Source organism: Rhodococcus sp. GXMU-t2271, from assembly GCF_041414735.1.
Taxonomy (GTDB): Bacteria; Actinomycetota; Actinomycetes; order Mycobacteriales; family Mycobacteriaceae; genus Rhodococcus; species Rhodococcus indonesiensis.
The window spans coordinates 1-53278 of sequence record NZ_JAUIZP010000026.1 but is presented as its reverse complement, the minus strand read 5'-3'; the positions used below and the strand labels follow the sequence as shown (position 1 = coordinate 53278).

The 53278-nt window shown below is 70.5% G+C and carries 49 protein-coding genes; 25 read left to right on the top strand and 24 right to left on the bottom strand.

The annotated features are described in order from the left end of the window. Nucleotides 1–41: 41 nt before the first annotated feature. On the bottom strand, nucleotides 42–755 hold the full coding sequence (lexA, locus tag QYS60_RS10025; protein WP_371383037.1) for a transcriptional repressor LexA: 714 nt from the start codon (nucleotides 753–755) through the stop codon (nucleotides 42–44). A 270-nt stretch (nucleotides 756–1025) separates the two neighbouring features. On the opposite strand from lexA, the gene QYS60_RS10020 reads away from it, so the two are divergent. Next, nucleotides 1026–1544 carry a LysM peptidoglycan-binding domain-containing protein gene (locus QYS60_RS10020; protein WP_100246237.1) on the top strand — a complete coding sequence of 173 codons (519 nt, stop codon included), beginning with the start codon at nucleotides 1026–1028 and terminating at the stop codon, nucleotides 1542–1544. A 192-nt stretch (nucleotides 1545–1736) separates the two neighbouring features. Further along, nucleotides 1737–2210, top strand: a complete 474-nt coding sequence (gene nrdR / locus QYS60_RS10015; RefSeq protein WP_003935610.1) for a transcriptional regulator NrdR — start codon at nucleotides 1737–1739, stop codon at nucleotides 2208–2210. A 24-nt stretch (nucleotides 2211–2234) separates the two neighbouring features. Here nrdR and hrpA read toward each other — a convergent pair whose 3' ends face one another. Then, nucleotides 2235–6155, bottom strand: a complete 3921-nt coding sequence (hrpA, locus tag QYS60_RS10010; protein ID WP_371383036.1) for an ATP-dependent RNA helicase HrpA — start codon at nucleotides 6153–6155, stop codon at nucleotides 2235–2237. A 58-nt stretch (nucleotides 6156–6213) separates the two neighbouring features. Between hrpA and QYS60_RS10005 the strand changes: the two genes are divergently transcribed. Then, the gene (locus tag QYS60_RS10005) at nucleotides 6214–7476 is read left to right on the top strand and encodes an aspartate aminotransferase family protein (RefSeq protein ID WP_371383035.1); all 1263 of its coding nucleotides are present in this window, start codon (nucleotides 6214–6216) and stop codon (nucleotides 7474–7476) included. Between the two features lie 21 nt (nucleotides 7477–7497). Here QYS60_RS10005 and QYS60_RS10000 read toward each other — a convergent pair whose 3' ends face one another. Continuing rightward, nucleotides 7498–7761, bottom strand: coding sequence for a hypothetical protein (locus QYS60_RS10000; protein ID WP_371383034.1), 264 nt, complete (start codon nucleotides 7759–7761; stop codon nucleotides 7498–7500). Between the two features lie 112 nt (nucleotides 7762–7873). On the opposite strand from QYS60_RS10000, the gene QYS60_RS09995 reads away from it, so the two are divergent. Together QYS60_RS09995 and QYS60_RS09990 are read left to right on the top strand one after the other, a co-directional pair. Beyond that, nucleotides 7874–8527, top strand: a complete 654-nt coding sequence (locus QYS60_RS09995) for a hypothetical protein (RefSeq protein WP_371383033.1) — start codon at nucleotides 7874–7876, stop codon at nucleotides 8525–8527. A gap of 93 nt (nucleotides 8528–8620) precedes the next feature. Beyond that, nucleotides 8621–8998, top strand: coding sequence for a VOC family protein (locus tag QYS60_RS09990; protein WP_003935605.1), 378 nt, complete (start codon nucleotides 8621–8623; stop codon nucleotides 8996–8998). Between the two features lie 76 nt (nucleotides 8999–9074). Here QYS60_RS09990 and QYS60_RS09985 read toward each other — a convergent pair whose 3' ends face one another. From QYS60_RS09985 to QYS60_RS09965, 5 genes are all read right to left on the bottom strand, one after another. Continuing rightward, a complete protein-coding gene (locus QYS60_RS09985) occupies nucleotides 9075–9827 on the bottom strand; it encodes a LysR family substrate-binding domain-containing protein (RefSeq protein WP_371383032.1) in 753 nt (250 codons plus the stop codon). A 4-nt stretch (nucleotides 9828–9831) separates the two neighbouring features. Continuing rightward, a complete protein-coding gene (locus QYS60_RS09980; protein WP_371383031.1) occupies nucleotides 9832–11274 on the bottom strand; it encodes an amidohydrolase in 1443 nt (480 codons plus the stop codon). 3 nt (nucleotides 11275–11277) lie between these two features. Beyond that, a complete protein-coding gene (locus QYS60_RS09975) occupies nucleotides 11278–13782 on the bottom strand; it encodes an RNA helicase (protein WP_289380377.1) in 2505 nt (834 codons plus the stop codon). Between the two features lie 92 nt (nucleotides 13783–13874). Next, nucleotides 13875–14912 (bottom strand): alpha/beta fold hydrolase, encoded by a 1038-nt coding sequence (locus QYS60_RS09970; protein ID WP_003935601.1) that lies wholly within the window; start codon nucleotides 14910–14912, stop codon nucleotides 13875–13877. A gap of 182 nt (nucleotides 14913–15094) precedes the next feature. Then, nucleotides 15095–16048 carry a proteasome assembly chaperone family protein gene (locus QYS60_RS09965; RefSeq protein WP_003935600.1) on the bottom strand — a complete coding sequence of 318 codons (954 nt, stop codon included), beginning with the start codon at nucleotides 16046–16048 and terminating at the stop codon, nucleotides 15095–15097. Between the two features lie 138 nt (nucleotides 16049–16186). On the opposite strand from QYS60_RS09965, the gene QYS60_RS09960 reads away from it, so the two are divergent. Both QYS60_RS09960 and QYS60_RS09955 read left to right on the top strand, forming a co-directional pair. Then, on the top strand, nucleotides 16187–16945 hold the full coding sequence (locus QYS60_RS09960) for a sensor domain-containing protein (protein ID WP_371383030.1): 759 nt from the start codon (nucleotides 16187–16189) through the stop codon (nucleotides 16943–16945). Nucleotides 16946–17095: 150 nt separating this feature from the next. Continuing rightward, a complete protein-coding gene (locus QYS60_RS09955) occupies nucleotides 17096–18229 on the top strand; it encodes a DUF4192 domain-containing protein (protein WP_371383029.1) in 1134 nt (377 codons plus the stop codon). A gap of 10 nt (nucleotides 18230–18239) precedes the next feature. Here QYS60_RS09955 and galE read toward each other — a convergent pair whose 3' ends face one another. Continuing rightward, nucleotides 18240–19232, bottom strand: coding sequence for a UDP-glucose 4-epimerase GalE (galE, locus tag QYS60_RS09950; RefSeq protein ID WP_371383028.1), 993 nt, complete (start codon nucleotides 19230–19232; stop codon nucleotides 18240–18242). A 51-nt stretch (nucleotides 19233–19283) separates the two neighbouring features. Continuing rightward, nucleotides 19284–19970, bottom strand: coding sequence for a metal-dependent transcriptional regulator (locus tag QYS60_RS09945; protein ID WP_003935596.1), 687 nt, complete (start codon nucleotides 19968–19970; stop codon nucleotides 19284–19286). Between the two features lie 150 nt (nucleotides 19971–20120). Here QYS60_RS09945 and QYS60_RS09940 point away from each other — a divergent pair, with 150 nt between their 5' ends. Together QYS60_RS09940 and QYS60_RS09935 are read left to right on the top strand one after the other, a co-directional pair. After that, entirely contained in the window at nucleotides 20121–21392 is a 1272-nt protein-coding gene (locus QYS60_RS09940; RefSeq protein ID WP_054373251.1) for an acetoin utilization protein AcuC, read from the top strand. A gap of 259 nt (nucleotides 21393–21651) precedes the next feature. Continuing rightward, entirely contained in the window at nucleotides 21652–24270 is a 2619-nt protein-coding gene (locus QYS60_RS09935) for a GNAT family N-acetyltransferase (protein ID WP_371383039.1), read from the top strand. Between the two features lie 157 nt (nucleotides 24271–24427). On the opposite strand, the gene QYS60_RS09930 is transcribed toward QYS60_RS09935, so the two are convergent. The 3 genes from QYS60_RS09930 to QYS60_RS09920 all read right to left on the bottom strand — a co-directional run bounded on the left by QYS60_RS09930 (nucleotide 24428) and on the right by QYS60_RS09920 (nucleotide 27464). Beyond that, a complete protein-coding gene (locus QYS60_RS09930) occupies nucleotides 24428–25390 on the bottom strand; it encodes a sigma-70 family RNA polymerase sigma factor (RefSeq protein ID WP_003935593.1) in 963 nt (320 codons plus the stop codon). Nucleotides 25391–25571: 181 nt separating this feature from the next. Next, on the bottom strand, nucleotides 25572–27053 hold the full coding sequence (locus QYS60_RS09925; RefSeq protein WP_371383027.1) for a methyltransferase: 1482 nt from the start codon (nucleotides 27051–27053) through the stop codon (nucleotides 25572–25574). A 51-nt stretch (nucleotides 27054–27104) separates the two neighbouring features. After that, nucleotides 27105–27464 (bottom strand): DUF3099 domain-containing protein, encoded by a 360-nt coding sequence (locus QYS60_RS09920; protein WP_054375097.1) that lies wholly within the window; start codon nucleotides 27462–27464, stop codon nucleotides 27105–27107. Between the two features lie 72 nt (nucleotides 27465–27536). Between QYS60_RS09920 and QYS60_RS09915 the strand changes: the two genes are divergently transcribed. Then, nucleotides 27537–27773, top strand: a complete 237-nt coding sequence (locus QYS60_RS09915; protein ID WP_003935590.1) for a DUF3039 domain-containing protein — start codon at nucleotides 27537–27539, stop codon at nucleotides 27771–27773. Here QYS60_RS09915 and QYS60_RS09910 read toward each other — a convergent pair. Then, nucleotides 27746–28921, bottom strand: a complete 1176-nt coding sequence (locus QYS60_RS09910; RefSeq protein WP_003935588.1) for a YihY/virulence factor BrkB family protein — start codon at nucleotides 28919–28921, stop codon at nucleotides 27746–27748. The genes QYS60_RS09915 and QYS60_RS09910 overlap by 28 nt on opposite strands. A 253-nt stretch (nucleotides 28922–29174) precedes the next feature. Here QYS60_RS09910 and QYS60_RS09905 point away from each other — a divergent pair, with 253 nt between their 5' ends. Beyond that, nucleotides 29175–30899 (top strand): DEAD/DEAH box helicase, encoded by a 1725-nt coding sequence (locus QYS60_RS09905; RefSeq protein ID WP_003935587.1) that lies wholly within the window; start codon nucleotides 29175–29177, stop codon nucleotides 30897–30899. A gap of 103 nt (nucleotides 30900–31002) precedes the next feature. On the opposite strand, the gene QYS60_RS09900 is transcribed toward QYS60_RS09905, so the two are convergent. After that, nucleotides 31003–31203 (bottom strand): hypothetical protein, encoded by a 201-nt coding sequence (locus QYS60_RS09900; RefSeq protein WP_003935586.1) that lies wholly within the window; start codon nucleotides 31201–31203, stop codon nucleotides 31003–31005. A 255-nt stretch (nucleotides 31204–31458) separates the two neighbouring features. On the opposite strand from QYS60_RS09900, the gene QYS60_RS09895 reads away from it, so the two are divergent. Genes QYS60_RS09895 through QYS60_RS09885 form a run of 3 tightly spaced genes read left to right on the top strand, consistent with a single transcriptional unit; the run spans nucleotide 31459 to nucleotide 33570 of the window. Next, entirely contained in the window at nucleotides 31459–31818 is a 360-nt protein-coding gene (locus QYS60_RS09895; RefSeq protein ID WP_371383025.1) for a DUF952 domain-containing protein, read from the top strand. A 45-nt stretch (nucleotides 31819–31863) separates the two neighbouring features. Further along, nucleotides 31864–32346 (top strand): cation:proton antiporter regulatory subunit, encoded by a 483-nt coding sequence (locus tag QYS60_RS09890; RefSeq protein ID WP_003935584.1) that lies wholly within the window; start codon nucleotides 31864–31866, stop codon nucleotides 32344–32346. A gap of 3 nt (nucleotides 32347–32349) precedes the next feature. Next, a complete protein-coding gene (locus tag QYS60_RS09885) occupies nucleotides 32350–33570 on the top strand; it encodes a cation:proton antiporter (RefSeq protein ID WP_371383024.1) in 1221 nt (406 codons plus the stop codon). Nucleotides 33571–33578: 8 nt separating this feature from the next. On the opposite strand, the gene QYS60_RS09880 is transcribed toward QYS60_RS09885, so the two are convergent. Together QYS60_RS09880 and ppgK are read right to left on the bottom strand one after the other, a co-directional pair. Continuing rightward, nucleotides 33579–34934: an RNA polymerase sigma factor gene (locus tag QYS60_RS09880; RefSeq protein WP_371383023.1), complete on the bottom strand. Its 1356-nt coding sequence runs from the start codon at nucleotides 34932–34934 to the stop codon at nucleotides 33579–33581. Between the two features lie 134 nt (nucleotides 34935–35068). Next, nucleotides 35069–35854, bottom strand: coding sequence for a polyphosphate--glucose phosphotransferase (gene ppgK, locus QYS60_RS09875; protein ID WP_371383022.1), 786 nt, complete (start codon nucleotides 35852–35854; stop codon nucleotides 35069–35071). 122 nt (nucleotides 35855–35976) lie between these two features. Between ppgK and QYS60_RS09870 the strand changes: the two genes are divergently transcribed. Further along, complete coding sequence (locus QYS60_RS09870; protein ID WP_289380707.1) at nucleotides 35977–36873, top strand: inositol monophosphatase family protein; 897 nt, start codon at nucleotides 35977–35979, stop codon at nucleotides 36871–36873. 13 nt (nucleotides 36874–36886) lie between these two features. Here the strand turns inward: QYS60_RS09870 and cei are convergent, their stop codons facing one another. After that, nucleotides 36887–37570, bottom strand: a complete 684-nt coding sequence (cei, locus tag QYS60_RS09865; RefSeq protein WP_371383021.1) for an envelope integrity protein Cei — start codon at nucleotides 37568–37570, stop codon at nucleotides 36887–36889. Nucleotides 37571–37935: 365 nt separating this feature from the next. Here cei and QYS60_RS09860 point away from each other — a divergent pair, with 365 nt between their 5' ends. Continuing rightward, a complete protein-coding gene (locus QYS60_RS09860; RefSeq protein ID WP_003935578.1) occupies nucleotides 37936–38238 on the top strand; it encodes a DUF4193 domain-containing protein in 303 nt (100 codons plus the stop codon). Between the two features lie 101 nt (nucleotides 38239–38339). Here the strand turns inward: QYS60_RS09860 and QYS60_RS09855 are convergent, their stop codons facing one another. After that, complete coding sequence (locus tag QYS60_RS09855; protein WP_052033932.1) at nucleotides 38340–38849, bottom strand: DUF3093 domain-containing protein; 510 nt, start codon at nucleotides 38847–38849, stop codon at nucleotides 38340–38342. Nucleotides 38850–38868: 19 nt separating this feature from the next. Here QYS60_RS09855 and dut point away from each other — a divergent pair, with 19 nt between their 5' ends. Both dut and QYS60_RS09845 read left to right on the top strand, forming a co-directional pair. After that, complete coding sequence (dut, locus tag QYS60_RS09850; RefSeq protein ID WP_052033941.1) at nucleotides 38869–39339, top strand: dUTP diphosphatase; 471 nt, start codon at nucleotides 38869–38871, stop codon at nucleotides 39337–39339. 1 nt (nucleotide 39340) lies between these two features. Then, a complete protein-coding gene (locus QYS60_RS09845; RefSeq protein WP_054373623.1) occupies nucleotides 39341–40138 on the top strand; it encodes a DUF3710 domain-containing protein in 798 nt (265 codons plus the stop codon). 12 nt (nucleotides 40139–40150) lie between these two features. Here QYS60_RS09845 and QYS60_RS09840 read toward each other — a convergent pair whose 3' ends face one another. Then, the gene (locus QYS60_RS09840) at nucleotides 40151–40879 is read right to left on the bottom strand and encodes an alpha/beta fold hydrolase (protein WP_289380705.1); all 729 of its coding nucleotides are present in this window, start codon (nucleotides 40877–40879) and stop codon (nucleotides 40151–40153) included. 135 nt (nucleotides 40880–41014) lie between these two features. Between QYS60_RS09840 and QYS60_RS09835 the strand changes: the two genes are divergently transcribed. Both QYS60_RS09835 and QYS60_RS09830 read left to right on the top strand, forming a co-directional pair. Next, on the top strand, nucleotides 41015–41392 hold the full coding sequence (locus QYS60_RS09835; protein WP_003935573.1) for an OB-fold nucleic acid binding domain-containing protein: 378 nt from the start codon (nucleotides 41015–41017) through the stop codon (nucleotides 41390–41392). Between the two features lie 69 nt (nucleotides 41393–41461). Further along, the gene (locus tag QYS60_RS09830; protein WP_003935572.1) at nucleotides 41462–42139 is read left to right on the top strand and encodes a DUF3159 domain-containing protein; all 678 of its coding nucleotides are present in this window, start codon (nucleotides 41462–41464) and stop codon (nucleotides 42137–42139) included. A 4-nt stretch (nucleotides 42140–42143) separates the two neighbouring features. Here the strand turns inward: QYS60_RS09830 and QYS60_RS09825 are convergent, their stop codons facing one another. Beyond that, complete coding sequence (locus QYS60_RS09825; RefSeq protein ID WP_003935571.1) at nucleotides 42144–42797, bottom strand: TrkA family potassium uptake protein; 654 nt, start codon at nucleotides 42795–42797, stop codon at nucleotides 42144–42146. A 61-nt stretch (nucleotides 42798–42858) separates the two neighbouring features. Further along, nucleotides 42859–43524 (bottom strand): TrkA family potassium uptake protein, encoded by a 666-nt coding sequence (locus QYS60_RS09820; protein WP_289380704.1) that lies wholly within the window; start codon nucleotides 43522–43524, stop codon nucleotides 42859–42861. 177 nt (nucleotides 43525–43701) lie between these two features. Here QYS60_RS09820 and QYS60_RS09815 point away from each other — a divergent pair, with 177 nt between their 5' ends. The 4 genes from QYS60_RS09815 to QYS60_RS09800 all read left to right on the top strand — a co-directional run bounded on the left by QYS60_RS09815 (nucleotide 43702) and on the right by QYS60_RS09800 (nucleotide 49112). Then, entirely contained in the window at nucleotides 43702–45693 is a 1992-nt protein-coding gene (locus QYS60_RS09815; RefSeq protein ID WP_371383020.1) for an APC family permease, read from the top strand. Beyond that, nucleotides 45690–46958 carry a class I SAM-dependent RNA methyltransferase gene (locus QYS60_RS09810; protein ID WP_003935568.1) on the top strand — a complete coding sequence of 423 codons (1269 nt, stop codon included), beginning with the start codon at nucleotides 45690–45692 and terminating at the stop codon, nucleotides 46956–46958. Before QYS60_RS09815 ends, QYS60_RS09810 begins: the two co-directional genes overlap by 4 nt. Nucleotides 46959–47061: 103 nt before the next feature. After that, nucleotides 47062–47520, top strand: a complete 459-nt coding sequence (locus tag QYS60_RS09805; protein ID WP_003935567.1) for a MarR family winged helix-turn-helix transcriptional regulator — start codon at nucleotides 47062–47064, stop codon at nucleotides 47518–47520. 59 nt (nucleotides 47521–47579) lie between these two features. Continuing rightward, a complete protein-coding gene (locus tag QYS60_RS09800; protein WP_371383038.1) occupies nucleotides 47580–49112 on the top strand; it encodes an MDR family MFS transporter in 1533 nt (510 codons plus the stop codon). On the opposite strand, the gene QYS60_RS09795 is transcribed toward QYS60_RS09800, so the two are convergent. Continuing rightward, nucleotides 49113–49952: an ABC transporter permease gene (locus tag QYS60_RS09795; RefSeq protein WP_003935565.1), complete on the bottom strand. Its 840-nt coding sequence runs from the start codon at nucleotides 49950–49952 to the stop codon at nucleotides 49113–49115. It lies immediately after the preceding gene. Continuing rightward, on the bottom strand, nucleotides 49949–50923 hold the full coding sequence (locus tag QYS60_RS09790; RefSeq protein ID WP_289380701.1) for an ATP-binding cassette domain-containing protein: 975 nt from the start codon (nucleotides 50921–50923) through the stop codon (nucleotides 49949–49951). Before QYS60_RS09790 ends, QYS60_RS09795 begins: the two co-directional genes overlap by 4 nt. Before the next feature lie 284 nt (nucleotides 50924–51207). On the opposite strand from QYS60_RS09790, the gene dxs reads away from it, so the two are divergent. Then, on the top strand, nucleotides 51208–53181 hold the full coding sequence (gene dxs / locus QYS60_RS09785; protein ID WP_371383019.1) for a 1-deoxy-D-xylulose-5-phosphate synthase: 1974 nt from the start codon (nucleotides 51208–51210) through the stop codon (nucleotides 53179–53181). Nucleotides 53182–53278: the final 97 nt, after the last annotated feature.

Below are 53278 nucleotides of genomic sequence, written 5' to 3'. Positions count from 1 at the left end.
CGCGGGCCCCCGCCCGTGCATGTTCGGCGGAAGTGGCGAGGTCAGATCTTGCGGATCACGGTCACGACCTTGCCGAGGATCACCGCGTCGTTGCCCGGGATCGGTTCGAACATCGGGTTGTGCGGCATCAGCCACACGTCGTTGTGTACGCGCTTGAACGTCTTCACGGTCGCTTCGCCGTCGAGCATCGCGGCGACGATGTCCCCGTTGTCCGCGACGTTCTGCTGGCGCACCACGACCCAGTCGCCGTCACAGATGGCCGCGTCGACCATCGATTCGCCGACGACCTTGAGCAGGAACAGCGAACCCTGCCCCACCAGTTCTCTCGGGAGCGGGAACACGTCCTCGACGGACTCCTCCGCCAGGATCGGCCCGCCCGCGGCGATCCTGCCCAGCACGGGGACCATGGCAGCCGACGTGGGGGACCCGGCGGCGACGTCGACTCCGTCCACCGGCTGTCCCTGCGGCGCCGGCGGCTGCGAATCGTCGAGGCCGCGCACGTCCACCGCGCGGGGACGGTTCGGATCGCGCCGGAGGAAACCCTTGCGCTCGAGGGTGCGCAGCTGGTGCGCCACCGACGAGGTGGAATTGAGGCCCACCGCGTCGCCGATCTCGCGGATGCTCGGCGGGTAGCCGCGCTCGGTGACCGATTCGCGGATCACCTCGAGGACGCGGCGCTGGCGTTCCGTCAGGCCGACGGCCGGATCCGCGGTGGTCGTCCGGCTCCGCCCGGCCGGGGGATGGCCGTCCGTCATGTCGTGACCTCCGTGCGTCGTGGGTCGGATGTGCTGGATGTGATGGAACGAATCTAGCTCTCCGCGGCCCGGTTATCAAACATCTGTTCGACGTTTTCCGCCCGTTGTGCTGACTTTGCCGGCGCGACGTGGTACACATCGAACATACGTTCTTTCGAACACGTGATCGAACAAGAGTCGACCGAGCGATGACCGAAGTTCCGCCGCGGGTCCTGTCCCGCGGACATGTGACACGGACGAGTGACACGCACGAGTGACACGGAGGCCTCGATGAGGACATCAGCAGTGCGCCGGACCGAACGGAACGACCCGCAGTTCGACGACCCCGGGCCGCACGACACCGGCGGCGGGGCACGCCGTGCCGGGACGACGCATCTCGTGCGACGCCCGCACGAGGCGGCAGACCGCCGGCTCCCCGTCCGTCCGGACGCGGGGATCGTGGACTACCGGCGCGTTCCGGTCCGGGTCTCACGCGTTCCGCACCGGCCGGCCGAGGTCACGCGCACCCGCCCGGGCACCGTACTCGCGACGGCGCTGCTGACCGCGCTCGTGACTGCGGGACTGCTCGGCATCGCGCACCTGCGCACCAGCCAGGTCGCGGCCGGCGCCGCACGCACCGACGTCACCGTCGTCCAGGCGGGCGAGTCGCTCGGCGACGTCGCGGCCCGGGTGGCTCCGGGTGTGTCCCGGTCCGAGGCGATCGAGCGGATCCTCGACCTCAACGCCATGCCGGACGGCCGCCTCCGCACCGGCCAGACCCTGCTCGTCCCGGCGTCTGCGCCGCGGTGACGTGGCATGGGCGTGCAGGCACCGGGTTCGGCCGACGACCCGGGTATGCAGGTATTGTCGACTCTTGTCAGTGACACCACCTCGTGTGGTCGCGCCGAGAGCGATTCGCCTGCCGGTGGGTCCGGTCTCGGGAGGACGGCATCGGTTCCACGCCGACGTCGCGGCCAGCACGGCTACGACGAAGGAATCGACATGTACTGCCCGTATTGCCGGCACCCCGATTCCCGCGTCGTCGATTCCCGGGAGGCCGACGAGGGTGCTGCGATCCGGCGCCGGAGAGCATGCCCCCAGTGCGGCAGGCGGTTCACGACGGTCGAGACGGCGGTGCTGTCGGTCGTCAAGCGCAGCGGCGTCACCGAACCTTTCAGCCGGGAGAAGGTGGTGCGCGGCGTAGCTCGGGCCTGTCAGGGGCGAGACGTCGACAACGATGCCCTCAACCTCCTCGCCCAGCAGGTCGAGGACGCGGTGCGGGCCAAGGGGTCCCCGGAGATCCCGAGCAACGAGGTCGGTCTGGCCATCCTCGGACCCCTGCGCGACCTGGACGAGGTGGCGTACCTGCGATTCGCCTCCGTCTACCGGTCCTTCAGCTCTGCAGAGGATTTCGAGCGCGAGATCAAGGAGTTGCGCGAGCACCAGCACCGGCGCGAGACCGGGTCCGAGGACTGATCGCCCGGCGGGACACGGTGCCGCTCAGCGAATCGCCGCGACGGCCTTGAGGATCCGCTGCTCCGAAATCGGCCCACGGGTCCCGAGGTGCTGGGCGAACAGGCTGACCCGCAGCTCCTCGATCATCCACGAGATCGCCACCACATCGGGGGCGGTGGTCCGCTCCTGCGGCAGTCGTGCGAGCAGGCGGTCGTACTCGGCGTAGACCCGGTCCAGCACGTCCATGCCCTGCCGGTCGCGGTGCGCGCTCGCCGGCAGCGCTTCGAGCCGGTATGCCGCCGCGGCCAGATAGCGGGGCAGGTCGGCGAGCCGGGCACTGCCCAGCTCGGTGACGAATCCCTGGAAGAGTAGTGAGGCCAGCTGTTCCCGCACGTCCTCGGCAGCCTCGCCGCGCACCTTCTCGAGCAGTACTTCCACGTCGTGTGCACGCGCCAGGGCGGGCACGACGAGTTTCAGGAGCGCCGCGACCCGGTCCGGCAGCTGGGCCCGCACCACCTTCACCAACGCGGTGAACTCGTCGGGTGTGCGTACCGGCTTGCCGTGCCGGACGATCGACTCGTCCACCGCACAGGCCCGGCAGTCCTCGAGCAGATCCTCGAACGAGCCGTCGGGGTTGCGTCCGAGCGCCAGCCGCTCGCTGTTGCTCAGACCCGTCGCCGCAGCGCGCGCCTGCACGGGGACCGCCTCGAGGAGCAGTGCCCGCAACCCGGTGCGCATCGCGGCCTGCTGCGCCTGCGGGGTGCTGAGCACCCGGACCGCCACGCCACGATCCTCGGAGACCAGCGTCGGGTATCCCGTCACGCGCTGACCGGCCACCGTGCGTGTCACCGTGGGTTCGAGGGTGCCGAGGGTGTCGGCTGTCCAGACCAGTGCCGGCGCACGTTCGGTGCTCGACGCCGCCCGCGAAACCTCGGCCTCGACGCGGGTTTCCAGCCGTCTGCGCAGGTCGGTCAGGCTCTTGCTGCGCGCGAGAACCGACCCTCGTTCGTCGACGGCGGCGAACGTCATCCGCAGGTGGTCCGGCAGCGCGGCCGGGTCGAAGTCGCCCGGCTCGATCCGTGTCGCACCGAGCCGCGACAGCTCCCGGGCCATCGCGTTGACGAGGGGCTCGGATCGGGCCCGGACCGACGCGAGGGCCGCCGCGGCGAAGTCCGGTGCCGGAACCACTTGGCGGCGAAGATGCTTGGGGAGTGTCTTGATGAGGGCGGTGACGAGCTCGACGCGCATGCCGGGCACCGACCAGTCGAAGCCGACGGGCCGGACCCCGGCGAGCAGTGCCACGGGGATGCGGACGGTGACGCCGTCCTCTTCCGTGCCGGGCTCGAATTGGTAGGTGAGGGGGAACTGCAGATCGCCCTGCCGCCACGCGTCGGGGTAGTCGCCGCCGAGGACCGCGGCGGCGTCCTGGTTGACCACCGTGTCCGGGGTGAAGGTGAGCAGTTCGGGATTCTTCTGCCGCTCCTTCTTCCACCACGTGTCGAAGTGCCGCGCCGACACGACTTCCGGTCCGACGCGCTGGTCGTAGAAGTCGAACAGGGTCTCGTCGTCGACGAGGATGTCACGCCGGCGGGCCCGGTGCTCGAGCGCCTCGACGTCGTCCAGCAGCGCGCGGTTGGCATGGAAGAACTTGTGACGCGTCCGCCACTCGCCCTGCACGAGGGCGTGCCGGATGAACAGCTCGCGGGAGGCCTCTCTGTCGATCGCCCCGTACTGCACCGGCCGTTGCGCCACGAGGGGGATGCCGTAGAGCGTGACCCGCTCGTAGGCCATCGCCGCCTCGCGCTTGGTGGACCAGTGCGGTTCGGAATAGGTGCGTTTGACCAGGTGCGGCGCGAGCTTCTCGGCCCACTCGGGCTCGATGCGCGCCGCCGTCCGGGCCCACAGCCGCGACGTCTCGACGAGCTCGGCCGCCATCACCCAGCGCGGCGGCTTCCTGGCCAGCGACGAACCGGGGAAGATCCCGAACCGGGTTCCGCGCGCGCCGAGGAAGTCCCGCTTCTCGCCCTCGCGCAGGCCGACGTGCGAGAGCAGCCCCGCCAGCAGCGACTGGTGGATCGCGTCGGGCCCCACGTCCTGGTGCCGGGTCTCCCAGCCGAGGTTCAGGGTGATCTGACGGAGCTGGCCCTGCAGGTCCTGCCATTCCCGGATCCGCAGCCAGTGCAGGAACTCGTCGCGGCACATCTTGCGGAACCTGCTGGACGACAGCTCCTTCCGCTGCTGCTTGAGGTAGTCCCACAGTTGCAGGTAGGCGAGGAAGTCCGAGCCCTCCACGGCGAACCGGGCGTGCTTCTCGTCGGCCGCCTGCTGGAACTCGGCCGGGCGCTCGCGCACGTCCTGGATCGACAGGGCGGCGACGATGATCAGGACTTCGCGCAGGCATCCGTTGCGGTGCCCCTCCACGATCATCCGGGCCATGCGCGGATCGACCGGCAGCAGCGCGAGTTCGCGCCCGGTCCCGGTGAGCCGGGGCAGTTCGTCCTTCGCTGCCCGTTCGAGCGCCCCGAGTTCCTCGAGCAGCGCGATGCCGTCGCGGACGGCGCGCGGGTCGGGGGCTTCGACGAAGGGGAACGAGGCGATGTCCCCGAGTCCGAGCGCCGTCATCTGCAGCACGACCGAGGCGAGGTTGGTGCGCAGAATCTCCGGCTCGGTGAACTCGGGGCGGGCCTCGAAGTCCTCCTCCGAATACAGCCGGATACAGATGCCGTCGGCGACACGGCCGCAGCGTCCGGACCGCTGCCGCGCCGAGGCCTGCGAGATCTCCTCGATCGGCAGTCGCTGGACCTTGGTGCGCACCGAGTAGCGGGAGATTCGCGCGGTGCCGGGGTCGACGACGTAGCGGATGCCCGGCACGGTGAGCGAGGTCTCGGCGACGTTGGTGGACAACACCACTCGCCGGCCGGTATGCGGGGTGAACACCCGGTGCTGCTCGGCGGCCGACAGCCGTGCGTACAGGGGCAGGATCTCGGTGCCCCGGAGCTTGCGCTCGCGCAGGGCATCGGCGGTGTCACGGATCTCGCGTTCACCGGAGAGGAAGACGAGGACGTCCCCGTCGCCCTCGGCGGCGAGTTCCTCGACGGCCTCACAGACGGCGTCGACCGGGTCGCGGTCGACCAGTGTGTCGCCCACCTCGACCGTCAGGGGCCGGTAGCGGATCTCGACCGGATAGGTGCGGCCGGAGACTTCGACGATGGGCGCGGGCGTGCCGTCGGCCGCTGCGAAGTGGTTCGCGAACCGCTCGGGGTCGATCGTCGCCGAGGTGATGATCACCTTCAGGTCCGGTCGGCGGGGGAGCAGTTCCTTGAGGTAGCCGAGGATGAAGTCGATGTTGAGGCTGCGTTCGTGCGCCTCGTCGATGACGAGGGTGTCGTATCGGCGCAGCAGCCGATCGCGCTGGATCTCGGCGAGGAGGATGCCGTCGGTCATCAGCTTGATCAGGGTGGCGTCCGACACCTGATCGGTGAACCGGACGGTGTAGCCGACGGTGTCGCCGAGCTCGGAGTCGAGTTCCTCGGCGATGCGCTCGGCGACCGCGCGGGCGGCGATCCGGCGCGGCTGCGTGTGCCCGATCAGGCCGCGCACCCCGCGGCCCAGTTCGAGGCAGATCTTCGGGATCTGGGTGGTCTTGCCGGACCCGGTCTCCCCGGCGACGATGACGACCTGGTGGTCGCGGATCGCGGCGGCGATGTCGTCCTTGTGCTGCGAGACCGGGAGGTTCTCGGGGTAGGTGACGGTCGGCGCGGCGGCCACCCGAGCGGCGAGCCGCAGTCGGGCCTGCTCGATCTCGTCGGCGATCTTCGCCAGGTCCCCGGGCCGGCGGGTACGGTCGAGCCGCCGGCGAAGGCGATGCTCGTCGCGCAGCGACACGTGGTCGAGGGCCGCCTTCAGGTCACGGCGTGTCGGCCCGGGCGGGGTAGGGGAGCGCGGAGTCTCGCGTGAGGTGGACATGCTGGATGTACAGCCTAGCGAAGCGCGCGTTCTCGCTACGCGCCGCCCGGCGCATAGGATGGCGGTTTCATCGCCGTTCGTGGAACAGGAGCAGATCGTGGGCGCGTTGTGGCACGGGTTCGCAGACATGGGTGTCGTCGAGCGGGACGGTGCGTTCGTCGTCGCGCGCGGCGAAGGCGCCTACATCTGGGACCGAGCCGGCACCAGGTATCTCGATGCCACCGCCGGCCTCTGGTTCGCGAACGTCGGCCACGGCCGCTCCGAGATCGGTGACGCAGTGGCAGCGCAGCTGGCGAAGGTCGCGCACTACTCCAACTTCGGCGACCTCGCCGCGGAGCCGACCGTCGAACTGGCGGAACGGCTCGCCACGATCGCACCCGTACCCGGCAGCAAGATCTTCTTCACCTCGGGCGGTTCGGATTCGATCGACACGGCGGCCAAGCTGACGCGCCGCTACTGGCAGGAGATGGGACGGCCGGAGAAGACCCTCGTCGTCAGCCGGGAGAAGGCCTACCACGGCATGCACGTCGGGGGCACGTCCCTCGCCGGGATCCCGGTCAACGCCGAGGGGTACGGGAGCCTCTGGGACGACGCCGCCAAGGTGTCGTGGGACGACGCGAAGTCGCTGCTCGCCCTCATCGAACGGGTCGGCGCCGACCGGATCGCGGCGTTCTTCTGCGAGCCCGTCATCGGCGCGGGTGGTGTCTATCTGCCGCCGGAGGGCTATCTTGCCGAGGTCCGCGACATCTGCCGCGAGCACGACGTGCTCTTCGTGGTCGACGAGGTTGTCACCGGATTCGGCCGCATCGGCGGCTCGTGGTTCGCCTCCGACCGGTTCGGTCTGGAACCGGACCTGATGACCACAGCGAAGGGCCTCACCTCCGGGTACGTGCCGATGGGCGCGGTCTTCGTGGCCCCGAAGGTCGCCGAACCGTTCTTCGCCGGCGGGGTGTGGTGGCGACACGGCTACACCTACGGCGGGCATGCCGGTGCCGCGGCGGCGGCCCTGGCGAACCTGGATATCCTCGAGCGCGAGAACCTGCTCGCCGAGTCGGCGCGACTGGAGCGGACCCTGCACGAGAAGCTGTCCCCGCTGGCCGAGCACCCGCGCGTCGCGGAGGTCCGCAGCGGACTCGGTGCCGTGGCCGCAGTGCAGCTCGCCGACGCGTCCGAGGCGCTGCAGTTCGTGAAGACGCTTCGGCAGCACGGGATTTCGAGCCGTGCGGCGGGGCAGGGTGCGCTGCAGATCTCGCCGTCCTTCGTGATGACGGACGAGCAGGTGCAGGACCTCTCGGACGGGTTCGCCTCCGCCCTGGGGTGATCGGTGGCCGACGTGGCCGCCTCAGCGACGGACCCGGATCCGTCGGAGCCCGGTGCGGATCCGCGTGCACAGTCCCGTCGTCACCTCGTCCAGGGGCACCGCGCTCTGCGTGTCGTGCGCGGCGGCGACGCGGGCGTAGCGGTCGTGCAGTTTCGTGCGTACCTCGTCGGCGGTGTACGCACGCCGCCTGCGCTCGTCGCGCATGACGACTGCGCCCGTCGCGGCGACGCCGACTGCACCGGCCAGGCCGACGAGCTTCCACCACTGCCTGCCCTTCAATGCCATGCGCGCGAGCCTAGACCGCGCGAGATCGGGCACTCGCTGCACGGGTCTCTCCGTCCCGCCGGCGCGCAACGGACGGTGAGCCACGACGGTTCCACATGAGAGGCTGTCGCACATGCCGCAGCCGAGCCCGCCGAAGTCCAGGATCACCCTCGACGAGGCGGTGGCGCTGACCCGCACCGGCGACCTGTGGATCTTCCGCGGCACCAGCAATGCCGACCGGGCGATCCAGACGCTGACCAACGCCCCCGTCAACCACGTCGGCATGGCCGTGGTGCTCGACGACCTGCCACCACTGATGTGGCACGCCGAGCTGGGCAGGAGCCTGCCGGACATGTGGACCGGCCGGCACCACCGCGGTGTGCAACTGCACGACCTGCGCGCGGCGGTCCAGGTGTGGAGCGCCCGGTACGGCCAGCGTGGCTGGCTGCGCCAGCTCGACGTCGAGGTGACGCCGGCGCAGGAGGACCAGTTGCTGCGCACCGTAGCCCGGCTCGACGGCACGCCGTTCCCGTCGACGGGCCGGCTGGCCGGGCGCTGGTTCGCGGGCCGGCTGCCGTGGCGCACACGTCCGGATGCGAGTCTCGAGCGCGCGTACTGCGCCGAGGTGGTGGGCGCGACCCTCGAGGCGATGGGCCTGCTCGAGCAGCGCGGACGCGGCAGCAATTGGTACGATCCCGGACGGTTCTGGAGCGGAGACCGGCTTCCGGCCGCTCCCGGCGTCTCGTGGGGGCGTGAGATCGAGGTCGTGCTTCCCGGGAACGGGTGAGGGGCGCACGCTCTGGGGCGCCGCCGGGAGCCTGCGCCGCCGAATCGCCCCGTTCCCCGGCCTCGCACGGTGACTTCGCGGGATCATGAGCCCATGTCACGTCCCGCCATCGCACTGCAGGTCTACGTCCTCGACACCCCGGATCCGTCCGGGCTGGCCTCGTTCTATTCCGCGCTGCTCGGCTGGGACATCGACGACGCCGCCACCGACGACGACTGGGTCCAGTTGCGTGCCCCGGCCGGCGGAGGCCTGGCGTTCCAGCTGGCACCCGGATTCACCCCGTCCACGTGGCCGGACGGCAGGGTGGGGTTGCAGGCGCACCTGGACCTCGAGGTCGACGACCTCGAGGCCGCGGAGGCGTGGGCCCTGCGGCACGGCGCGACCCGCGTCCCGGGTCCCAACCCCAGCCCTACCTTCCGCACCTACCGTGATCCGTCCGGTCACGTGTTCTGCCTCGTGCGTTCGGGGTGAGCGGACGCACGCCGGGGCCCTGCGCGGGGCGTCCCGCGGTCTCCCCGCACCGCGACCGGTCACCCCGCCGGATCCGCTATCGGCGCCGCCGCGCACGTCCGGCGCTCTTCGGGCGTCCCGCATTGCCGCGGCGGGTCTTCGGCTTCTTGTCGCCGACGACCTTCTTCGGTTGCGAACCCTGGCGTTCCCCGCGCCGCTTCTGCTTCGGCTGGGACTCGTCCTGCCGGCCCCGCGAGCTGTTGGCGGTGCGACCCCGCACGATCCCGACGAACTCCTCGACCAGCTCGGTGGTCCGCTCCGACAGCCACACCAGTCCCACCTGCGACTGCGGGGCATCGGTCACCGGCCGATACGTCAGATCCCTGCGGTGGTACAGCCGCGCCAACGACTGCGGCACGACCAGCACCCCCACCTCCGAGGCGACGTACGATACGGCCGTCTCCGTCGTAGGCGGTCGCTCGAACGCCTCCTGTCCCGGCAGGTGCGCCCAGTCCAGCACGTCGTCGCGCGGATGCAGCACCGTTTCCTCTGCGAGATCCGCGACGTCCAGTTCCTCGACTGCCGCGACCGCATGCTCTTCGGGCACGACCACCACCGACGTCTCGGTGTACAGATTGATCACCGATAGTCCCTCGCGAGGCAGCGGCAGCCGCAGCACCGCGGCGTCGACCGTGCCGTCGCGCACCGCGCTCTCGCCGGCGGCGGCCGCCACCGGTACCAGTTCCAGGGGGACGTCGGGTATCCGTTCCGCCCACACCCGCGCCCATTTCCCGGGGGTGACGCCGGGGACGTAGCCCAGCCGGAACGCCGGGGCGGACATCTCGCTCACCCGCTCAGGCTAGCGGCCCGTGCGTCCAGCGGCCGCCGAGCATCGTGCCCCACACCGCCGTCGCGGCCAGCTCCGCGCCGGAGCGCGGCAGCGTGTCCGTGTCGAGCACCACCAGATCGGCGACGTCGCCGACGGTGACGCGGGTCCGGCCGCCGGTGGACGCTGCCAGCGCGACCTGCAGTTCCAATTCCTGTTCGCGGTGCCAGACCCGGCCGTCGGGCAGGGTGCGGTCGATCGCGGCGGCCAGCGTCCGCCACGGATCGAGCGGCGCGACCGGTGCGTCGGAGCCGAGGACGAGGCGCGCGCCCGCCGCGTGGAGCGTGGCGTACGGGAACGAGCGGTGCGTCCGGCCGGGCCAGTACCGCTCGGCCAGGTCCACGTCGTCGTACACGTGTGCCGGCTGGATGCTCGCCGCGATACCGGACCGCGCGAAGCGGGGGACGTCGCGTTCGGCCACGAGCTGGGCGTGTTCCACGCTGCCGTGTGCCCCGGTGGCGGCGAACGCGTCGAGCACGTGCTCGCACGCGTGGTCGCCGATCGCGTGGACAGCGCTCTCGAACCCGTGGTCGTGGGCGTGGCGCATCAGCGGCTGCAGTTGTTCCGGGGGCACCGACAGCACCCCGCGCTCTCCGTCGGGATACGGCTCGTGGCAGTAGGCGGTGCGAGTGCCCAGCGATCCGTCGACGATCACCTTCACGGGACCGACCGTCGCCAGACCTGCCGTGCCAGGTACCGCGTCGCCGGTACGCATTCCCGCCGCGATCGCAGCGCCGAGCCACCGCGGCCAGATGCCGCACCGGACCCGCAGATACCGCGTCCCGGCGCCGATGCGGCGTGTCCATGCGGCGAGATTGTCGGCGATCTCGAAGTCGACGACGCCGACGACACCGCGGGCCGCGGCCGCCCGGGCCGCGGCGTCCACGAGGCGGTCGCGCACCTCGGGGTCCACGCGCTGGATGTCGTTCATCAGCGGCATGAACTCGCTCTCGCGTAGCACACCCGTGGGGTGTGGATGCAGCGAGAAGTGTTGTAGCGCAAAAGTATTGAACCAAGCGCAGTGTAGGTCCGCGCTCAGTGCGACAACCGGCCGGCCGGGGGCGATCGCGTCGAGCGCCGCCGCGGTGGGTGCATCCGGCCACAGCCCGTCGCGGAATCCGCGGGCGACCAGGACGGGAGTGGAGTCGACGGCCAGCCGGGCGGCCACCAGCGCGACCGCGTGCGCGGCCGACGTCGCGCCCGACAGGTCGAGCGCGGCCTGCGCGAGGGCCCACTGGTCGAAGTGCACGTGCGCGTCCCACAGCCCCGGCAGCACGAGTCGCCCCTCGACGTCGACGATCTCGGCGCCGCCCGTGGGATCCGCGTCGATGCGGTCGCCGCTGATCGGCAGGTCGACCGGGTCGGCGCCGGGGGCCGTGCGGGCATTGCGCAGGACCAGAGGCGGCGGCACAGCTCAGCCCTCGACGATCTCGAACTCGTCGAACACGACCTCGCCGGCCGCATCGGATTCGGCGAGGTTCACCTCGCCGAGCAGCGCCCAGCCGTGGTCGCCCTCGGGGTCGGCCAGGGTCTGCCGGACCCGCCACAGGTCCTTCTCCTCGACGACGGTGAACAGCTGCGGGCCCCGCGCGTCGGGACCGGTGCCGATCTCGTCGTACTCCTCGAAGTACAGTTCGAGCAGATCGGCCCAGTCCTGCGCTTCGAGCCCGTCACCGAGGTCGGCGAGGGCGTCCCAGCGTCGGCGCGACGCCAGTTCCACCCGCTTGAACATCGCATTGCGCACCATCACCTTGAACGCCCGTGGGTTCGCCGAGATCGGTTTGGGCACATCCGCGCCGAAGGCCACCTGCTGGTCGTCGGATTCGATGCCCGGGTTGGTCAGCGACTCCCACTCGTCGAGCAGGCTCGAATCGACCTGGCGGATCAGCTCGCCCAGCCACTCGGTGAGGTCTTCGAGTTCCTCGGTGCGGGCCGCGTCGGGAACCGTCTGACGCAGGGCCCGGTAGGCGTCCGCGAGGTAGCGCAGCACCAGCCCCTCCGAGCGCGCCAGCCCGTAGTGGCCGACCAGTTCGGCGAACGTCATGGTGTGCTCGACCATGTCCCGCACGACCGACTTGGGGGACAGGGGGAACTCCGAGACCCACGGGTGCCCCGCGCGGTACGTCTCGAAGGCCGGCTCGAGCAGATCCGCGAGCGGCTTCGGCCAGGTGATCTCCTCGAGGAGCTCCATCCGCTCCTCGTATTCGATGCCGTCGGCCTTCATCTGCTGCACGGCCTCACCCCGGGCGGCGTGCTGCTGGGCCATGAGGATCTGCCGCGGATCGTCGAGCGTGGACTCGATCACGGACACCACGTCCAGCGCATAGGTGGGGGAGTCGATGTCGAGCAGTTCGATCGCGGCGAGCGCGAACGGTGACAGCGGCTGGTTCAGCGCGAAGTCGCGCTGCAGGTCCACCGTCAGGCGCGCCGTCCGGCCGAACTCGTCGGGCTCGTCGAGCTGCTGCACCACGCCGGCCTGCACGAGCCCCCGATACAGCGAGATGGCCTTGAGGATGTGCCGGCGCTGGGCCGCGCGTGTTTCGTGATTGTCCTCGAGCAGATGACGCATCGCCGCGAAGCAGCTGCCCGGCCGGGCGATGACGTTCAGCAGCATGGAATTGCTCACGGAGAAGCGGGACGTGAGCGGCTCGGGCGAGGCGGCGACGAGCTTGTCGAACGTCCCCTCGCCCCACGAGACGAACCCCTCGGGCGGCTTCTTGCGCTGCACCTTGCGGCGCTTCTTCGGGTCGTCACCGGCCTTGGCGAGGGCCCGCACGTTCTCGATCTCGTGCTCGGGGGCCTGCACCACGACGGTGCCCATCGTGTCGAACCCGGCGCGGCCGGCGCGACCGGCGATCTGATGGAACTCGCGGGCCTTGAGCTGCCGGGTCCGGGTGCCGTCGAATTTCGTCAGGCCCGTGAGCAACACCGTGCGGATGGGCACGTTGATGCCCACGCCCAGCGTGTCGGTGCCGCAGATGACCTTCAGCAGGCCGTCCTGGGCCAGCCGCTCGACGAGTCGCCGGTACTTCGGCAGCATCCCGGCGTGGTGCACGCCGATACCGTGGCGCACCAACCGTGAGAGCGTCCTGCCGAAGCCGGTGGAGAACCGGAACGCGCCGATCGCCTCGGCGATCGCATCCTTCTCCTCGCGGGAGCACATGCTGACGCTGGTCAGGGCCTGCGCTCGTTCCAGGGCGGCGGCCTGGGTGAAGTGGACGACGTAGACAGGGGCCTGGTGGGTGGTGACCAGTTCCTCGATCTCCTCGCCGATCGGCTTCTGGGAATAGGTGAACGACAGCGGCACCGGCCGCTCGGAGCCGGACACCTCGGTGGTGGGGCGGCCGGTGCGGCGGGTCAGGTCCTTCTGCAGGAAGGTGACGTCACCGAGGGTCGCCGACATCAACAGGAACTGCGCACGGGGCAGTTCGACGAGGGGCACCTGCCAGGCCCATCCGCGGTCCGGCTCGGAGTAGAAGTGGAACTCGTCCATCACCACCTGGCCGATGTCCGAGTCGGCGCCCTCGCGCAGCGCCAGATTGGCGACGATCTCGGCGGTGGCGCAGATGATCGGGGCACCGGGGTTCACCGAGGCGTCACCGGTCATCATCCCGACCCGATCGGCGCCGAACACCTCGCACAGCGCGAAGAACTTCTCGCTGACGAGTGCCTTGATCGGAGCCGTGTAGAACGTGCGCTTCCCGGTGGCCAGGGCGAAGAAGTGCGCACCGAGTGCGACCATCGACTTGCCCGAGCCGGTCGGCGTCGCCAGGATGACGTTCGACCCGGAGACCAGTTCGAGCAGCGCCTCCTCCTGTGCCGGGTACAGCGAGAGGCCGCGCCCGGTCGTGAAGGCGGTGAAGGCGTCGAACAACGAGTCCTCGTCGACGATGTCGGGGATCAGTTCCGGAAGCAGCACCGCTCCAGGCTAGTTGTTGCCGGCGGGACCGCGCCGACGCGCCGGACGACGGCGCTCGTCCGGTCGGCCGGTCGCGCGGGTGAGCGGGGCGCTCAGGTGGCGCTGCGTTCGTCGGCGCCCATTGCACCGAGCACAGCCTGCCGGGTGGCCGGACTGCCGGTGATCTGGTTCTCGCTGACGCCGTTGATCAGCAACTCACGCCAGCGTTGCTCGTCGAACACGAGAGGCGCGGTCGAGTCGAGGAATTCCTCGACGACCCGCAGGAACCGGATGGGATCGTCGCGGAACGGGAAGTGACCGGCGCCGCGGAAGATGTCGAGCCGGGAATTCGGCATCGCCGAATGTGCCAGGTAACCGTGGCTCACCGGGATCACGCTGTCGTGATCTCCCCAGATCAACTGCACGGGCAGGTTCTCGGTCAGGTAACAGCGGTCGAGCATCGTCACCACCTGGCCGCGCCAGTCCACGACGGCCCGTAGTGTGCGCAGGAACGCCTCGTAGGCGGTCGGATCGGGCAGGCCGCTCAGGACGCGGATCAGATCCGACGTGTCGTGCAGGAAGACACCGGGACGCAGCGGCGTGTCGTGCAACTGCCCCAGCAGGTCGCCGGCGACGCGTACCGCCGGCATCGCGCCGGGCAGCCGCAGCAGCTTGAGGACCTCGCTCAGGCCTGGCATGGACAGCAGGCGGAGGGCAGGGTGGACGTCCTTGGTGACGCCGCCCGAGGAGACGAGGATCAGCCGGTCCACCATCTGCGGGAACTGGTACGCGAACTGCATCGCGACGCCGCCGCCGAGGGAGTGCCCGACCACCGTGACGTGCTCGATGCCCAGCACCGACAGCAGATCTCGCACACCGTTGGCGTATGCGGCGACCGAATAGTCGGCGCGGGGCTTGTCGGAGCGTCCGTGGCCGAGCAGGTCGGGGGCGATGACCGTGTACTTGCGGGCGAGATGCGGAATGACCTCCTGCCAGGTCGAGGAGTTGTCGCCGATCCCGTGGATCAGCAGCAGGGCGGGCCCCTCACCGGCGAGCCGGAACGCGCGGCGGTAGCCGTGGATGGTCCGGAAGACCACCCGCGTCTCCGCATCCGGTACCGGCCGGAGCGTACGTGTGCGTGATGAACCCATGTGCGTCTCCTGACCGCCGGATCCTCGTCGACCTGTGGTGTTCGAGGCGCCGGACCGTCACCGGCCCGACCCTTCAGCTCAACTCGTCGAACCGAGCGTACTGACTGTATGTGACCTGCACAACGCGAAGGGTAACGAGAGAGTAATGATCCGGGGTCGGACCGGCGGCGATTCGAACCCGGTCAGGCGGGCGGTTCCGCCTCGCCCGGCCCGTTTCCGCCGCGATCGTCGTACTCGGCGAGGAAACGTTCGAACTCGGCGCCGATCTCCTCGCCGGTCGGCAGATTCTCGTCCGTCGGCAGCTGGGCGGCCTGCTGCTCCTGCGCGGCGACATAGCTGTCGTACTGCCGCTCGAGTCCCCGGACCACCGCCTGCACTTCCTCGTTCTGGGCGATGTGCTCGTCGATCTGCTCGCGCACCCGTGCGGCGGCTTCGCCGAGCGCGGCCAGGGGCAGCGCGAGCCCCCCGGCTTCGGCGACGTTCTCGAGCAGCGTCTCGGCGGCACCCGGGTAGTCGGTCTGGGCCAGATAGTGCGGCACGTGGACCGAGAACCCCACCGACTCGTGCCCGTGCTGAGCCATCCGCAACTCGAGCAGGGACGACACCCCCGCCGGCACCTGCAGTTCGCCGGTCCAGCGGTGGTGATCGGCGATCAGGTCCTTGTTCGTCGAGTGCGCGGTCACGCCCAGTGGGCGGGTGTGGGGGATCGCCATCGGGATCGCGCTGATCCCGATCGTGCGCCGGACGCCGAACTGCTCGGCCAGCAGGCGCACCGCCGTGATGAACCGCTCCCATTTCAGGTCGGGCTCCGCGCCGGCGAGCAGCAGGAAGGGAGTACCGGCGGTGTCGATCAGGGCGTACAGGTTGAGTTCCGGGGCGGCGTAATCCGAGAAGTGATCGGCCTTGAACGTCATGGTCGGGCGCCGGGACCGGTAGTCGATCAGCTCGTCCACGGCGAACGACGCCACGAGCTCGCTTTCGAGGCTCTCACGCAGGTGTGTGGTGGCGAGCCGTACCGCATGCCCCGCGTCGGCGAACCCTTCGAGGCCGTGCACCAGGACCGGGCCCTCGCCGTCCGCAGACGTCAGCCGGGGAGCAGGGAACTCGAGCTCGTACATGCGGGACTGGTCGTCCATGCGAACATCCTCCGTTCGATCCGGGGCGCCGTGGTACCGCCGGGTCACCGGCGTGGCATGGTGGAGTTCGAGTCTAGTTGAACTGATGACCAGCCTCCGCCGGGGCGCGACCCGGCGGAACGCGACAGCGGAGGTCCGGTGGCACCCCACAGCGCAGGAGACGACGTCCGGCCGCCGCGCCGCCCCCCGACCCTCGGGCGCCGGCTGGGCGCCGCCGCGTTCGGCGCAGCGCTGTTGCTCGCGGCCGGGTGCTCGTCGACCGTCGGCGGGACACCCCAGCCCGAGCCGGCCGCGCTGGCCACCACGGGCGACGCCGCCACCGCGAGTCGGCCCCTCGCCGAACTACTGCTGCCCCCCGAGGAGTTCCCCGAGCCGTACGACGCCGTGGTACTTCCGCCGCAGGCGGTCGCCCAGGCCGCTCCCGATCTCACGGGGGTGCCGGAGGGTGCCAAGGTGGATCCGCCGGGATGTCTGCCACCACCGCAGAACTTCGGCCCGGACGGGACCGCGATGGTGGTCGGCACGGACAACGACAGCCGGGCCACGATCTCGGTGGAACTCGTCGCCGTCACCGACCAGCTGGCCGCCTACCGCGAGCGTCTCGCCGAATGCCCGGTCGTGGCGGCGACCCGCCGGGGCGTCACCGCCACGGTGACCACCACGATCGACCCGTCGGCACCCCCGGCGGCCCCGGGGGTCGAGACCTTCGCATTCACCCGGACCGTTCGGTCGGGGGAGGGCCGGGAGGTGGTCACCCAGTCGATGACCAGCCGCATCGCCCAGATCGGCGACGTGCGGGTACTGGTGACCTACATGTCCTTCGGTGCCGGGCCCGCCGACACCGACGGCCTCACCCAGGTCTTCGATGCGAGCGTGGAGCGCGTGCGCGCCGCGTGAGCGCAGCACGCTACCAGTGCCCACCGACACCGGGTGGTGTGGACTCCCGCAACCGCCGGAGTTGTCCACAAGCGGAGGGCTCGTCCCCAGATTCGGCGAATCCGGGGCTCACGGTCCCCGGCGGCGCCGACCGTCGGGGACAGTCGGGCCATGACCACATCGACTTCCTCGTCCCGGCCGCTGCGACTCACCGATCCGGGCGATCTGATCGCCGCCGTCCCGGCGATGCTCGGCTTCCTTCCTGCCCGGTCGCTGATCGTGCTCAGTCTCGCGTCCGACGCCGGCGGCGGATGCGACGGCGTCCGGTCCGCGGCCGTCGGCGCCGTCATGCGCCACGACCTGATCCTGCCTCCCGGCGAGGACGATCCGGTGCCGGCCGCGATGCGTGACGTCTTCGAGCGATTCGGTGCGCTCTGCGACCGGGAGGGTGCCGACGCCGTGCTCGTCGTCCTGGTCGACGACCGCCTCGACCATCCGGACGCCCCCGCCGTCGCCGCAGCCTGCCGGCTGCTCGACGACTTCGCCGTCCGTCTCGATCGTCACGGGATCCGTATCGCCGGCGCACACGCCGTCTCCGAAGTCGCCTGCGGCAGGACATGGTTCGCGCTCGTCGGCGGCGTGCGCGGGACGGTGCCGGACCCACAGGCCTCACCCGTCGCCGCCGCGCGCGTCTTCGAGGGCGGAGCCATCCGACGGTCCCGCGCCGAACTCGCCGACCTGCTGGCCCCCGTGCCGATGCCCGGACGGATGCAGGTCGCCGACCACATCGACGAGGCGATCGACACCCGAGACCTCGCCTACGAACTCGCCGTCCGCGCCGGCGGCCGCGATCGCGCCGACCGACAGGAACTCGAGGCCGTCCTGAGCCACATCGTCCGGCACGGCGACGGCGCGGAGCTGCTCGCCCCCGAACTCGCCGAACTGGCAGTCCTGCTGTCCAATTCGACCGTGCGAGACGCCGTGATGGCCCTCGCGACGGGCGCCGAGGCCGACACCGCCGAACGATTGTGGATCGCGCTCACCCGGCGTCTTCCGGATCCGGAACGAGCCGAGGCCGCCGCCCTCGTCGGCTACAGCGCATACGTACGCGGCGACGGACCGCTCGCCGGGGTCGCGCTGGGTGTGGCACTCGAATCGAACCCGCGGCACCGGCTCGCCGACCTTCTCGACCAAGCCCTGCAGGCCGGGTTGCGGCCGCACACCGTGCGCGGCCTCGCCGACACCGGCTACGAGATCGCCGCGCGACTCGGGGTGCGAATGCCCCCGCCGGAGCCCGCCGCGTGACCTCGGCGGCTCAGCGCCGCGCCGCGTGCGACCGGTCGCCGAGATCCTGCAGGTAGGCCCAGGCGTCGGCGACGATCTCGTCGAGGCTCGTGTGCTGCGGCTTCCAGCCCAGTTCCTCGACGGCGCGGCGGCTCGATGCAATCAGCACGGCCGGGTCCCCGGCACGCCGGGGTGCATCGACCACCGTGATCGGCAGCCCCGTCACCCGGCGGCACGCCTCGATGACCTCCCGGACGGTGAAACCCTCACCGCTGCCGAGGTTGTAGACGGCGTGTTCGCCGGGACGGGCGGCCTCCAGTGCCTGGAGATGGGCGTCGGCGAGGTCCTTGACATGGATGTAGTCCCGCACCGCCGTGCCGTCCTTGGTCGGCCAGTCGGTGCCGAACACCGAGATGTGCTCGCGCTGGCCGAGGGCCACCTGCAGCACGAGCGGAATCAGGTGGGTCTCGACCACGCGGTTCTCCCCGGCGCCGCGGTACGCGCCCGCGACGTTGAAGTAGCGCAGGCTCGTCGCGGCCAGCCCGTACGCCCGCGTGTAGGACGAGATCGCATGGTCGATGGCGAGTTTCGTGGCGCCGTACGGGTTGGTGGGCCGGGCCGGGGCGTCCTCGGTGATCGGGACCCGCTCCGGTTCGCCGTACGTCGCCGCCGTCGACGAGAACACGAGCCGCGGAGTTCCCGATCGCCGGATCGCGTCGAGCAGGGCGAGGGTCGCGACGACGTTGCCGTGCCAGTACTTGTCCGGCTGCTCGACGGACTCGCCGACCAGGGACTGCGCCGCGAAGTGCAGCACCCCGTCGAACCGGGAGCGGGCGCCGTCGCCGAGTACCGCCGCGGCGGCGGTGGCGATGTCGCCCTCGACGAACTCCACGCCGGCCGGCACGGCGTCGGCGTTGCCGGTGGACAGGTCGTCGAGGACCACCACCTCGTGCCCCTGCTCGAGCAGCACCGTGCTGCAGACGCTACCCACATACCCGGCGCCGCCGGTCACCAGAAGCCTCACGCTGTGCGCCCTTCTTCGCCGGCCCGCGCAGGGCCGGCGAAGGGTCCTGTCTCAGACCTGCTTCACCTGCACCGCGTGGGCCATTTCGTCGGAAAGTTCGAAGCCGTCGTGGCCGGGCACGTTGATGATCACCGACCCAGGCTTCGTCTCGACTGTAACGCGTGCGTCGGGCACGATCCCCGCCTCACGCAGCCGGCCGATCACCTCGTGATCGGACTGCACATATTCCGCGAGCCGACGCACGACCACGGCGGTCGGCTTGCCCGGCGGGATCTCGGTGAGCCGGACCAAGGCCTCGTCCGCCGCGGCCGGCCGGTCCAGGCCGAGCTGGTCCAGGCCGGGGATGGGGTTGCCGTAGGGCGACGTCGTGGGGTTGTGCAGCACCTCGACGAGGCGGCGCTCGACCTCCTCGCTCATCACGTGTTCCCAGCGGCAGGCCTCGGCGTGCACGTTCTCCCAGTCGAGGCCGATCACGTCCACGAGCAGCCGCTCGGCGAGCCGATGCTTGCGCATGACCGACACCGCCAGATCGCGGCCCTTCTCGGTCAGCTCGAGGTGCCGGTCGCCCGCCACCCGCAGCAGTCCGTCCCGTTCCATCCGGGCGACGGTCTGACTCACGGTCGGGCCGCTCTGCTCCAGGCGTTCGGCGATGCGCGCACGCAGCGGCACGACGCCCTCTTCCTCCAAGTCGTAGATCGTCCGGAGGTACATCTCCGTGGTATCGACCAGGTCTTTCACTCTCACACCCCTTCGTCTGCGGCCGATTCTAACCGGGCGAAACCCCCGACGGGTGAACCCCGAGCGGCCCCGCCCGGCGTGGTGGGTGGTGGGCACGCCGAGGTATTCCGGCACTCGCGTCCCCCAGGGCGGCGCAGTAGCTTTGTGGCCATGACCACGACCTCCGCCGCGACGGGCGATCCGACACATCCGAGCGGCGACCGAGTGGTGGTGTGGAGTCCGGACTTCCTCGACTACCGGTGGGGTCCGACCCATCCGATGAACCCCACCCGGCTCGATCTGACGATGGCGTTGTCCCGAGGGCTCGGCCTGCTCGAGGGGGTGGAGACCCTGCGTCCGCCCGCCGCGACCGACGCCGATCTGCTGCGCATCCACACCCCCGCCTACGTCGAGGCCGTCAAGCACGCCGGCAACCTGCCACCCGGCTCGAGCGCCGGACCGGAGGCACCGCACGGTCTCGGCACCGAGGACAACCCGATCTTCCCGCGCATGCACGAGGCGAGCGCCGTCCTCGCGGGCGGCACCCTTGCGGCCGCCCGCGAGATCGCCGCCGGCCGCACCCGGCGGGCGGTGAGCATCGGCGGCGGGATGCACCACGCGATGGCCGACTGGGCCGCCGGATTCTGCGTCTACAACGACGCCGCCATCGCGATCTCCTGGCTCCTCGACCACGGCTTCGACCGGATCGCCTACCTCGATGTCGACGCCCATCACGGTGACGGAGTGCAACACGCGTTCCTCGGCGATCCCCGGGTGCTGACCGTCTCCATCCACCAGCACCCCGCGACGCTGTGGCCGAACACCGGCTGGTCCAGCGAGATCGGTACCGGCGCCGCCGAGGGCACCGCGGTCAACCTGCCGGTCCTGCCCGGCACCGTCGACGCCTTGTGGCTGCGCGCGTTCCACGCCGTCGTCCCCGCGGCGGTCGCCGCGTTCCGGCCGCAGATCATCATCAGCCAGTGCGGCGCCGACAGCCACCGGGAGGATCCGCTGGCCGACCTCTCGTTGACCGTCGACGGTCAACGCGCGGCGTACCTGGCTATGCGTGAGCTCGCGGACCGGCACTGCGAGGGCCGGTGGCTCGCGGTCGGGGGTGGTGGCTACGGCCTGGTGCGGGTGGTGCCGAGATCATGGACCCACCTGATCGCCGCCGTACTCGACCGTGAGATCGACCCCGCCACCCCGATCCCCGGCGAATGGCGGGAGCGGGTCGCTGCGATGGCGCCGGGGGTCGATCTGCCGACCGTGATGGGGGAGGGCGGTGACGTGGCGTATCTGCCGTGGGACGGTCCCGGCGGCACCCCCGAGACCGGCGTCGCCGCGTTCGATCGTGCCCTCAGCCGCGTCGACTCGGCCATCGTCGCCACCCGTCGGGCCTGCTTCCCGCTGCTCGGCCTGGACCCGGAGGACCCGCGTGACTGAATCCGAGAGCACGGCATCCGAGAGCACGGCATCCGAGAGCACGGCATCCGAGAGCACGGCATCCGAGAGCACGGCATCCGAGAGCACGGCACCGGAGAGCACGGCATCCGGGGGCACGCCGCCCGGTCCCGCGGGACAGACGCCCGACGGCGACGCACCTGCCGGCACGCCGACCGACGCCGCAGCGCACGCCCAGGCGGAGAAGGACGCCGCCCGCGAACGGGCACTCGCCGTCGCGCGGAACTACCCCAAGCACTGGGTGGCGGACGTCCTGGCCTCCGACGGCAAGGCCGTGCACCTGCGGCCGATCGTCCCCGAGGACGCGGACCTGCTCGTGGACTTCCACAGCAAACTCTCCGAGCGCACTCGCTACCTTCGCTACTTCGGTCCCTACCCGACGATGTCGAAACGGGACCTGTTCAACTTCACCGTGGTCGACCACCACCGCCGGGTCGCGTTCGTCGCCCTGCTCGGCGGGGAGATCATCGCGGTCGGCCGCTACGAGGGTCTGCCCGAGGACGACGGCCTGTCCGCCGAGGTCGCCTTCACCGTCGCCGACGCGCACCAGGGTCGCGGCCTGGGCCCCATCCTGCTCGAGCACCTGGCCGGCGCCGCCGCCGAGAACGGCATCCACACCTTCGTCGCGGAGGTGCTGGCCGAGAACCGCAACATGGTCACCGTGTTCCGCGAGGCCGGATACCAGGTAAGCCGAAGCTTCGAGGGCGGCGTGGTGCGGCTCGAGTTCGCCATCGACCCCACCGAGGCGCTGGTGTCGGTCCGCAATGCCCGCGAACGTGCCGCCGAGGCTCGAAGCGTCCGCAACCTGCTCAGCCCGGGCAGCGCCGCCGTCATCGGCGCGTCCACCGACAGTCGCAAGGTCGGCAACGCGGTCCTGGTCAACATGCTGCGCAGCGGCTTCACCGGCCCGGTCTATCCGGTCAACGCCGAGCACCGCTCGGTGCGCGGTGTGCGCGCCTATCCGACCGTCCGCGACATCCCCGACGACATCGACCTCGCGATCGCGGCGGTCCCGGCCGAGGCCATCGACGCGGTGCTCGACGACTGCCTCGCCAAGGGCGTCAAGGCGCTGCTCGTCGTGTCGTCCGGCTTCGGCGAGACCGGTCCGGAAGGCCGGGCCGCGGAACGCCGCCTCGCGCATGCGGCGCGGGCACACGGCATGCGGCTGATCGGTCCGAACGCCCTCGGTGTCGCCAACAACGACCCGGATATCCGACTCAACGCGACCCTCGCGCCCGTGCTGCCGGCGGCCGGCAACGTCGGCTTCTTCTGTCAGTCCGGCGCGCTGGGTATCGCCATCCTCGACGAGGCCGCCAAGACCGGCGTCGGCTTGTCCTCGTTCGTCTCCGCCGGCAACCGCGCCGACCTTTCGGGCAACGACCTGCTGCAGTACTGGGACACCGACCCGGCCACCGAGGTGGTGCTGCTGTACCTCGAGAGCTTCGGCAATCCGCGCAAGTTCTCGCGCATCGCCCGGCGCGTGGCTCGCAGCAAGCCGATCGTCGCCGTCAAGAGCGGCCGGCACGCCGTACCTCCGGTCCTGGCCGCCCGCACGGGGGAGATGGACGACACCATCGTGCGGGACCTGTTCGAGCAGGCCGGGGTCGTGCAGGTGGGTTCGATCTCCCAGTTGTTCGATTCGGCCCTGTTGTTCGGCTATCAGCCGCTACCGGCCGGTCCGCGCGTCGCGGTGGTGGGCAACTCCACGGCCCTGGGTGTGCTCGCCGTCGACGCCGCCCGGAGTGAGGGTCTGCACGTCGGCGAACCCGTCGATCTGGGGGCGACGGCGTCCCCGCAGCAGTTCGCGGCGGCCGTCGCCCACGCACTCGAGTCGGCCGATGTCGACGCGGTGATCGCAGTGTTCGTACCGCCGGTCGCCGTGACGGTCGAGCCGTACGCGCAGGCCCTGCGTGACGCCGTCGCCGGCACCGACAAGCCGGTGCTCACCACGTTCCTCGCCACCGAGGGCCTGCCCGACGTCCTCGCGGTGCGCGGACCCGACGGCCATCCCACACGGGGGTCGGTGCCCTCGTATCCGGGTCCCGAGCGGGCGGCCCTCGCGCTGGCCCGGGCATGGCGGTACGCCAAATGGCGCAGCCGTCCCGCCTCGCAGGTCGTCCGCCCGGCGGGCATCGACGCAGAGAAGGCCCGCACCCTTGTCGAAGGGTGGCTCGCGACGTCGCCGGACGGGCGCTGGCTCTCGGACACCGAGGCTGCACTCCTGCTCGCGTGCTACGGCGTGCACATTGCCGAGTTCCGCGCGGTGACCACGGCCGAGGAAGCCGTCGCCGCCGCGGAGGAGATCGGGTTCCCCGTCGCGGTGAAGGCGACCGGCGCCCACTGGCGGCACCGGCCGGACCTGAGCGGCGTTCGGCTGGACCTGCTCGGACCGGAGGCGGTGCGGATCGCCTACCGCGACCTCGCCGCGGTCTCGGGGGAGCCGTTGCTGCACGTACAGAAGATGGCCACCAAGGGCATCGGATGCGTCGTGCAGGTCCAGGACGACCCGTCGTTCGGGTCGCTGATCTCGTTCGGGCTGGCCGGAGTCATCTCGGACCTGCTCGGCGATCGCGCCTTCCGGGTCCTGCCGGTCACCGAGGACGAGGCGGTCGAGTTGATAGACGCCCCCAAGGCGGCGCCACTGCTGTCCGGCTACCGCAACACCGAGCCGGTCAGCAAGGCGGCGCTCGTCGACCTCGTCCAGCGCATCTCCGCCCTCGCCGACGACCTACCGGAGGTGCGGGAGATCGCGTGTGAACCGGTCCTCGCGTCCCCCACTGGCGCCGAGCTCACCGACGCGCATCTGCGGATCGGTCCCGAGCCGCATCCACTCGACCTCGGCCCCCGCCGGCTGCGCTAGACGGCCTGCGGCGTCCCGCAAGTGTGCCGAGGGGCCGCGGCGTCCCGCGGCTGTGCTGGATGGGCCGCGGCGTCCCGCGGCTGTGCCGACAACCACAGAGAAAGAGATCCCCGAGAACCCAGCCCGGTTCTCGGGGATCGTCCGGCCGACTGCCCGGTCAGCTGGCGTAGGCGCGGAGGCGTTCGGCGCGGTCGCCCTCGCGGAGCTTGCCCATGACCTCCCGCTCGATCTGGCGGACTCGTTCACGGGAGAGGCCGAAGAGCTTGCCGATCTGGTCGAGGGTGCGGGGCTGGCCGTCGTCGAGGCCGTAACGCAGGCGGATCACCTGCTGCTCGCGCTCGTCCAGGGTGGCCAGGACGCTGCGCACGTCGCTGTGCAAGAGCCCGGCGATCACCGCGTTCTCCGCGGACGTCGCCTCGGCATCCTCGATGAAGTCGCCGAGCGGGGCCTCCTCGTCGTTGCCGACCGGCATGTCCAGGCTCACCGGGTCGCGGCTGTGGTCCAGCAGATCACCGATCTTCTCGACCGGGATCCCGGACTCCGCGGACAGTTCGTCGTCGGTGGCCTCCCGGCCGAGCTGCTGGTGCAGTTCCCGCTTGATCCGGGCCAGCTTGTTGACCTGCTCGACGAGGTGGACGGGGAGCCGGATCGTGCGGCTCTGGTCGGCCATGCCGCGGGTGATGGCCTGACGGATCCACCAGGTGGCGTAGGTCGAGAACTTGAAGCCCTTGGCATAGTCGAACTTCTCCATGGCGCGGATCAGTCCGAGGTTGCCCTCCTGGATCAGGTCCAGCAGCGGCATGCCACGACCGGTGTAGCGCTTGGCCAGGGACACGACCAGCCGCAGGTTTGCCTCGAGCAGGTGGCTGCGAGCGGCCTGCCCGTCGCGTACCAGGATCGCAAGGTCGCGCTTCTTCGCTGCGGTGAGCCGCTTCTTGGTCTCCAGCAGGTGCTGGGCGTACAGGCCGGCCTCGATCCGCTTGGCCAGTTCCACCTCGTCCGCAGCGCTCAGCAGGGCCGTGCGGCCGATCCCGTTCAGATAGACGCGGACCAGGTCTGCGGCCGGGCTCTGGCTGTCGAGGTCGGAATCGACGCGGGCGGTGGTATCGGGGCGTGCCATGACGTGCCTCCTCATCGGTGGTGTCTCGAAGCGTTCAACGCGCAAGACCCCTGGGAAAGTTCCCGGGGTTCCATCGCCGGAACTGCTCTGACCTGCGTAAACGGCGCCGAGGTCCTGAGAAGTTGCTGAGAACACACCGCTGAGGGAACCGGCCGGTAACTTCCGGCCCGTCCGGAGCGTCCTACCGGACCGGCTCGACGAGCCCGTGCCGAACGAGCGCCTGTACCAGCACCACCGCCCGTTCGGCCAGCGCCTGTTCGTCCTCGTCGTGCGCGACGGCGAGCAGCGCAACCAGCTCCGCCAGCGGCAGGCCGTCGGCCCGCATCCCGGCCAGCAGCGCTGCCGCCGGCTCGTCCACTTCGTGCTGCCAGTTCGGGCCCCCACCGCGGTGCACACGCGTCACCACCTGCTGCCAGCCGTCCGCTCCGGGGAGGTACACCCGTTCGAGGGCGGTGTCGGGTCGGACGACGAACCGCGCTTCGAGGACATCGTGGTCGCGCAGCCAGGCCAGCCGCTCGAAGTACGCGACGGCTTCCGCCCCCAACGGATCGGTGAAACCGTGCCGCAGGTCCTCGGCGAGGACGTCGCTCGGCGCGTCGGTGCGCCGCAGGTAGACGAATCCGAAGCCGATGCCCTGAACCTTGTGCCGCGCGAAGTGGTCGAGCCAGTCCTCGGCGCGCGCCGCCACCGCCGGATCCCGCGGGTCGGCATCACCGTCGCGCAGCCACGTGCCGACGTAGAGAGCCGGATCGGCGACGTCGCGCTGCACGATCCACGCGTCTACGCCGTGGGCGGGAAGCCAGGACGCGATCCGGCGTCGCCAGTCCTCGTCCTCGAGGTGCACCCACGAAGCCAGCATCGCAGCGGTCCCGCCCGGGTTCAGGTGCTCGGCAGCGCGCGAGATCATCAGTTCGCTCGCGCCGTCGAGGTCCAGGCCCGAGTCCCGGTAGGTGTGCTCGACCCGTCCCGTACTCACCACGAACGGCGGGTTCGCCACGATCCGGTCGAAACGGCGGCCGATCACCGGTTCGAACCACGACCCCTCGAGCAGTTCGATCTCGACCTCGTTGAGTGCGGCCGTGGCGGCAGCCAGTGCCAGTGCCCTGGCGTTGACGTCGGTGGCGGTGACGGTGGGGGCGAAGTCGGTCGCGCGCACGGCCTGCACGCCGCACCCGGTGCCCAGGTCCAGTACCGAACCGACCGGGTCGGTGGGCATGGCCTGCAGCAGCGACAGCGAGGCGTGTCCGACGCCGAGCACATGATCCTCGCGGGTCTGCCGGGGACGCATCGCCCCGTCGAGGTCCGACAGCATCCAACGGGTGCCGGTGCCGGCGTCGAGTGGTCGCAGATCCAGTGCTGCGCGCACACCGTCGCCGTCGCGTTCGAGGAGCCCCGCCACGATCGCCGTCGCCACGTCGAGCGGTGCGAGCGCGTCGGCCACCTCGGCGGCGGGAAGCGTGTCGCACACGAGGAACAGGCGCACGAGGGTGCCGAGATCACCGCCGCCCGCCGCGGCCCGTCGCACCGGCACAGGCTCGCCGCGGCCCAACGCGGCGTGCGCGTCGGGACCGAGGAGCTCGAGCATCGTGTCGGTGTCGAACCGTGCGCGAGTGAGTGCCGTGCGCAGCGCGGGACAGATCGAAAGCAGCAGGTCGCGGTCCATCCACGCATTGTGGCAGCACCCTGCTGCCGCGCCCGGGGCCGGGGAACCGGGTCAGCCCTCGATGATGCGCGGCTGTGGGCCCTCGAGCGCAGTGGTGTCGTCGGCGCGACCGTCCCAGCGGCTGGGCTCGTCCTTCGACCGCGGAGGGCGATCGTTGGCGATGAGCACCGCCACCCACGGAAGCGGGACCGACAGAGCGAGGATGCCCACCGAGAGCCACGGATTGGCGAACGCCGCGTATGCGAGCGCGGCGAGGATCATGGCGGGGATGCGGAAGGACATGAGCGTGAGGTACTTGCGGACCCTTGCTCGGTGCTGCTCCTCCAGCGACGACGCCGCCTCGGTGATCAGAACCGGTTTCTCGGGTGACCCGTCGTCGTAGCCCCCATGGAAACCCGGAGTTCTCGACATCCTTCTACTGTCCCACTCGCGTCCGCGGAATGCACATACACATCCGCACCCGGGGTGCGGCATCATGTAACGGTGAGCACCGACATCAAGGAACGGCCGGATACCACCACCGACGAAACCACCGACGACGACACTCCCAAGTTCTTCCACTACGTCAAGAAGGACAAGATCGCCGAGAGCGCGGTCATGGGGACCCATGTCGTCGCCCTGTGCGGCGAAGTCTTCCCGGTGACGCGCTCCCCGAAGCCGGGGTCGCCGGTGTGCCCGGAATGCAAGAAGGTCTACGAGGGTCTGCGCAAGGGCGACTGATCGACCGTCTCGTCCGGGGTCGCCGGCGCGGGTTCGCCGACGGCGTCCTCCGCTGCGGGTGGGTGCGGCGCGTCCACGGGGCACGACTCGGGTTCCCGCTGCCCCGGCCGCATGATGTCCGGTAGCCGGATCGGGATCGGTGCCGTTCCCAGCCGCCGGGTCAGGCCGGTCACCGCGGCCGGTGCGGGCGCTGCGGCCGCCCGATCGGCCAGCCACCGGCGCACCTGTTCGATGCGGGTCTCGCGCGCCGGCCAGAATTCCTGCACTGTCGCGTTGAACTCGGCTCCCAGCACGACGGCGAAGCCGAGGAAGAAGGTGAACAGCAGGAACGCGATCGGGGTGGCGAGCGCTCCGTACGTGTATCCGGTCCCGGACACCCATCGCAGGTACCAGCGCAGAGCCGCGCTCGATGCCATGAAGAACGTGCCCGCCAGGATCGCACCGCCCAGCAGGCGGTGCCACGGCAGGGACCGCGGCAGGGCCACCTTGTACAGCGTCGTCAGGCCCACGAGCAGCAGCAGCGCCACGCCGGGGTAGTAGAAGGTATCCAGCAACCGGGACCCGACGTCGTACCACGCCTCCGGCAGCGCCCGTCCGATCATGGTCGGCCCGAGCGCGACGAGCGGCAGCGTGAACACCGCCAGGACGAGGAACACCACGTACAGCAGCAGGGCGAAGAACCGCTGCCAGACGGGATGACGGTGGTCGTGCTGGTCGTGTGCCTCGTCGATGGAGTCGACGAACGTCGAGATCGCCGACGACCCCGCCCACAGCGACAGCAGGAATCCGAGGGACATCACGTCGGCGCGGCCCCGCAGCAGCACGTCCTGGACCGTGGGCCCGATGATGTCGTCGACCACGTTCTCGCTGAACATGGTGCGGCTGAACGTGACGATCTTGGACTGGATGATCTCCACCGTGTCGGGCCCGAACCACCCCGCCACGTAGCCGAGACTGCCCAGCAGGCCGAGCAGGAGCGGGGGCAGCGACAGCGTCTGCCAGAAGGCGGCCGCCGCGGCCTTGCTGAAGATGGAGTCGTCCCACGCCTTGACCGCTGTCCGGGCGAGCACCTGCAGCCCGCGGTGCACCGGCCGCCGCCGCGGGCGCGGTGCGGCGGTCGATCCGGCTGGAGGAGGTGTGTCGCTCATGGGTACTTCCAGCATTCCTGACGACACGCCGCAGTGCTCGGCGGCGGGCCGACGACACCGCGAATTCTGACATGATCGTCTCCTGTCGCCCGCGTCACGGCCGGCGGCTCGGATGCGGGCGGGCCCGGCGGACCGGGATAGGCTGCTCGACGGCCGTCGTCCGTCCGGCGACCGCACGGCGGTTTCCGTCCGCCCGACGGCGGGCCGCAGAGCGAGACCACCCGCACGACCGGAGAAGGAGCACGAGTAGCCGGTGAGCACCGAGACCGTCGGAACAGCGCCCTCCGCCCCCGCCGGACAGCTGCGCGCCTGGCAGCGCCGAGCCCTGACGAAGTACCTCGCGACGAGCCCGCGGGACTTTCTCGCCGTCGCGACCCCCGGCGCCGGTAAGACCACGTTCGCGCTTCGTGTCGCGGGCGAGCTGCTGCGCGACCGCACCGTCGACCAGGTGACGGTCGTCGCCCCCACCGAGCACCTCAAGCACCAGTGGGCCGCTTCGGCTGCGCGCTCCGGCATCGCCCTGGACTCGAACTTCACCAACTCCACCGGCCAGACGTCGAGCGACTTCCACGGGGTCGTGGTGACCTATGCGCAGGTGGCCTCGCACCCGTTCAAACACCGCGTCCGCACCGAGGCTCGTCGCACCCTGGTGATCCTCGACGAGATCCACCACGGCGGCGACGCCAAGAGCTGGGGTGAGGGAATCCGGGAGGCGTTCGGCGACGCCACCCGCCGCCTCGCCCTGACCGGTACCCCGTTCCGCAGCGACGACAGCGCCATCCCGTTCGTGACGTACGAACCGAACGGCGACGGCTTCATGCAGTCCAGGGCCGACCACGCGTACGGCTATGCCGATGCCCTCGCCGACGGTGTCGTGCGTCCGGTGGTCTTCCTCGCCTACTCCGGTGAAGCCCGATGGCGCAACAACGCGGGGGAGGAGTACTCGGCGCGACTCGGTGAGCCGCTCAGCGCCGAGCAGACCGCACGCGCGTGGCGGACCGCTCTCGATCCGGCCGGCGACTGGATCCCGGCCGTCCTCACCGCCGCGAACACGCGGCTCGAGCAACTGCGCCAGGGCGGGATGCCCGATGCGGGCGGACTGGTCATCGCCAGCGACCAGACGGTGGCCCGCGCGTACGCCAAGATCCTCGAGCAGCTCACCGGCGAGACTCCCGCCCTGGTCCTGTCCGACGACCCGACCGCGTCGCGGCGCATCTCGGAGTTCGACGCGAGCACCCAGCGCTGGATGGTGGCGGTGCGCATGGTGTCCGAAGGTGTCGACGTTCCTCGGCTCGCGGTGGGCGTGTACGCCACCAGCGCCTCGACGCCGCTGTTCTTCGCCCAGGCCATCGGCCGGTTCGTGCGGTCGCGACGCAAGGGCGAGACCGCGAGCGTGTTCCTGCCGTCCGTGCCGGTGCTCCTCGACCTGGCCAGCCAGCTCGAGACGCAGCGGGACCACGTGCTCGGCAAGCCGCACCGCGTGAAGGAGGGCTTCGACGACGACCTGCTCGCCGATGCCAACCGGACCAAGGACGAACCCGGCGAGGAGGAGAAGGCGTTCACCGCACTCGGCGCGGACGCCGAACTCGACCAGGTGATCTACGACGGCTCCTCGTTCGGCACGGCGACGTTCTCCGGCAGCGAGGAAGAGGCCGACTACCTGGGCCTGCCCGGGCTGCTCGACGCCGAGCAGATGCGGGCGCTGCTGCGCCGCCGCCAGCAGGAGCAACTGGACAAGCCGGCCTCCGCCCCCGCACCCACCCCGCCGCCGCAGGTGGCCGAGCGGGTGGCGACCGCCGACTCGCTGGCCCGGCTGCGCAAGGAACTGAACTCGCTCGTCGCGATGCACCACCACCGGACCGGTAAGCCGCACGGGGTCATCCACGGGGAGCTGCGGCGGCAGTGCGGTGGTCCGCCGACCGCGATCGCCACGGCCGAGCAACTCGGCGACCGCATCGCGCTGCTGCGCCAGTGGTGAACCCGCCGCCGGCGCACCCCCGGAACGGCGAAACGGGCGACCACTCGCGGTGGTCGCCCGTTTCGGCTCGGGTCTCGGAGTCGTACGGCTCCGGAACGGTGGATCAGACGGCAGCTTCGGCGTCGGACTCGGTCACGATCGTGGCACCGAGTTCACGCAGCCGGTCGGTGTGCTCCTTGGCGTGGTGGCCGCAGAAGAGCAGCTCGCCACCGGTGGCAAGGACGGCACGGACGCGAGCGGCTGCACTGCACCGATCGCAGCGGTCTGCGGCGGTCAACTTCGGGCTGGTCAACGTTCCGGGCATGACTCCTCCAAACTGGCCACCACTGTCGTCGGTTGCCTGGGGTCTGGTCCGCCGCACCGGGCCGGCGCGGTGGAACTACTGTGTCAGACGATTCCCGTTCACGCGTTGTTCCAATCCTCCGAAAATCGTGTCGAGTTTCACCCCCGAACCCGCCGAATGCCCACGACGTGCGGTTTCGGGGCCGCGGGTGTTCGCTCACAGCGCAGAGCCTCCGGCGGTGTCGCGGGCCCGGAACGGCCACCGGGAGGGGCTGCGGTGACGAATCGGCTGGTCCACATCTGCACGCGAGCCGACTGGGAGCGGGCACAGCGCAGGGCGGCACAGCGCACGGGGGTGCTGGTCCCCGACTCGCTCGCCACGCACGGGTTCGTACACCTGTCGACGCCGGAGCAGGTGCACCTGCCGGCGAACCGGTTGTTCGCCGGCCGTACAGATCTGGTGCTGCTGCACATCGACCCGGCCCGGCTCGCGGACGAAGTGCGGTGGGAGCCGGGCGTCCCGGACGATCCTGCAGGGATGACGTTCCCGCACCTCTACGGCCCGTTACCGGTCGCTGCGGTCACCGCGGTGGTGGACTACCTCCCCGGCGATAACGGGCTTTTCGGACACCCCTGAGGGTGCGCCGCCACCCAGGGGGGCCGCGAGTCCTACTCTGACGGCATGAACGTCGAAGTGACGCCGCTTCCCGGAATCGGTGTGCGCAAAGACTTCGAGCTGGCGTCGGGTCGTCGGATCGGGGTCATCACGCATCGGGACGGCCATTCGGACCTGATCGTCTCGAAGGCGGACGATCCCGATGCCTGTGCGGCCTCCCTGCCGTTGACCGTCGAGGAAGCAGCCACCCTGAGCAACCTCCTCGGTGCGCCGCAACTCGTCGCCCAGCTCCAGGAGGACCACCGGGAACTGCCCGGGATCATCACCCGGCAGCTGCACATCCACGACAGCTCCCGCTTCGACGGGGCGGTGCTCGGAGACACGGCGATGCGTACCCGCACGGGCGTGTCCATCGTCGCGGTGATGCGCGCCGGGCAGGTGACGCCCTCGCCGGGGCCGGATTTCGTACTCACCGGGGGAGACATCCTCGTCGCCGTCGGCACGGCCGACGGCCTGGACGCCGCGGCCAGGATCCTGCGCAACGGCTGACCGATGAACTCGACCACGCTCGCCCTGATCGAACTGGGGGCGGTGTTCTTCGCCCTCGGGGTGCTCGGACGGGTCGCCGCACGTTTCGCCATGTCGCCGATCCCGTTCTACCTCCTCGGCGGTCTCGCGTTCGGCACCGGCGGGTTCATCCAGCTCGGTGACATCAGCGAGTTCAGTCACGTTGCCAGTGAGATCGGCGTGGTCCTGCTGCTGCTCCTCCTCGGCCTGGAGTACACGGCCTCCGAACTCGTAACCGGGCTCAAACGGTCCCGCGCGGCGGGCCTGCTCGACCTCGTGCTCAACGCCGCGCCGGGAGTGGTGATCGCGCTGCTGCTCGGTTGGGGCGCGACGGCGGCGTTCGTCCTCGGTGGCATCACGTACATCTCGTCCTCGGGCATCATCGCCAAGACCCTGACCGACCTCGGTCGTCTGGGTAACCGGGAGACTCCCGTGGTGTTGTCGATCCTCGTCTTCGAGGACCTCACGATGGCGGTGTACCTACCGATCCTGACCGCCGTGCTCGCGGGGGTCAGCCTCATCGGTGGGCTCGAGGCCGTCGCGATCGCGCTGGGCCTGGTCACGGTCGTGCTCGTGCTGGTGTTGCGCTACGGACGTTACGTCTCTGCGGTGCTCGACAGCCCGGACAGCGAGACGTTGCTGCTCAAGCTACTCGGCGCCGCGCTGCTGGTCGCCGGTGTCAGCTCGGCGATGCAGGTGTCGGCGGCGGTGGGCGCGTTCCTGCTCGGCATCGCGATCTCCGGATCGACCGCTCACAACGCGGCCCGCGTCCTCGAGCCGCTGCGGGACCTCTTCGCGGCGATCTTCTTCGTGTTCTTCGGCCTCAACACAGATCCGACCGCCATCCCTCCCGTACTGGGATGGGCGGCGCTGCTCGCCGTCGTCACAGCGCTGACGAAGATCGTCACCGGCTGGTGGGCGGCACGGCAACACGGCATCGCCACCATGGGCCGCGCTCGCGCGGGCGCCGCCCTCATCGCCCGGGGTGAGTTCTCCATCGTCATCGCCGGACTCGCCGTCACCTCCGGTCACGTGGACGCCGAGCTCGCGGCTCTCGCATCGGCGTACGTCCTGATCACAGCGGTGCTCGGCCCCGTGGCGGCGCGCGTCGTCGAGCCGGTGACCCGGGCCGTGGTGCCCCGGCTACGCGAACGGCCGCCGGCTGCAGAGCCGACGGCCGATCGCCGTGAAGCGGAAGAGTTCTAGGTCGATCCTCAGTCGAGGTAGTCGCGCAGCACCTGCGACCGCGACGGGTGCCGCAGCTTCGACATGGTCTTCGACTCGATCTGCCGGATCCGTTCGCGAGTGACCCCGTAGACCTGCCCGATCTCGTCGAGGGTCCGGGGCTGACCGTCGGTGAGGCCGAACCGCAGCCGGACCACACCGGCCTCACGTTCGGACAGTGTCTCGAGTACCGACTGCAGCTGATCCTGCAGCAGCGTGAACGACACCGCGTCCACCGCCACCACGGCCTCACTGTCCTCGATGAAGTCGCCGAGCTGACTGTCGCCCTCGTCGCCGATGGTCTGATCCAGCGAGATCGGCTCCCGGGCGTACTGCTGGATCTCCAGCACCTTCTCCGGGGTGATGTCCATCTCCTTGGCCAGCTCCTCCGGAGTGGGCTCGCGCCCGAGGTCCTGGAGCAGCTCACGCTGGATGCGGCCGAGCTTGTTGATCACCTCGACCATGTGCACCGGGATGCGGATGGTGCGGGCCTGATCGGCCATGGCGCGGGTGATGGCCTGCCGGATCCACCAGGTGGCGTACGTGGAGAACTTGTAACCCTTGGTGTAGTCGAACTTCTCCACCGCGCGGATCAGACCGAGATTGCCCTCCTGGATGAGATCCAGGAATGCCATGCCCCGGCCGGTGTAGCGCTTGGCGAGTGAGACGACGAGCCGCAGGTTGGCCTCGAGCAGGTGGTTCTTGGCGCGATTGCCGTCGCGGCAGATCCAGTTCAGGTCGCGGCGCTGCGCGACCGGCAGCTTCTCGCCCTTGTCGGCGTATTCCTGCAACCGGTAGGTGGCGTACAGGCCGGCCTCGATGCGCTTGGCGAGCTCGACCTCCTCCTCGGCGTTCAGCAGGGCAACTTTGCCGATCTGCTTGAGGTAGGCGCGCACCGAGTCGGCGGAGGCGGTCAGCTCGGCGTCCTTGCGGGCCTGCCGCAGCGCCTCCGACTCCTCCTCGTCCCAGACGAAATCGCCCGACGCCTTGTCCTTGTCGCTGGGCTCGTCGTCGGCGTCCGCCTCCACGACCACGTCCTCGGCACCTTCGAGATCGGCCTCGGCGACGTCGATGTCCTCGAGCGCGGCTTCCTCACCCTCGAACTCGTCGCCGGCCGGCTTGCCCGCCTTCTTGGCGGCGGCCTTCTTCGCCGTGGTCTTCTTCGCGGCGGCCTTCTTCGCCGGGGCTTTCTTGGCCGGCGCCTTCTTCGCCGGGGCCTTCTTGGCCGCGGCCTTCTTCGCCGGCCGCTTCGTGGCGGGTGCGGTACCGGTCGCGGATTCCGCGGCGTCCGCGGAGGCTGCCGATTCGTTGGGGGAATCAGCCGTGTGGATGTCGGTGGCTGCCACGTACGCCCTTTCGTGACGAGGTAGTGCGGCGTCGCGCCAGAGGGGTTCCGGCGGAGAGGTCTGTCGGGATCAGGCCGGTTCGCAGCCGGCTGTGCACCATTGTAACGATCGCCGTCACGCGCGATGTGCAGGACTCAGGGGTGGACGCCTGTTTTCGCAGCCCAGGCGGCCCCGATGATGCCGGCCGCGTTGCGCAACGCGGCCGGAACGACGGGCGTGCGGTTGGTCAGCAACGGGATCCACTTCTCGTGCTTGCGGCTGATGCCACCGCCGGCGATGAACAGGTCGGGCCACAGCAGGGCCTCGAACCGCGAGAGCACCAGCGAGACCTCCTTGGCCCACCGCTTGTACGACCACTCGTTGTTCTCCTTGACCGACGACGCCGCGCGGTGCTCGGCTTCCATCCCGTCGACCTCCATGTGCCCGAACTCGGTGTTCGGCAACAGGACGCCGTTGTGCAGCACCGCCGAGCCGATGCCGGTTCCGAACGTGAGCAGGACGACCACTCCGGACGCGTCCCTGGCCGCACCGAAGCGGTCCTCGGCGAGACCGGCAGCATCCGCGTCGTTCAGCACACTGACCGGACGGTCGCCCAGCACCGAGGCGAACAACGCCCGGGCATCGGTGCCGATCCATGCCGGATCGATGTTCGCGGCCGTGCGCGCCACCCCGCCGGTCACCACACTGGGCAGGGTGACACCCACCGGTCCGGTCCACTGCGCCTGTTCCACGATTCGGGCGACCGTGTCGGCGACCGCCTGTGGAGTCGACGGCTGGGGAGTGAGGATCTTGATGCGCTCACCCACCAGGACACCCGTGGACATGTCGACGACCCCGCCCTTGATGCCGCTGCCCCCGACGTCGACACCGAATCCCAGAAGGTCCGGATCCGGCGTGGCCGGCTGGGTCGTCTGCGTCATCTCGCGCTCCCTCTCGTCACCGGAACAGTCACCGCGGGCAACCGCTGTCGTGACGTCACCCTAATGCGAATGCGACGGCCACGCGGGTGGTGCCGTACCGCGTAGTGTGTTCGGATACCCGGGTGCCCGACACCCCGGATCGCCACCCTTGCACCCTTTCCCGCGACGCCACCACGGACCCGGCCCGGCTGCGGGAGATCGCCGTGGACGTCGCGGTGGCGGCCGCCGCCCACGTGCGCGCCCGGCGGCCCGAACTGTTCCCGGCCGCCGACCCGGGTGCTCGCACAGCCGGCGCGGTGCGATCGAAGAGCACCGAGACCGACCCGGTGACGGTGGCGGACACCGAGACCGAGGACCTGATCCGGCGACTGCTGACCCGGTCGCGGCCGGGCGACGCGATCCTGGGGGAGGAAGGCGGCGCCGACGCCGGGTCGACCGGTGTCCGATGGGTGGTCGACCCCATCGACGGCACGGTGAACTTCGTGTACGGCATCCCCGCTTACGCGGTCTCGGTAGCGGCCCAGGTCGGTGGGAGATCCGTGGCGGGAGCGGTGGTCGATGTCGCCGCAGGAGACGTCTACTCGGCTGCGCGCGGAGGTGGCGCCACCCGCACCGACGCCGGGGGATCGGTGACGCGTCTGCGCTGCAACCCGGTCGGCGACATTGCCCATGCACTCGTTGCGACCGGCTTCTCCTACGCGCCGCACCGGCGCGAACGGCAGGGTGCTCTGGTGGCGGAGCTGCTGCCCAGGGTGCGGGACATCCGCCGGATCGGTGCGGCCGCCCTGGACCTGTGCATGGTGGCCTCGGGCCGCGTCGACGCCCACTACGAGCACGGGCTGCAACCGTGGGACTGGGCCGCCGGTGCGCTGATCGCCGCGGAGGCGGGCGCCTGGGTGCGGCTACCGACCGGCGGGGGCGACGACGGCGAGATCACCGTCGCCGCTGCGCCCGGCGTCGCGGCACAACTCGCGGACCTGCTCGCCACGTTCGGCGCCGACGCACCGATCCCGGCCTGACGATCCGCGGCACTCAGCAGCGGGCGTCGCGGGCCGCCGCCAGCAGGTCGATGTCGAGCGGCGCGGCGGCCGCACCCACCGGAGCCTCCCGCAGCGACTGCAGCACCTCCTCGGCGTCGGCGTTGGGTGCGATCTCCTTGGAATAGGTGCCCAGGGCGAGGTCGACGGTGTCGTCGGCACGGTCGTCGCGGACGAGCTCGGCGCACGGTGCGACCAGCCACACCGTGCTGGCCGCCGCGGTCCCGGCCGCCCCGAACCTGATCTGACCGTGGCACTGCAGGTTCTGGTCGACGTAGACCGGGTCGTTGCCGGCCTGGACGTCCGGTGCGCTCGCAAACCCGTATTCGGCCAACTGGGTGGCCACATGGGTGGCTTGGCCACGTTCACCGTTGGCGTTGAACACCCGCACCCGCGTCGCCGCCAGGGAAGCAGGTTCGACATCGAGCAGGACGGACCGGTCGACCACCTCGCCGAGCGGGGCCGGTTGCGGTCCTCCGGGCTCCGACGGCACGGTCGGCGGGGCGTTGCATGCCACGGTCCGCGATACCGGGTCGGAACCGGCGAACACCGATGCCCACACCACGATCCCGATCGTCGCCAGAACCGCGAACAGGGCCGCGGCCGGCACCAGGCGGCGGCGGGGGAACGGCCGGCCGCGTTCGTCACGCGCCCGGCCTTCGGTGATCAGGGAAACCACGGCGCCCTGCCTCTCGCATCTCCAAGGGGTGTGTGCGACCACTGTAGAGGGCATCCCGATGGGGTCCGCGAAGGCGGGCGAACGGTGGAATGTCTCGAGTTGCTGTGGTGTTGGTGACAATTGACCGACATTTCCCCGGACCGCGTGCATCGGTTACGGCTTCTGTGGGTACTTCCGCTATTGTTCGGCGGCCCAGGTCGTCGAAGATTCGACGATCGGGCCTTCGACAGGGGAGGCCCGGGTCGTGTCCGGGACCCGGATACGGTCGGCGGGAACTTCCGGAGACGGTCGGGCGTTGCCCCCGCCGAAGGACATGAACAGTGTCCTTCGGCAGGGCACCTGCACGAGGACTAGAGGTAGAGGAAATGGCGACTGACTACGACGCACCGAGGCGAACCGAAACCGACGAGGTGTCGGAGGATTCACTCGAAGAATTGAAGGCGCGACGCAACGAGGCGCAGTCCGCCGTCGTGGACGTCGACGAGTCGGATACCGCGGAGTCCTTCGAGCTGCCCGGCGCCGATCTGTCCGGTGAGGAGCTGTCGGTCCGGGTGGTGCCCAAGCAGGCCGACGAGTTCACCTGCTCGAGCTGCTTCCTGGTACACCACCGCAGCCGACTCGCCAGCGACGAGAACGGCGTGATGATCTGCCGGGACTGTGCAGCCTGAGTCCCGGCGGGACTGTGCAGCCTGAGTCCCGGCGGGACTGAGCAACCCCGGGACTGTGCAGCCTGAGCTCCGGAACATTCCGCTGACCGGCCGTCCTCGGTTCAGCCTTCGGATTCGTCGGCACAACCCAGGGCGGCCAGCAGCTCCGCGGGCCGCCTCGTGCTGATCAGCCAGTACGGGGTGGGGTCGTCCGGATCGTCCAGTACGACGAGCACCATCGTCCCGATCCACGGGCGGTGCTGGACGTACGCCGCCGGGTCGAGCTGGCGTCCCAGGGCGGCGCTCTTCGCCGATGCCGGCACCACGACGGCCCGGGAGATCACCTCGAGCGGCAGGTGCGCCCGGCCGACGATCAGCTCCCCGGCCGTCACCTCCAACCGCAGACGGGACAGCCACACGAGCGCCCAGACAGGGAACGGCAGCAGCAGCACGTACGGCAGCCAGGCGTACAGGCCGGGCGCCCCCATGTGCAGTTCCGCGGCCAGCAGTGCGGCCACGCCCAGGCCGAGGGGCCACCACCACAGCGGCACCCACATCCGTTCGGAGTAGACCGGCACGTCGGTCGTCTGCTGCGCATCCGCATCGGGTCGAGAGGTTCGAGACACGTCCATCAGAGTAGTCTCGGTGCACGTGACCGATCTTCCAGCCGTCCCTCTGCTCCGTCTGGACCCGGGGATTCCCATGCCCGCCCGCGCACACACCGGCGACGCCGGCGTGGACCTGTGCACGACGGTGGACGTGACCCTCGAGCCCGGGCGGCGAGCGCTGGTGGGGACCGGCATCGCGGTGGCCCTTCCCGTCGGCACGGTGGGTCTGATCCATCCGCGTTCCGGCCTGGCCGCGAAGTTCGGGCTCTCGGTGGTCAACACCCCCGGGACGGTGGATGCGGGCTACCGCGGCGAGATCAAGGTGTGCCTGATCAACCACGATCCCGACCGCGTGGTCGAGCTGCGTCGTGGCGACCGCATCGCCCAGCTGCTCGTGCAGAAGGTGGAACTCGTCGACTTCGTCGAGGTCGACTCTCTCGACGACACCAGCCGCGGCGCCGGAGGATACGGATCGAGCGGTGGGCACGCCGGTCTGGTGAAGGAAGGTTCCTGACATGTTCGGACGACGCCGGAAGAACCGGGACGCCGAAGCGCCCGGACTCGCGGACGACGGTGAGTTCGCCCCCACCCCCGGGGAAGACGAGACACCGGTGCCGCAGGGCGGCCCCTACGACATCGACGACATCGGTGAGGACGCGGTCGGCAGCCGGCTCGACCTCGGGTCGGTCCTCGTGCCGTTGCCGCCGGGCGGGCAGATCCAGGTGGAGATGGCGCCGAACGGTCAACCCCAGGCCGTGCACCTGGTGACCCAGCACGGACGGATCACGATCTCCGCGTACGCGGCGCCGAAGTCTCCGGGGCAGTGGCGGGAGGTGGCTGCCGAGCTGGCCGAATCGCTGCGCCGCGACAATGCGACGGTCAGCATCGAGAGCGGACCGTGGGGCCGGGAACTGCAGGGCAGCACCCCGAACGCGGATCTGCGCTTCCTCGGTGTCGACGGCTACCGGTGGATGATCCGCTGCGTTGTCGCCGGGCCGGCCGGTTCGGTGACGGGTGACTCGCCGCTGGTGGAGACCGCACGCAGCATCGTCGCCGAAACCGTCGTGCGTCGCGGCCAGGATCCGCACCCGGTGCGTACGCCGTTGCCGGTGGTGCTCCCGAAAGCTCTCGCGGAGCAACTGGCCGCCGCACAACAACAGCAGCAGGCAGCCGCGCAGCAGGCGTCCCAGCAGCCGGCACCGCCCCAGCAGCCGGCACCGCCCCAGCAGCCCGCACCGCCCCAGCAGCCCGCGCCCCAGTCGCGCCCACGCCACGGTGAGTCGGGGTCGGCGATGCAGCAGCTCGGTTTCTGACGGACCGACCCGTCAGTCCCGGGCGCGCCGCAATGCCTCCAGGGAGGCTGTCCCGAGTACGGACGGGTCGGTGCCGATCTCGGCGAGAGTGACCGTGCCCAGCGCGGCGCGCACCAGGTGCGAACACCACTCCTGCGCGACCGCGAGGGGATGCACCGCGTCGTCCACGGCGGCGGCGATGCCGACCGGCACCTCCACGGCCTGCAATTCGTGCAGGTCCAGTGCCCGGTACCGGGACGCCTCGTCGAGCGCCGCCGGCAGGTCCGGCCACTGCGACCGCCAGGACCGGGCCAGCTCCGTCCCGAGCCACGCGGGACTGGACTCCACCATCGCCGCGGTCACCGCGGCCAGCCCGTGCGCGCGCAACTCCCCGGCCGTCCAACGAGCGCTCGCCGCCGCCGGGGCGGCGTCCGGCGAGCCCGTCCACGCCGGCAGCGCGGCCAGCACACCGACGGCGCGCCCGGGATGCTCGGCCGCCCACCGCAGTGCGACGGCAGCCCCGAGCGACACACCACCCACCAGCACGGGACCCTCGGCCGCGGCACGGTCGAGGGCATCGACGTAGCTGCCCACCACACGCGCCGGATCCGGGTCGACCGCGACGGTGCGTACGCCGGCAGCGGCGAGCGGACCCGCGAACGCACGCTCGGCGAAGTGCGCGTCGGAGCCCGTTCCGGGCAGGACGACAGCGACGACAGTGCTGGTCCCGCGGTGTTCCGGGGAGCTGTTCGCGGAGCGCATGCCACGATCCTGCCGGACCCGTCCGCGCAGGTGGGAACCGGAGTGGTTGCCCCGTCCCGATAGGTCTACAGTGGCCCTCAGGAAAGCCCCATGCGCGGCCCGAGACCCGTGCCGCGCCCGTTCCAGGAGCACGCTATGGCAACCGCCGCAGCCGGTTACTTCCGCCGACTCACCCGTCGGCTCACGGAGGATCTCGAGCAGCTCGACGCCGAGGAGATCGCCGAAACCGCCCAGGCGACCGGGGCCCGACGCGCCTGCGACTGCGCACGCGGTGAGGAAGTGACCATGTTCGGCCGCCTCCGCAGCGTCGAGGCGTGCCCGAAGGCCGCCAGCGCCGCCGTCGAAGCCGAACTGTTCGACGGCACCGAAGCCGTCAAGCTCGTATGGATCGGCCGTCGCCGCATCCCGGGCATCGAGCCGGGCAAGACGCTGCTGGTGCGCGGCCGCGTCGGTGAGCGCGACGGCGCGAAGGTCCTCTACAACCCGTATTACGAACTGCGCGAGCGAGCCTGAACCCCGGCGCCGCCGCGCCCGTTCCCGGCGCCACCCGCCCTCGCGCGCGGCTGTGGCACCCTCGTAGGAGTGAGCGAGAAGCAGCAGACGGTCCTGGAACAACTCGGTGGACTCAGCGGGTTGGTCTCGTCGACCGTGCCCGTGCTGGTGTTCGTTCCGGTCAACAGCGTCTGGGGTCTGACCGCCGCGATCTGGGCGGCCCTCGCCGCAGCCACCGCCGTGCTCGTGTGGCGACTCGTCCAGCGCACCCCCGTCCAGCCCGCCGTCTCGGGCTTTCTCGGTGTGGGCGTGTGCGCCTTCATCGCCTACCGCACCGGCGACGCCAAGGGTTACTTCCTCTTCGGCATCTACACCAGCCTGCTGTACGCCGCCGGCTTCGTCCTGTCCATCCTGGTGCGGCGGCCCCTGGTCGGTGTGATCTGGGGCATGCTCAACGGGCAGGGATCGTCCTGGCGGCGCCACCGTGTCGCCGTGCGCGCCTACGACATCGCGACGGCGGCGTGGGCGCTGGTGTTCGCGGCTCGCTACCTCGTGCAACACGAGCTGTACGACGCCGACCGGACCGGCTGGCTCGCAGTGGCCCGCATCGGCATGGGATGGCCGCTGACGGCGGTGGCGTTGCTGGTCACGTTGTGGGCGGTGCGCCGCGCCGACCGGGTCGTCGAACCGGCGCCCGAGACGGTCGACGAGCCGATCGAGACCGAGCCGGGTCGGACGGCCGACGGTCCCGAGCAGGACGTCCGCTGACCCGTCAGAGCCCGAGCGCTGCGCGCAGTTCCTGTTCCACCTCGGTCGCGGCGACGAACAGCAGCTCGTCGCCGCCCTCGAGGGGGTCGTCGGGCTGTGGGACGATGACGCGGCCCCCGCGCAGGATCGTCACCAGGGCCGCATCCCGGGGCAGCTGCAGTTTGCGTACCGGTTTCCCGGCGAGCGCGGTGGTGTCCGGCAAGGTGATCTCGACCAGGTTCGCGCCCTTACGCAGCGTCATCAGCCGGACCAGATCACCGACCGAGACGGCCTCCTCGACCAGCGACGCCAGCATGCGCGGTGTGGAGACAGCAACGTCGACCCCCCACGACTCGTCGAACAGCCACTCGTTGCGCGGGTCGTTGACGCGGGCGACGACCCGCGCGACGCCGAACTCGGTGGTGGCGAGCAGGCTCAGCACCAGGTTCGCCTTGTCGTCGCCGGTAGCGGCGATCACCACGTCGTACTGCTCGAGTTGTGCGGCCTCGAGCAGGCTCAGCTCGCAGGCGTCGGCGTGCACCCACTTGGCATCGGGCACGGAGTCGGGCTCGACGTGCTCGAGCTTGCGTTCGAGCAGCATGACGTCGTGGTGGTTGCGGATCAGTTCGCGCGCGATGGAGCGTCCGACGGCTCCCGCTCCCGCGATGGCCACCTTCATCGGCGTTCCTCTCGGTGATGTCCGGGTCGTGTGTTCGGCTGCGTCTGCAGGCACCGGACGGTCAGTCGTCGGCCGCAGGGGGCTGGCCGGCGAGGGCGATCGCCTCGGCGACGGTGCCCGAGACGGCCGCGATGTATACCTGATCGTCGGCCTGCAGCACCGTCTTGCGGTCGGGCAGGACCCCCGTGCCGAAGCGGATGACGAATGCGACCCGGGAATGGGTGGCGGCCTCGAAGTCGGTGACGTTGCGGCCGATCCAGTCCTCGTGCAGCGACACCTCGGCGACGGCGACGGTGCCGGTCGGGTCCCGCCACTTGGCCGTCTGGCTCTCGTAGGTGAGGTTGTGCAGAAATCGGTCGGTCGTCCACGGCACGGTGGCGACGGTGGGGATCCCGAGTCGTTCGTACACCGCGGCGCGCTTGGCATCGTAGATGCGGGCGACGACCCGTTCGACGCCGAAGGTCTCCCGGGCGACCCGGGCGGAGATGATGTTCGAGTTGTCCCCGGAGGAGACCGCGGCGAACGCGTCGGCTCGCTCGATGCCGGACCGCACCAGCACGTCCCGGTCGAAGCCCATTCCCACGATCGTGTGTCCCGGGAAGTCCGGGCCGAGCCTCAGGAACGCGCTCGGGTCGCGGTCGATGACGGCCACTTCGTGGCCCAGCCGGACGAGCGCCGCAGCCAGGGAGGAACCCACCCGGCCGCAACCCATGACCACCACGTACACCGTTCGCTCCGATTCTCTTCCTTGCCGTGTCGCCCGGTCGCGACGTGCAGAACCGAACCGTACCGCTCGCGCGGGGCCGGTGTGCGGTGCCGGGCGACGGTACCCCCGCAGCGGTGCATTTCGGACACGGCCACGGGTGCCCGGCGGGTGGCCGGCGGGACGGCTTAGGCTTTGCGAGTGTCCAAGCTCTCGACCGCCACGAAGCGGTTGTTGTTGGGTAGGCCGTTCCGCAGCGACACGCTCGGTCACACGTTGCTGCCCAAGCGAATCGCCCTGCCGGTGTTCGCATCCGACGCGTTGTCGTCGGTGGCGTACGCTCCGGAGGAGATCTTCCTCGTCCTGTCCGTCGCGGGTCTGTCGGCGTACGTGTTCACACCGTGGATCGGCGTCGCGGTGGCGCTCGTCCTCGCGGTCGTCGTCGCGAGCTACCGGCAGAACGTGCACGCGTACCCGTCGGGGGGCGGGGACTACGAGGTCGCGACCAAGAACCTGGGGCCCACCGCCGGCCTGACCGTCGGCAGCGCCCTGATGGTCGACTACGTGCTCACCGTCGCCGTGTCGATCTCCTCGGCTGCGGCGAACATCGGCTCGGCGGTCCCGTTCGTGGCGCACCACAAGGTGCTCTTCGCCATCGCCGCGATCGTCTTGCTGACTGCGGTCAATCTGCGTGGCCTCCGCGAGGCCGGCACGGCGTTCGCGATTCCCACCTACGCCTTCATGATCGGCATGGTCGTGATGCTGGGCTGGGGACTGGTGCGCATCTTCGTGTTCGGCGACGACGTCCGGGCCGAGTCGGCCGGTTTCGAGCTGGTCGCCGAGCAGTCCGGTCTGACCGCGATCGCGTTCGTGTTCCTGATCGCCCGCGCGTTCTCGTCCGGGTGTGCGGCCCTGACCGGGGTCGAGGCCATCAGCAACGGGGTGCCCGCGTTCCGCAAGCCGAAGTCCCGGAACGCGGCCACGACCCTGCTCATGCTCGGTGGGATTGCGATCGTGCTGCTTCTCGGCATGATCCTGCTCGCGAACAAGGTGGGTGTGGTGATCGCCGAGCATCCCGAGACCCAGCTGCGCGGCGCGCCGGACGACTACCGGCAGAAGACACTCGTCGCGCAGTTGGCGCACGCGGTCTTCGAGGGCTTCCCGCTCGGCTTCGTGCTGATCACCGTCGTGACGGCGCTGATCCTGGTGCTGGCCGCCAACACGGCGTTCAACGGCTTCCCGGTGCTGGCTTCGGTGCTGGCGCAGGACCGCTACCTGCCCCGGCAGCTGCACACCCGCGGCGACCGGTTGGCGTTCAGCAACGGCATCCTGTTCCTGTCGGGTGTGGCCATCGTGTTCGTGTGGGCCTTCGACGCGGAGGTCACGAAGCTGATCCAGCTCTACATCGTCGGTGTGTTCGTCTCGTTCACCCTCAGCCAGACCGGCATGATCCGGCACTGGACGAGGCACTTGGCGTCCGAGACCGACCCCGAGCAGCGCAAACGCATGCAGCGGTCGCGGATCGTCAACACGATCGGCCTGGCCATGACCGCATCCGTGCTGGTGATCGTGCTGGTGACGAAGTTCGCGGCGGGCGCGTGGATCGCGATCGTGGCGATGGTAGCGATCTTCGGCGTGATGAAGGCCATCCACCGTCACTACGACAGCGTGGCCGAAGAACTGGAGAACACCGAATGGGACGGGGTGCTGCCCAGCCGCACCCATTCGATCGTGCTGGTGTCCAAGCTGCACATGCCGACCCTGCGAGCGCTGGCGTACGCGCGGGCGACCCGTCCGGACACGCTCGAGGCGGTCACCGTCAACGTCGACGACGCCGACACGCGGATGCTGGTGCGCGAGTGGGAACGTAGCGACATCACCGTCCCGCTCAAGGTCGTCGAGTCGCCGTACCGGGAGATCACCCGTCCCGTCCTCGAGTACGTCCGGCGGGTGCGGCGGGATTCACCGCGCGACGTGGTGACCGTGTTCATCCCGGAGTACGTCGTAGGTCACTGGTGGGAGCAGATCCTGCACAATCAGAGCGCGCTGCGGCTCAAGAGCCGGCTGTTGTTCCAGCCCGGTGTCATGGTGACCAGCGTCCCGTGGCAGCTGAGTTCGTCCGCCCACGCCCGCGCGGAACGTCTGGATTCCGCGCCGGGATCGGTCCGGCGGGGATTCGAGGAGGAACGGTGAGTATCGACTGGTCCGGACGCCGGCTCGAGGTGACGCTGGGCAACCCGGCGCACGGAGGGTTCTGCGTCGCGCGGCACGAGGGCCGGGTCGTGTTCGTCCGGCACGGTCTGCCCGGCGAGCGGGTCGTCGCGTCGGTGACGGAGGACCGTGGCGGCTCGTTCTGCCGCGCCGACGCCGTCCATATCCTGGAGGCCTCGCCGGACCGCAGGGAACGGGTGTGTCCGATCGCCGGGCCCGGCGGATCGGGATGCTGCGACCTGTCCCACGCGACGGTGCCGGCCCAGCGGGCATTCGGGGCCGCGGTGGTCGCGGAGCAGTTGCGCCGTCTCGGCGGCGTCGAGCGGGACGTGCTCGTCGAGGAGTTGCCGGGTGGGGCAGCGGACGGCACCCGTTGGCGCACCCGGGTGCGCCTGGCGGTCGACGCCGCGGGCCGAGCGGGGTACCGGCGGTACCGGAGCCACGAGATCGAGACCGAACTGGCCTGTCCGCAGATCGAGGCACGGGCCTACGAGGGGCTGGCCGAACGGGTGTGGCGACCCGGTTCCGAGGTCCAGGTGGTCCTCGATGCCGACGGGACGCGGCACGTGATCGAAATCGCACCGCCGCCGGTGTCCCGCACGGGGCGTCGCAGCCCGGGCCGGCGGGGAGCGGCCGCCCGGCGTGCGGCGGCCGGGGCGCCGCGCGCCGAGAAGGTGGTCGAAGGTTCGGGGCGGGCGGTCGAGCGCGTCGGCGACCGCGAATGGCACCTGGCCGCAACCGGCTTCTGGCAGGCGCACCGAGGGGCAGCGCAGGCCTATTCGGACACCGTGGGGGAGTGGGCGGCGGTGTCGCCGGGTGCTACGGCGTGGGATCTCTACGGCGGGGTGGGTGTGTTCGCCGCCGTCCTGGCCGGTCAGGTCGGCACCGGCGGCCGGGTCGAGTCGGTGGAACTGTCCCGCCGGGCGGTGCAGGACGGGGCCGAAGCGCTCGCGGATCTCGGGCAGGTGCGGTTCCATGCGGGCCGGGTGGAGCAGCTGCTCCCCGACCTTCCCGCCCCGCAGGTCGTGGTGCTCGACCCGCCCCGGGCCGGCGCCGGGCGGGATGTGGTCGCAGCCGTCGCGGCGGCCGGGCCGGAGCGCGTCGTGCACGTCGGATGCGATCCGGCGGCGTTCGGCCGCGATGTCGGCCTGTACCGGGACCACGGCTTCGAGCTTGCCGACCTGCGCGTCTACGCGGCATTCCCCTCGACCCACCACGTGGAGTGTCTGGCCTTGTTCACCCGCTGATCGAGGTTCCCGACGCCGCCCGGGCCTTCGTGGTTGCTTGCAGCATGCAACTAAATGTATAGTTGCGTGTTGCAAGCAATTAATCCCGATTCGGAGGCGATCCGTGGCCGTCCAGCCCGACACCGCGCATGCGCTCGTCGATGCGATCTTCCTTTTCGGTCGCACGCTGCGCACGACCCTGGCCAACTCGACGGGCGACGCACTGCCCACCGCCCTGACCGGGGTCCTGTTCGTCCTGTGGCGGATGGGTGAGTGCCGTCCCAGCGAACTCGCTGCGGAACTGTGCATGAGCCAATCCGCGTTGAGCCGGCAGCTGGGCGAACTCGTCGAACGGGGAATGGTGGACCGTCACCGCGACCCCGACGACCGGCGGGCCCACCGCGTCAGCGTGTCGGAGACCGGGCACAAGGTCCTGCGCGAGATCCGCGACCGTCGCGCCTCCCGATTGCACGAGCTGCTCGGCGGCTGGGACCAGGCGCAAGCCGAATCCGCCCTCGGCGCGCTCGCGCACCTGAACGACACCCTTTCCGTCCACGACACCACCGGAAGGAACTGCCTGTGAGCGCCGCACCTGTCAGTCCACCCTCCTCGGTGAGCGCCCCCGGTGCCGCCGAGACCACCATGACCCACCGCGAGATCCTCGAGGCTCTCGCCGGGCTGCTCGCCGCCCTTTTCACGGCACTGTTGAGCAGCACCATCGTGGCGGTTGCGCTCCCGACGATCATCGCGGACCTGAACGGATCCCAGACCCAGTTCGCGTGGATCATCACCACCGCGCTGCTCGCCAATGCGGCCTCGACACCGATCTGGGGCAAGCTCGCGGACCTGTTCAACAAGAAGCTGCTGGTCCAGGCGGCGATCCTCGTCTTCGTGGCGGGCTCGATCATCGCCGGCTTCGCCACCGACGTGCCCGTCCTGCTCGCCGCCCGCGTGATCCAGGGCATCGGCATGGGCGGTCTCACCGCGCTCGTGGTCGCGGTCATCGGCAGCATCATCCCGCCCCGCGAACGCGGCCGGTACTCCGGTTACATGGGCGCGGTGATGGCCGTGTCCATGTCGGGCGGGCCGATCCTCGGCGGCATCATCGTCGACAGCCCGCTCGGGTGGCGCTGGTGCTTCTTCATCTCCATCCCGATCGCCGTCGCAGCCATGGTGTTGCTGCAGCGCACCCTGCACATCGTGACCGAACGTAAGCAGGACGTGAGCATCGACTGGCTCGGCGCCACGTTGCTGACCGCCGGTGTCAGCGTCCTGCTGATCTGGGTGTCCTTCGCGGGCAAGGCCGGCTACTACGAGTGGCTGTCGTGGGAGACCCTCGCGTACGTCGGCGTCGGCCTCGGACTGCTCGCCGCCACCGTCGTCGTGGAGTCCAAGGTCGCCGATCCGATCATCCCGCTGAAGATCGTCACCGAGCGCACCACCGCGCTCGCGATCATCGCCTCGATCGCTGTCGGTGTGGGCATGTTCGGCGCCACCGCCTTCCTCGGGCAGTACTTCCAGACGGCCCGCGGCTACAGCCCCACGGCGGCCGGCCTGCTGACGATTCCGATGGTGCTCGGCATGCTCTTCGCCTCGGTCACGTCGGGCCAGCTCATCACGCGCTTCGGCCGGTGGAAGCCGTTCCTGGTGCTCGGCGCGGTCCTGCAGGTGGTCGGCTTCGGTCTGCTCGGCTTCCTCGACCACGCCACTCCGATGTGGCTGATCGGGGTGGACATCGCGATCGTCGGCCTCGGCACGGGCATGCTCATGCAGAACCTGGTGCTCGCCGTGCAGAACACCGTCAGTGTCCGCAACATCGGAGCCGCGAGCAGTTCGGTCGCGTTCTTCCGCACCTTCGGCGGCGCGATCGGGGTGTCCGTGCTCGGATCGATCCTCGCCACCCGGGTGACCACGCTGTCCGCGGACGGCTTCGCCGCCCTCGGCATCGACACCGGCTCGGCCGGCGGTGGCGGCAACCTCGACCTCGCGGCCCTGCCCGAGCCGGTCGCGGAGATCATCCGCCACGCCTACGGCGACGCCACCGGGCTGCTGTTCCTCGTCGCCGCGATCATCGCGCTGGTCACCGTCGCCGCGGTCGTGTTCATCCCGAACCGTCCGCTGCGGAAGACCATCGACATCGTCACCGAGGAGCAGCCCGCTGCGGCGGAGCACTGATCAGGACCGGCGGTTGTACAACCACATCGTCGCCGGGCCGAACAGCACGACCAGCGCCGCGCACCACCCGAACACCATCGCGAGGTGCGCGGCGTCCGGTGTACCCGCCGTCAGGTCCCGGACGGCCGTGACGAGGCGGCTGATGGGATTGACCGTCACGAATCCCTGCAGCCAGCTCGGCATCGTCGCGGGATCGACGAACACGTTCGACGCGAAGGTGAGCGGGAACAGGATGGTCATCGACACACCCATGACCGCCTGTTCGGTGCGCAGCAGCATCGCCAGCATCGTCCACACCCACGAGAGACTGAACGCGAACAGCAGCACGAGCGCCACCGCCGCAGCAGCGCCGACCGGACCACCCGTCGGCCGGAAACCGAGCACGACCCCGAGCGTCAGCACGATCACCGACGCCAGCGTGTAGCGGGCGAGATCGCCGAACAAGGCGCCGACGAGCGGAGCGGGCCGCCACACCGGCATCGACCGGAACCGGTCGAACACCCCCTTCTCGATGTCGCGGTTGAGGGTCATCCCCGTGTACATCGTGATGGTGCACACCGTCTGCACCAGGATCCCGGGGATGAGGAACTGCACGTACGCCTCGGTCGACCCGGCCAGCGCCCCGCCGAACAGGAACGTGAACAGCAGCGTGAACATCAACGGGAACACGGTCACGTCGAACAACTGCTCGGGGACGTGCTTGATCCGCAGCAGCGCCCGCCACCCGAACGACAGCGACGCGGCGAACGCGGACGCCGGAGTGGGACGCGGCCCGGTGATGTGCAGGACGTCCACGACGGCGGCCGGGGTGCCCGCCCGTCGGTCGGCGGTCGAGGTCACGACGCGATCTCCTCGTCTTCGTCGGGAACTTCCGTGGGATGACCGGTGAGGGCGAGGAAGACCTCGTCGAGGCTCGGCTGCCCGAGGGCGAACGTCGTGACCGCGATGTCCGCGGTGTCGAGGGCGGTCAGGGCCGCCGCCGCGGCTCGCGGATCGTCCACCCGCGCGGTCAGCGCCGCCGGGTCCGAGCCGGCCGTCACCGCCACCCCCAGCACCGCGCCCAGCACGGCTGCCGCATCGTCCCGGCGCGCAGGATCGGCCACCCGCACGTGCAGCGAACCGGATCCGACGGACGCCTTGAGCTCGCCCGGGGTGCCTTCGGCGATCACCCGGCCCCGGTCGATGACTGCGATCCGATCGGCGAGCTGGTCCGCCTCGTCGAGGTACTGCGTCGTCAGCAGCACCGTCGTCCCGGCTGCGACCAGGGCTCGCACGATCTCCCACACCTGATTGCGGCTTCGCGGGTCGAGTCCCGTCGTCGGCTCGTCCAGGAAGATCAGTTCGGGTGCGACGATGATGCTCGCGGCGATGTCGAGACGCCGCCGCATACCCCCGGAATACAGCTTCACCTGGCGGCCCGCGGCCGCTTCCAGGTCGAACGCGGCCAGCAGCTGCGCGGCCCGGGATCGGGCGCCGGCCCTGGAGAAACCCAGCAGCCGCGCGAGCAGCATCAGGTTCTCCGAACCGGTCAGATCCTCGTCGAGCGAGGCGAACTGACCGGTGAGCGAGACCCGGCGGCGAACCCGCTCGGGTTCGAGGCGCACGTCGTGCCCGAGGACGGTCGCGGTGCCGCCGTCCGGTGCGAGCAGTGTCGCGAGCATCCGGATCGTGGTCGTCTTCCCGGCGCCGTTCGGGCCGAGCACGCCGTAGACGCCGCCGGCGGGCACGGCGAGGTCGATGCCGTCCACGGCGGTCTCCGCGCCGAAACGCTTGATCAGGCCCGAGGTCTCGATGGCCAATGCAGGGGGCATGGCTCCAGCCTTGCCCACGGTGCCGGGCGCGGCAATCGGTTTTGTCGGATTCGCCCGGCCGCCGTCGCCGCGCACGGTGGGCACCCCCGGCGACGAGGGATCCCGCGACCGGCTCCGCGAGCCGGGTGTGCAGAGTCACAGCACCGGCATAATGAGGTGAGGGACACGGTGTGAGACGGGCCGGCGGCGCGACGTGACGAGTCGACCACCTCCGACGCTCCGTAGACTGAGGAGAACCGCCCGCGCGGAAACGCACGGGTCCGAGCCGGAGGGAGCAATACCAGTTGGGTGTCCTGTCCCGCATCGAGTCGCCCGAGGACCTGCGCCGGCTCAGCCAACCCGAGATCCGGGAACTCGCCGAGGAGATCCGGCGGTTCCTGGTGGAGAAGGTGGCGGCGACCGGGGGACACCTCGGCCCCAACCTCGGCGTCGTCGAACTGACCATCGCAATGCACCGGGTGTTCGACTCACCCCACGACCCGATCATCTTCGACACCGGCCATCAGGCCTACGTCCACAAGATCCTGACCGGCCGTAAGGACGGCTTCGACACGCTGCGCAAGCAGGGCGGCCTGTCGGGATACCCCTGTCGCGCGGAGAGCGAGCACGACTGGGTCGAGTCCTCGCACGCCTCGGCGGCCCTGTCCTACGCCGACGGCCTCGCCAAGGCCTACGAACTGACGGACCAGCAGGACCGGACCGTCGTCGCCGTGGTCGGCGACGGCGCGCTCACCGGCGGAATGTGCTGGGAGGCGCTGAACAACATCGCAGCCGGACGGGACCGTCCGCTCGTGATCGTCGTCAACGACAACGGCCGCTCCTACGCTCCCACGATCGGCGGGCTCGCCGAGCACCTGGCGGCGCTGCGGCTGCAGCCCGGCTACGAGCGGGTCCTCGACAACGGTCGCCGATTCGTGAAGCGGCTGCCGTGGATCGGGGCGGCCGCGTACTCCGTGCTGCACGGGATGAAGGTCGGTATCAAGGACGCGGTCAGCCCGCAGGTGCTGTTCACCGATCTCGGCCTGAAGTACCTCGGCCCGGTCGACGGTCACGACGAGGCCGCTCTCGAGGCGGCCTTCCGCCGGGCCAAGTCGTTCGGAGGACCGGTGATCGTGCACGCCGTCACCCGTAAGGGCGCCGGGTACGCGCCGGCCGAGAACCACGTCGCCGATCAGATGCACGCCACCGGCGTCATCGACCCGGTCACGGGCCGCGCCACCGCGGCAGCGTCGGCCCCGGACTGGACGTCGGTGTTCGCCGACGAACTGCTCGTGCAGGGTGGCCGCCGCAAGGACGTCGTGGCGATCACCGCCGCGATGCCGGGGCCCACGGGCCTGTCGGCCTTCGGTGAACGCTACCCGGACCGGATGTTCGACGTCGGCATCGCCGAACAGCACGCCGTCACCTCCGCCGCAGGCCTGGCGCTCGGCGGGATGCACCCGGTGATCGCGGTGTACTCGACGTTTCTCAACCGTGCCTTCGACCAATTGCTGATGGACGTGGCGCTGCTGAAACTCCCGGTGACCGTCGTGCTCGACCGAGCGGGCATCACCGGTGCCGACGGCGCCAGCCACAACGGCATGTGGGACTTCTCCCTGCTGGGCGTGATCCCGGGGATCCGCGTGGCCTCGCCGCGCGACGGCGCGACCCTGCGCGAGGAGTTCGACGAGGCGCTCGCCGTCGCGGACGGCCCGACCGTACTCCGGTTCCCGAAGGGCGCGGTCGGTCCCGACATCCCCGCGGTGGAGCGCATCGACGGCACCGTCGACGTACTGCGGATGCCGCCCGGACGCCGCGGCGACGTGCTGATCGTCGCGGTCGGAGCCTTTGCGGGCCTGGCACTCGACGCGGCGGAGCGGCTCGAGCAGCACGGCCTCACCGCCGCCGTCGTCGACCCGCGCTGGGTGCTGCCCGTTCCGGCGGCCCTCGCTCGATTGGCGCGAGACTTCCGGCTCGTCGTCACCGTGGAGGACAGCGGCATGCACGGCGGCGTGGGTTCGGCGGTCTCGTCGGCCCTGCGCTCGTCCGGCGTGGACGTTCCCACCCGCGAACTCGGTGTGCCGCAACGGTTCCTGGATCACGCATCGCGGGAGCAGATCCATCGCGAGCTGGGTCTGACCGCGCAGGACGTCGCCCGTCAGGTCACCGGCTGGGTGGTCGGGCTCGGGGCCGCGCAGAAGGCGGAGCCGGCCGTGGACGGATCGGCCGGTGAGGAGTCGGCGGGCGACGTCGTCGTCCGTCGCGACCCCGGCCGCTGACGCTGAACCGAGGGGCCGGTCCACCGCGTATGCGATGGACCGGCCCCTCGACTGCTCAGCCTGCTTCCTCGAGGGTGCGCCCGCGCGTCTCCGGCAC

Excerpts from the sequence above, each read along its gene's own strand:
- QYS60_RS09930 (WP_003935593.1), bottom strand. The coding sequence starts at position 25,390 with ATGGCACGCCCCGATACCACCGCCCGCGTCGATTCCGACCTCGACAGC.
- QYS60_RS09845 (WP_054373623.1), top strand. The coding sequence starts at position 39,341 with ATGTTCGGACGACGCCGGAAGAACCGGGACGCCGAAGCGCCCGGACTC.
- QYS60_RS09970 (WP_003935601.1), bottom strand. The coding sequence starts at position 14,912 with ATGGGTTCATCACGCACACGTACGCTCCGGCCGGTACCGGATGCGGAG.
- QYS60_RS09910 (WP_003935588.1), bottom strand. The coding sequence starts at position 28,921 with ATGAGCGACACACCTCCTCCAGCCGGATCGACCGCCGCACCGCGCCCG.
- QYS60_RS09855 (WP_052033932.1), bottom strand. The coding sequence starts at position 38,849 with ATGGACGTGTCTCGAACCTCTCGACCCGATGCGGATGCGCAGCAGACG.
- QYS60_RS09990 (WP_003935605.1), top strand. The coding sequence starts at position 8,621 with ATGTCACGTCCCGCCATCGCACTGCAGGTCTACGTCCTCGACACCCCG.
- QYS60_RS09790 (WP_289380701.1), bottom strand. The coding sequence starts at position 50,923 with ATGCCCCCTGCATTGGCCATCGAGACCTCGGGCCTGATCAAGCGTTTC.
- QYS60_RS09885 (WP_371383024.1), top strand. The coding sequence starts at position 32,350 with ATGAACTCGACCACGCTCGCCCTGATCGAACTGGGGGCGGTGTTCTTC.
- nrdR (WP_003935610.1), top strand. The coding sequence starts at position 1,737 with ATGTACTGCCCGTATTGCCGGCACCCCGATTCCCGCGTCGTCGATTCC.
- lexA (WP_371383037.1), bottom strand. The coding sequence starts at position 755 with ATGACGGACGGCCATCCCCCGGCCGGGCGGAGCCGGACGACCACCGCG.
- QYS60_RS09835 (WP_003935573.1), top strand. The coding sequence starts at position 41,015 with ATGGCAACCGCCGCAGCCGGTTACTTCCGCCGACTCACCCGTCGGCTC.
- QYS60_RS09955 (WP_371383029.1), top strand. The coding sequence starts at position 17,096 with ATGACCACATCGACTTCCTCGTCCCGGCCGCTGCGACTCACCGATCCG.
- QYS60_RS09900 (WP_003935586.1), bottom strand. The coding sequence starts at position 31,203 with ATGCCCGGAACGTTGACCAGCCCGAAGTTGACCGCCGCAGACCGCTGC.
- QYS60_RS09860 (WP_003935578.1), top strand. The coding sequence starts at position 37,936 with ATGGCGACTGACTACGACGCACCGAGGCGAACCGAAACCGACGAGGTG.
- QYS60_RS09995 (WP_371383033.1), top strand. The coding sequence starts at position 7,874 with ATGCCGCAGCCGAGCCCGCCGAAGTCCAGGATCACCCTCGACGAGGCG.
- QYS60_RS09940 (WP_054373251.1), top strand. The coding sequence starts at position 20,121 with ATGACCACGACCTCCGCCGCGACGGGCGATCCGACACATCCGAGCGGC.
- QYS60_RS09800 (WP_371383038.1), top strand. The coding sequence starts at position 47,580 with ATGACCCACCGCGAGATCCTCGAGGCTCTCGCCGGGCTGCTCGCCGCC.
- QYS60_RS09890 (WP_003935584.1), top strand. The coding sequence starts at position 31,864 with ATGAACGTCGAAGTGACGCCGCTTCCCGGAATCGGTGTGCGCAAAGAC.
- QYS60_RS09840 (WP_289380705.1), bottom strand. The coding sequence starts at position 40,879 with ATGCGCTCCGCGAACAGCTCCCCGGAACACCGCGGGACCAGCACTGTC.
- QYS60_RS09825 (WP_003935571.1), bottom strand. The coding sequence starts at position 42,797 with ATGAAGGTGGCCATCGCGGGAGCGGGAGCCGTCGGACGCTCCATCGCG.
- QYS60_RS09920 (WP_054375097.1), bottom strand. The coding sequence starts at position 27,464 with ATGTCGAGAACTCCGGGTTTCCATGGGGGCTACGACGACGGGTCACCC.
- QYS60_RS09925 (WP_371383027.1), bottom strand. The coding sequence starts at position 27,053 with ATGGACCGCGACCTGCTGCTTTCGATCTGTCCCGCGCTGCGCACGGCA.
- QYS60_RS10000 (WP_371383034.1), bottom strand. The coding sequence starts at position 7,761 with ATGGCATTGAAGGGCAGGCAGTGGTGGAAGCTCGTCGGCCTGGCCGGT.
- hrpA (WP_371383036.1), bottom strand. The coding sequence starts at position 6,155 with ATGTCCACCTCACGCGAGACTCCGCGCTCCCCTACCCCGCCCGGGCCG.
- QYS60_RS09965 (WP_003935600.1), bottom strand. The coding sequence starts at position 16,048 with ATGGACGACCAGTCCCGCATGTACGAGCTCGAGTTCCCTGCTCCCCGG.
- QYS60_RS10020 (WP_100246237.1), top strand. The coding sequence starts at position 1,026 with ATGAGGACATCAGCAGTGCGCCGGACCGAACGGAACGACCCGCAGTTC.
- QYS60_RS10005 (WP_371383035.1), top strand. The coding sequence starts at position 6,214 with ATGGCGGTTTCATCGCCGTTCGTGGAACAGGAGCAGATCGTGGGCGCG.
- ppgK (WP_371383022.1), bottom strand. The coding sequence starts at position 35,854 with ATGACGCAGACGACCCAGCCGGCCACGCCGGATCCGGACCTTCTGGGA.